General features: G+C 70.3%; 56 protein-coding genes, 1 tRNA gene and 1 pseudogene. 12 read left to right on the plus strand and 46 right to left on the minus strand.

What is annotated here, in order from left to right; all coding sequences use genetic code 11:
* Window positions 1–9: 9 nt before the first annotated feature.
* Window positions 10–198: pseudogene (locus ACFW9O_RS28765) on the plus strand (M23 family peptidase); the annotation flags it as partial.
* Window positions 199–505: 307 nt separating this feature from the next.
* Here the strand turns inward: ACFW9O_RS28765 and ACFW9O_RS28770 are convergent.
* The 17 genes from ACFW9O_RS28770 to ACFW9O_RS28850 form a co-directional block, all read right to left on the minus strand.
* Window positions 506–1,063: a helix-turn-helix domain-containing protein gene (locus ACFW9O_RS28770; RefSeq protein WP_351177748.1), complete on the minus strand. Its 558-nt coding sequence runs from the start codon at window positions 1,061–1,063 to the stop codon at window positions 506–508.
* Window positions 1,064–1,160: 97 nt separating this feature from the next.
* Window positions 1,161–1,997, minus strand: coding sequence for an RNA polymerase sigma factor WhiG (gene whiG, locus ACFW9O_RS28775; RefSeq protein WP_384613381.1), 837 nt, complete (start codon window positions 1,995–1,997; stop codon window positions 1,161–1,163).
* Between the two features lie 251 nt (window positions 1,998–2,248).
* Complete coding sequence (dprA, locus tag ACFW9O_RS28780; RefSeq protein WP_384613383.1) at window positions 2,249–3,421, minus strand: DNA-processing protein DprA; 1,173 nt, start codon at window positions 3,419–3,421, stop codon at window positions 2,249–2,251.
* Window positions 3,418–5,040, minus strand: a complete 1,623-nt coding sequence (locus ACFW9O_RS28785) for a YifB family Mg chelatase-like AAA ATPase (RefSeq protein ID WP_384613386.1) — start codon at window positions 5,038–5,040, stop codon at window positions 3,418–3,420. Before ACFW9O_RS28785 ends, dprA begins: the two co-directional genes overlap by 4 nt.
* Window positions 5,040–5,399, minus strand: a complete 360-nt coding sequence (locus ACFW9O_RS28790; protein WP_351177717.1) for a YraN family protein — start codon at window positions 5,397–5,399, stop codon at window positions 5,040–5,042. The genes ACFW9O_RS28785 and ACFW9O_RS28790 overlap by 1 nt, the downstream gene beginning before the upstream one ends.
* Before the next feature lie 141 nt (window positions 5,400–5,540).
* Window positions 5,541–5,849 carry a DUF2469 domain-containing protein gene (locus ACFW9O_RS28795; RefSeq protein ID WP_003965949.1) on the minus strand — a complete coding sequence of 103 codons (309 nt, stop codon included), beginning with the start codon at window positions 5,847–5,849 and terminating at the stop codon, window positions 5,541–5,543.
* A gap of 63 nt (window positions 5,850–5,912) precedes the next feature.
* Complete coding sequence (locus tag ACFW9O_RS28800; RefSeq protein ID WP_351177721.1) at window positions 5,913–6,401, minus strand: NUDIX hydrolase; 489 nt, start codon at window positions 6,399–6,401, stop codon at window positions 5,913–5,915.
* Window positions 6,391–7,167: a signal peptidase I gene (gene lepB / locus ACFW9O_RS28805; RefSeq protein WP_384613388.1), complete on the minus strand. Its 777-nt coding sequence runs from the start codon at window positions 7,165–7,167 to the stop codon at window positions 6,391–6,393. Before lepB (ACFW9O_RS28805) ends, ACFW9O_RS28800 begins: the two co-directional genes overlap by 11 nt.
* Window positions 7,168–7,217: 50 nt before the next feature.
* The gene (lepB, locus tag ACFW9O_RS28810) at window positions 7,218–8,153 is read right to left on the minus strand and encodes a signal peptidase I (protein ID WP_384613431.1); all 936 of its coding nucleotides are present in this window, start codon (window positions 8,151–8,153) and stop codon (window positions 7,218–7,220) included.
* Complete coding sequence (lepB, locus tag ACFW9O_RS28815; RefSeq protein ID WP_351177726.1) at window positions 8,059–9,129, minus strand: signal peptidase I; 1,071 nt, start codon at window positions 9,127–9,129, stop codon at window positions 8,059–8,061. The genes lepB (ACFW9O_RS28810) and lepB (ACFW9O_RS28815) overlap by 95 nt, the downstream gene beginning before the upstream one ends.
* Window positions 9,122–9,889 carry a signal peptidase I gene (gene lepB / locus ACFW9O_RS28820; RefSeq protein ID WP_384613390.1) on the minus strand — a complete coding sequence of 256 codons (768 nt, stop codon included), beginning with the start codon at window positions 9,887–9,889 and terminating at the stop codon, window positions 9,122–9,124. Before lepB (ACFW9O_RS28820) ends, lepB (ACFW9O_RS28815) begins: the two co-directional genes overlap by 8 nt.
* A 45-nt stretch (window positions 9,890–9,934) precedes the next feature.
* Complete coding sequence (gene rplS, locus ACFW9O_RS28825) at window positions 9,935–10,285, minus strand: 50S ribosomal protein L19 (protein WP_031100562.1); 351 nt, start codon at window positions 10,283–10,285, stop codon at window positions 9,935–9,937.
* Between the two features lie 125 nt (window positions 10,286–10,410).
* Window positions 10,411–11,232, minus strand: a complete 822-nt coding sequence (trmD, locus tag ACFW9O_RS28830; protein WP_351177754.1) for a tRNA (guanosine(37)-N1)-methyltransferase TrmD — start codon at window positions 11,230–11,232, stop codon at window positions 10,411–10,413.
* Window positions 11,232–11,816 carry a ribosome maturation factor RimM gene (rimM, locus tag ACFW9O_RS28835; RefSeq protein ID WP_384613392.1) on the minus strand — a complete coding sequence of 195 codons (585 nt, stop codon included), beginning with the start codon at window positions 11,814–11,816 and terminating at the stop codon, window positions 11,232–11,234. The genes trmD and rimM overlap by 1 nt, the downstream gene beginning before the upstream one ends.
* 87 nt (window positions 11,817–11,903) lie before the next feature.
* A complete protein-coding gene (locus ACFW9O_RS28840) occupies window positions 11,904–12,143 on the minus strand; it encodes an RNA-binding protein (protein WP_014153811.1) in 240 nt (79 codons plus the stop codon).
* 2 nt (window positions 12,144–12,145) lie between these two features.
* Window positions 12,146–12,586 (minus strand): 30S ribosomal protein S16, encoded by a 441-nt coding sequence (gene rpsP / locus ACFW9O_RS28845; protein WP_329206954.1) that lies wholly within the window; start codon window positions 12,584–12,586, stop codon window positions 12,146–12,148.
* A 157-nt stretch (window positions 12,587–12,743) separates the two neighbouring features.
* On the minus strand, window positions 12,744–13,337 hold the full coding sequence (locus tag ACFW9O_RS28850) for a hypothetical protein (RefSeq protein ID WP_384613394.1): 594 nt from the start codon (window positions 13,335–13,337) through the stop codon (window positions 12,744–12,746).
* 520 nt (window positions 13,338–13,857) lie between these two features.
* On the opposite strand from ACFW9O_RS28850, the gene ACFW9O_RS28855 reads away from it, so the two are divergent.
* A complete protein-coding gene (locus tag ACFW9O_RS28855; protein ID WP_351177739.1) occupies window positions 13,858–14,724 on the plus strand; it encodes a methyltransferase domain-containing protein in 867 nt (288 codons plus the stop codon).
* 71 nt (window positions 14,725–14,795) lie between these two features.
* On the opposite strand, the gene ffh is transcribed toward ACFW9O_RS28855, so the two are convergent.
* The 5 genes from ffh to ACFW9O_RS28880 form a co-directional block, all read right to left on the minus strand.
* Complete coding sequence (gene ffh / locus ACFW9O_RS28860; RefSeq protein WP_351177742.1) at window positions 14,796–16,343, minus strand: signal recognition particle protein; 1,548 nt, start codon at window positions 16,341–16,343, stop codon at window positions 14,796–14,798.
* Between the two features lie 121 nt (window positions 16,344–16,464).
* On the minus strand, window positions 16,465–18,918 hold the full coding sequence (locus tag ACFW9O_RS28865) for a [protein-PII] uridylyltransferase (RefSeq protein ID WP_384613397.1): 2,454 nt from the start codon (window positions 18,916–18,918) through the stop codon (window positions 16,465–16,467).
* A 32-nt stretch (window positions 18,919–18,950) separates the two neighbouring features.
* On the minus strand, window positions 18,951–19,289 hold the full coding sequence (locus ACFW9O_RS28870; RefSeq protein ID WP_014048583.1) for a P-II family nitrogen regulator: 339 nt from the start codon (window positions 19,287–19,289) through the stop codon (window positions 18,951–18,953).
* On the minus strand, window positions 19,286–20,638 hold the full coding sequence (locus ACFW9O_RS28875) for an ammonium transporter (protein ID WP_351181374.1): 1,353 nt from the start codon (window positions 20,636–20,638) through the stop codon (window positions 19,286–19,288). The genes ACFW9O_RS28870 and ACFW9O_RS28875 overlap by 4 nt, the downstream gene beginning before the upstream one ends.
* Window positions 20,639–20,977: 339 nt before the next feature.
* Complete coding sequence (locus tag ACFW9O_RS28880; RefSeq protein WP_384613398.1) at window positions 20,978–22,453, minus strand: hypothetical protein; 1,476 nt, start codon at window positions 22,451–22,453, stop codon at window positions 20,978–20,980.
* A gap of 429 nt (window positions 22,454–22,882) precedes the next feature.
* On the opposite strand from ACFW9O_RS28880, the gene ACFW9O_RS28885 reads away from it, so the two are divergent.
* Window positions 22,883–23,530: a bifunctional DNA primase/polymerase gene (locus tag ACFW9O_RS28885; protein WP_351181380.1), complete on the plus strand. Its 648-nt coding sequence runs from the start codon at window positions 22,883–22,885 to the stop codon at window positions 23,528–23,530.
* Window positions 23,531–23,595: 65 nt separating this feature from the next.
* Here the strand turns inward: ACFW9O_RS28885 and ftsY are convergent, their stop codons facing one another.
* Entirely contained in the window at window positions 23,596–24,801 is a 1,206-nt protein-coding gene (gene ftsY, locus ACFW9O_RS28890; RefSeq protein WP_384613399.1) for a signal recognition particle-docking protein FtsY, read from the minus strand.
* Between the two features lie 110 nt (window positions 24,802–24,911).
* On the opposite strand from ftsY, the gene ACFW9O_RS28895 reads away from it, so the two are divergent.
* Window positions 24,912–26,306, plus strand: coding sequence for a purine-cytosine permease family protein (locus ACFW9O_RS28895; RefSeq protein WP_384613401.1), 1,395 nt, complete (start codon window positions 24,912–24,914; stop codon window positions 26,304–26,306).
* A 105-nt stretch (window positions 26,307–26,411) separates the two neighbouring features.
* On the opposite strand, the gene ACFW9O_RS28900 is transcribed toward ACFW9O_RS28895, so the two are convergent.
* From ACFW9O_RS28900 to ACFW9O_RS28915, 4 genes are all read right to left on the minus strand, one after another.
* The gene (locus ACFW9O_RS28900) at window positions 26,412–27,830 is read right to left on the minus strand and encodes a sugar porter family MFS transporter (RefSeq protein WP_384613403.1); all 1,419 of its coding nucleotides are present in this window, start codon (window positions 27,828–27,830) and stop codon (window positions 26,412–26,414) included.
* 262 nt (window positions 27,831–28,092) lie between these two features.
* A complete protein-coding gene (locus ACFW9O_RS28905; RefSeq protein ID WP_384613405.1) occupies window positions 28,093–31,854 on the minus strand; it encodes an AAA family ATPase in 3,762 nt (1,253 codons plus the stop codon).
* A 285-nt stretch (window positions 31,855–32,139) separates the two neighbouring features.
* On the minus strand, window positions 32,140–32,352 hold the full coding sequence (locus tag ACFW9O_RS28910; protein WP_018551753.1) for a hypothetical protein: 213 nt from the start codon (window positions 32,350–32,352) through the stop codon (window positions 32,140–32,142).
* Between the two features lie 439 nt (window positions 32,353–32,791).
* Entirely contained in the window at window positions 32,792–33,073 is a 282-nt protein-coding gene (locus ACFW9O_RS28915; RefSeq protein WP_351172122.1) for an acylphosphatase, read from the minus strand.
* A 155-nt stretch (window positions 33,074–33,228) separates the two neighbouring features.
* On the opposite strand from ACFW9O_RS28915, the gene ACFW9O_RS28920 reads away from it, so the two are divergent.
* Together ACFW9O_RS28920 and ACFW9O_RS28925 are read left to right on the plus strand one after the other, a co-directional pair.
* A complete protein-coding gene (locus ACFW9O_RS28920) occupies window positions 33,229–34,170 on the plus strand; it encodes a CAP domain-containing protein (protein WP_384613408.1) in 942 nt (313 codons plus the stop codon).
* A 95-nt stretch (window positions 34,171–34,265) separates the two neighbouring features.
* The gene (locus ACFW9O_RS28925) at window positions 34,266–34,685 is read left to right on the plus strand and encodes a winged helix-turn-helix transcriptional regulator (RefSeq protein ID WP_384613409.1); all 420 of its coding nucleotides are present in this window, start codon (window positions 34,266–34,268) and stop codon (window positions 34,683–34,685) included.
* A 42-nt stretch (window positions 34,686–34,727) separates the two neighbouring features.
* Here ACFW9O_RS28925 and mutM read toward each other — a convergent pair whose 3' ends face one another.
* The 9 genes from mutM to ACFW9O_RS28970 form a co-directional block, all read right to left on the minus strand.
* On the minus strand, window positions 34,728–35,585 hold the full coding sequence (gene mutM / locus ACFW9O_RS28930) for a bifunctional DNA-formamidopyrimidine glycosylase/DNA-(apurinic or apyrimidinic site) lyase (protein ID WP_384613411.1): 858 nt from the start codon (window positions 35,583–35,585) through the stop codon (window positions 34,728–34,730).
* Between the two features lie 110 nt (window positions 35,586–35,695).
* Window positions 35,696–36,520: a ribonuclease III gene (gene rnc, locus ACFW9O_RS28935; protein ID WP_329206980.1), complete on the minus strand. Its 825-nt coding sequence runs from the start codon at window positions 36,518–36,520 to the stop codon at window positions 35,696–35,698.
* Between the two features lie 19 nt (window positions 36,521–36,539).
* On the minus strand, window positions 36,540–36,713 hold the full coding sequence (gene rpmF / locus ACFW9O_RS28940; RefSeq protein WP_003965982.1) for a 50S ribosomal protein L32: 174 nt from the start codon (window positions 36,711–36,713) through the stop codon (window positions 36,540–36,542).
* A gap of 2 nt (window positions 36,714–36,715) precedes the next feature.
* Complete coding sequence (locus ACFW9O_RS28945) at window positions 36,716–37,381, minus strand: DUF177 domain-containing protein (RefSeq protein WP_329206982.1); 666 nt, start codon at window positions 37,379–37,381, stop codon at window positions 36,716–36,718.
* 148 nt (window positions 37,382–37,529) lie between these two features.
* On the minus strand, window positions 37,530–38,705 hold the full coding sequence (locus ACFW9O_RS28950) for a cell division initiation protein (protein WP_384613412.1): 1,176 nt from the start codon (window positions 38,703–38,705) through the stop codon (window positions 37,530–37,532).
* Between the two features lie 97 nt (window positions 38,706–38,802).
* Complete coding sequence (coaD, locus tag ACFW9O_RS28955; RefSeq protein WP_351172207.1) at window positions 38,803–39,282, minus strand: pantetheine-phosphate adenylyltransferase; 480 nt, start codon at window positions 39,280–39,282, stop codon at window positions 38,803–38,805.
* Window positions 39,283–39,308: 26 nt separating this feature from the next.
* A complete protein-coding gene (gene rsmD, locus ACFW9O_RS28960) occupies window positions 39,309–39,893 on the minus strand; it encodes a 16S rRNA (guanine(966)-N(2))-methyltransferase RsmD (protein WP_384613413.1) in 585 nt (194 codons plus the stop codon).
* A gap of 91 nt (window positions 39,894–39,984) precedes the next feature.
* The gene (recG, locus tag ACFW9O_RS28965) at window positions 39,985–42,234 is read right to left on the minus strand and encodes an ATP-dependent DNA helicase RecG (protein WP_351172141.1); all 2,250 of its coding nucleotides are present in this window, start codon (window positions 42,232–42,234) and stop codon (window positions 39,985–39,987) included.
* A 49-nt stretch (window positions 42,235–42,283) separates the two neighbouring features.
* Window positions 42,284–43,906 (minus strand): DAK2 domain-containing protein, encoded by a 1,623-nt coding sequence (locus tag ACFW9O_RS28970; protein WP_384613432.1) that lies wholly within the window; start codon window positions 43,904–43,906, stop codon window positions 42,284–42,286.
* Window positions 43,907–44,163: 257 nt separating this feature from the next.
* Here ACFW9O_RS28970 and rpmB point away from each other — a divergent pair, with 257 nt between their 5' ends.
* On the plus strand, window positions 44,164–44,349 hold the full coding sequence (gene rpmB / locus ACFW9O_RS28975) for a 50S ribosomal protein L28 (RefSeq protein ID WP_003965989.1): 186 nt from the start codon (window positions 44,164–44,166) through the stop codon (window positions 44,347–44,349).
* An 85-nt stretch (window positions 44,350–44,434) separates the two neighbouring features.
* On the opposite strand, the gene thiD is transcribed toward rpmB, so the two are convergent.
* Together thiD and ACFW9O_RS28985 are read right to left on the minus strand one after the other, a co-directional pair.
* Window positions 44,435–45,241, minus strand: a complete 807-nt coding sequence (gene thiD, locus ACFW9O_RS28980; protein WP_384613415.1) for a bifunctional hydroxymethylpyrimidine kinase/phosphomethylpyrimidine kinase — start codon at window positions 45,239–45,241, stop codon at window positions 44,435–44,437.
* 10 nt (window positions 45,242–45,251) lie between these two features.
* Window positions 45,252–46,223 carry a thiamine-phosphate kinase gene (locus ACFW9O_RS28985; RefSeq protein ID WP_329206991.1) on the minus strand — a complete coding sequence of 324 codons (972 nt, stop codon included), beginning with the start codon at window positions 46,221–46,223 and terminating at the stop codon, window positions 45,252–45,254.
* A gap of 320 nt (window positions 46,224–46,543) precedes the next feature.
* On the opposite strand from ACFW9O_RS28985, the gene ACFW9O_RS28990 reads away from it, so the two are divergent.
* Together ACFW9O_RS28990 and ACFW9O_RS28995 are read left to right on the plus strand one after the other, a co-directional pair.
* Window positions 46,544–46,777 carry an Lrp/AsnC family transcriptional regulator gene (locus tag ACFW9O_RS28990; protein ID WP_056791028.1) on the plus strand — a complete coding sequence of 78 codons (234 nt, stop codon included), beginning with the start codon at window positions 46,544–46,546 and terminating at the stop codon, window positions 46,775–46,777.
* Window positions 46,778–46,797: 20 nt separating this feature from the next.
* Window positions 46,798–47,289 (plus strand): DUF3515 domain-containing protein, encoded by a 492-nt coding sequence (locus ACFW9O_RS28995; RefSeq protein WP_384613416.1) that lies wholly within the window; start codon window positions 46,798–46,800, stop codon window positions 47,287–47,289.
* A gap of 9 nt (window positions 47,290–47,298) precedes the next feature.
* Here ACFW9O_RS28995 and ACFW9O_RS29000 read toward each other — a convergent pair whose 3' ends face one another.
* Genes ACFW9O_RS29000 through ACFW9O_RS29010 form a run of 3 tightly spaced genes read right to left on the minus strand, consistent with a single transcriptional unit; the run spans window position 47,299 to window position 50,277 of the window.
* On the minus strand, window positions 47,299–48,483 hold the full coding sequence (locus ACFW9O_RS29000) for a D-alanine--D-alanine ligase family protein (RefSeq protein WP_351172155.1): 1,185 nt from the start codon (window positions 48,481–48,483) through the stop codon (window positions 47,299–47,301).
* Between the two features lie 34 nt (window positions 48,484–48,517).
* Entirely contained in the window at window positions 48,518–49,528 is a 1,011-nt protein-coding gene (locus ACFW9O_RS29005; protein ID WP_384613418.1) for an NAD(P)H-dependent glycerol-3-phosphate dehydrogenase, read from the minus strand.
* Window positions 49,525–50,277 (minus strand): lysophospholipid acyltransferase family protein, encoded by a 753-nt coding sequence (locus tag ACFW9O_RS29010; RefSeq protein ID WP_351172161.1) that lies wholly within the window; start codon window positions 50,275–50,277, stop codon window positions 49,525–49,527. Before ACFW9O_RS29010 ends, ACFW9O_RS29005 begins: the two co-directional genes overlap by 4 nt.
* Before the next feature lie 150 nt (window positions 50,278–50,427).
* Here ACFW9O_RS29010 and cofC point away from each other — a divergent pair, with 150 nt between their 5' ends.
* Window positions 50,428–51,111 (plus strand): 2-phospho-L-lactate guanylyltransferase, encoded by a 684-nt coding sequence (gene cofC, locus ACFW9O_RS29015; protein WP_384613420.1) that lies wholly within the window; start codon window positions 50,428–50,430, stop codon window positions 51,109–51,111.
* Between the two features lie 10 nt (window positions 51,112–51,121).
* Window positions 51,122–51,325, plus strand: coding sequence for a hypothetical protein (locus tag ACFW9O_RS29020; protein WP_351172167.1), 204 nt, complete (start codon window positions 51,122–51,124; stop codon window positions 51,323–51,325).
* An 80-nt stretch (window positions 51,326–51,405) separates the two neighbouring features.
* On the opposite strand, the gene ACFW9O_RS29025 is transcribed toward ACFW9O_RS29020, so the two are convergent.
* From ACFW9O_RS29025 to leuC, 4 genes are all read right to left on the minus strand, one after another.
* Window positions 51,406–52,065 carry an HU family DNA-binding protein gene (locus ACFW9O_RS29025; RefSeq protein WP_351172170.1) on the minus strand — a complete coding sequence of 220 codons (660 nt, stop codon included), beginning with the start codon at window positions 52,063–52,065 and terminating at the stop codon, window positions 51,406–51,408.
* A 143-nt stretch (window positions 52,066–52,208) separates the two neighbouring features.
* Window positions 52,209–52,436 carry a hypothetical protein gene (locus ACFW9O_RS29030; RefSeq protein ID WP_351172173.1) on the minus strand — a complete coding sequence of 76 codons (228 nt, stop codon included), beginning with the start codon at window positions 52,434–52,436 and terminating at the stop codon, window positions 52,209–52,211.
* Between the two features lie 104 nt (window positions 52,437–52,540).
* Entirely contained in the window at window positions 52,541–53,134 is a 594-nt protein-coding gene (gene leuD / locus ACFW9O_RS29035) for a 3-isopropylmalate dehydratase small subunit (RefSeq protein ID WP_351172176.1), read from the minus strand.
* 2 nt (window positions 53,135–53,136) lie between these two features.
* A complete protein-coding gene (leuC, locus tag ACFW9O_RS29040) occupies window positions 53,137–54,564 on the minus strand; it encodes a 3-isopropylmalate dehydratase large subunit (RefSeq protein WP_351172179.1) in 1,428 nt (475 codons plus the stop codon).
* Window positions 54,565–54,738: 174 nt separating this feature from the next.
* Here leuC and ndgR point away from each other — a divergent pair, with 174 nt between their 5' ends.
* Window positions 54,739–55,455 (plus strand): IclR family transcriptional regulator NdgR, encoded by a 717-nt coding sequence (gene ndgR / locus ACFW9O_RS29045; RefSeq protein ID WP_014048551.1) that lies wholly within the window; start codon window positions 54,739–54,741, stop codon window positions 55,453–55,455.
* 290 nt (window positions 55,456–55,745) lie between these two features.
* Here the strand turns inward: ndgR and ACFW9O_RS29050 are convergent.
* Window positions 55,746–55,818: transfer RNA gene (locus ACFW9O_RS29050), tRNA-Glu, on the minus strand.
* Window positions 55,819–55,838 lie beyond the last annotated feature (20 nt).

The raw sequence follows: 55,838 nt of genomic DNA on the forward strand, positions 1-55,838 counted from the left end.
ACCCCGGTGATGGCCGCCGCACCGGGGCGGGTCTCGTTCGCGGGGCCCGTGGCGGGCCGCGGGGTGGTCTCGGTCGAGGTGGCCGGAAGCGGTGAGCCGCCGCTTCGCATCACGTACGAGCCCGTACGTGCGCAGGTCTCGAAGGGCGACGAGCTCGTGGCGGGGCAGGTGGTGGGGGTGACCGGGCAGGGGCCGTCCCACTGCGCGGCCGGCTGCCTGCACTGGGGGCTGCGGCGGGGGGACGCCTATCTGGATCCGCTGTCGCTGCTCCCCCCGTCACTGCTGCGCCGCGGGCCCTCCCGCCTGCTGCCCGTCTTCGGCGTACCCCTGCCGGGGACGGAACCTGCGCCTCGGACCGAAAGCTCCGCCGCGTTCAGGGCGCAGCCGTCCGGATACGGCACGGGCGGGTACGGGCCGGGCGGGTTCGCACAGGTCGTGGTGGTGCTGCTGCTCGCGACGGGAGCTGTAGCCGTCCACCGAAGCCGCAGGGGGCGCCGGCGGCGGTTCAGCCGCGTACGCCGCGCAGGACCATCGCCACGGCCGTGTCCGCGACCACGCCGGGCTCCTCCGCCGCGCCCAGCTCGATCCGGCGCACCGCAGCGTCCACCGAGCCCTGCAGCAGCATCGCGGCCAGCCGCGGCTGGGCATGGCCCAGGTCGCCGAGTGCCTCGACGATCATGGCGATCAGTCCGCCGTGCGCGGCCCTGATCTTCTCGCGCGCACCCGCGTCCAGCTCACTCGCGGAGATTGCGACGACCGCGCGGTGCCGCCGGTCGCCCACCAGATCGAGCTGTCGGCGCACATAGGCCTCGATCTTCTCCTCGGGCGTCCCGGCCCGGTCCATCGCGTTCTCGACCTCGGCGGCCCAGACGGGGAAGTCGACGGCGCAGAGCTCCTCGACAACGGCCGCACGGGAGCGGAAGTACTCGTAGACGGAGGACCTGGCAAGGCCGGTGCGCTCGGCGAGGGCGGGGAAGGTCAGCGCTTCCGTACCGCCCTCGGACAGCAAGGAGCGTGCGGCGTCCAGGAGGGCGCCGCGCTGCATGGTCCGGTGCTCGGCCACGGAGGCCGCTCGAATCCTGGGCACGCCTCCACTCTACGGCGGCATCTGTTCGAAAGGGGGTGCCCGGATGCGATCGGGTGGCCGAAGCCGCCACGGCTCAGCGGCCGGCGTCCGCCAGTTTGGCCCGGAGCTGCAGCACGGACTTGGTGTGGATCTGGCTGACCCGGCTCTCGGTGACTCCGAGGACGTTCCCGATCTCGGCGAGGGTGAGGCCCTCGTAGTAGTAGAGGGTGACCACGGTCTTCTCGCGTTCGGGGAGGGTGTTGATCGCGCGGGCGAGCAGCCGTCTGAGTTCGCGGTCCTCGGCGACCTCGACCGGGTTGTCGGCTGCGGTGTCCTCCAGGGTGTCCATCAGGCTCAGCCGGTCACCCCCCTCACCGCCGACGTGCAGGAGTTCCTCCAGAGCCACCACGTTGGCGAGTGACAACTGGCTGAAAACAGCGTGGAGTTCCTCCAGCGCGATGCCCATCTCCGCGGCGACCTCGGCCTCGGAGGGGGTTCGCCGCAGCTGCGCCTCCAACGTGGCGTAGGCACGCTCCACGTTGCGCGCCTTCTGCCGCACCGATCTCGGGATCCAGTCGAGCGCCCGGAGCTCGTCGATCATCGCGCCGCGGATCCGGGTGATCGCGTACGTCTCGAACTTGATGGCCCGTTCGATGTCGAACTTCTCGATGGCGTCGATCAGCCCGAAGACCCCGGAGGAGACGAAGTCCGCCTGTTCCACGTTGGACGGCAGCCCCACACTGACCCGGCCGGCGACGTACTTCACCAGGGGCGAGTAGTGCAGGATCAGCTGCTCCCGGAGACGCCCGTCGCCAGTGGTCTTGTATGAACGCCACAACTCCTCGAGCGAGGAAGGGGCGGGAGGGCGCACAGTGCCACGCGCAGCCGGTGGTGCTGCCGCGCGGTCAGACCCGGAGGTGTGCTGGGGCATGTGGTGCCTTGAGCCGTTCTGCTGTGAAGTGCTGGGGACGTGTCTCTGGGGCGGATTCCTTGTGAGCGTAGCGTGACTGAGGTGTTGCGGTGCGCGCAGGACAACGGATCCGTGCTGTGCAATTCCGTTCCGGATCCCGCGCCGTCGGACATGACCGAAGACCGGGAACGTCACCGCGCGCACCGGCCCCGGCGGCCCGAACAGGCGCTGCCGAAGTCATCGGCATCACCTTTTCACCCGTTTGCTGCTGGTCAAGTATCGCCTCGCCGCGCACCCCCATTGCGTGTCCGTACCACCGTCAACCGCCATCCGTCGGCCTCGCGTTCGACGAACCCCAGTGAGTGCAGTTCGTACAACCGCCCGAGTGCCTCATCGGTACTGGTCCCGGCGGTGCGGGCGACGTCGCGGCCCTCCATCGCTCCCCTGCGGGGCAGCGCGTCCAGGACCCGGGCGCTGACGGGGTCCAGGAGGTCCCTCGGCAGCACCGGGCCTCGCCTGGCCGGGGCCAGATCTCCGATCTCGCCCACCAGTTCGGCGATTTCGGCGGCGTCGGTGACCAGGACGCCCTCACCGCGCAGGAGTTCGTGGACCCCCGCCGACAGGCCACTGGTGGCCGGGCCCGGGACCCCCATCGTGTAGCGGCCGAGCCGCTGTGCGTTCCTGGCGGTGACCAGCGAGCCGCTGCGGTACTCGGCCTCCACCACGACGGTTCCCCTCGTCAGGGCGGCGATCACCCGGTTCCTGAGGATGAACCTGCTGCGCGTGGGGTGCTCGGAGGGCGGCAACTCCCCAATGACGAGCCCTTGTTCGACCATGCGTCCGATCAACTCCGCGTGACCCCGCGGATAGGCGACATCCACCCCGCAGGCCAGCACCGCCATGGTCGCCCCGCCCGCGGCCAGGGCGCCGCGGTGAGCCGCTCCGTCCACCCCGAAGGCGGCCCCCGAGACGACCACCCAACCCCGTTCGGCCAGCCCCGCTCCGATGCTCGCCGCCATGTGCGCCCCGTACGGTGTGCAGGCCCGGGCTCCGACCACGGCGACCGAGCGCAGCGCCCAAAGGCGCAGGTCGGGCAGCCCTCGGACCCAGAGGCCGATGGGCCGCGCGTCCGACAGGTCGTCGAGCTGGCTCGGCCACTCCGGGTCGCCGGGACAGACGAACCGTCCCCCGACCCCGGCCACGTCCGACAGGTCCCGCTCGGGATCGGCGGTCGACGCCCGTAAGCGGTAGCCGCTCAGCCGTGTCGCGGTCATCCCCTTCAGCGTCTCCGCCGAGCCGTCGGCGACGGTGAGGCGTCTCATCAGCTCCACGGGACCCACCTCGCGGAGCCAGCGGCCCGCCCGCTCGTCCCCCGGCTCGAAGATGCGGGTCAGCGCGGCCCGCGCCGGCCGCTCCCGGCCGGTGCGGGCCGACAGGCCGTTCACGAGGCACCGGCCCGCACGGGTACGCCCCGGTGGATGCCCGTCCGCAGCTCCAGGGCCGTCGCGATGTCGGAGGCGTCAGGACGGTCGGCGGCCCTCAGGTCCGCCACCGTCCACGCGACCCGGAGCACACGGTCCAGGCCTCGGGCGGTGAGGTTGCCGCGTTCCATGTCGCGCTCCGCGGCCATCAGCGCACCGGGCGCCGCGAGCAGCCTGGTCCGCAGCTCATGACCGGGGACTTCGCTGTTGGTGGTCCAGGGCGTGCCGGCCAGCCGGTCCGCGGCCCGCGCCCTCGCCTCCCGCACCCGGGCGGCGACCTCGGCCGAGGTCTCGCCCCGGCCTCCACGCCCCATCAGATCCGCCCGGCCCACCGGCTCGACCTCCACCCGCAGGTCCACCCGGTCCAGCAGCGGCCCGGAGAGCCGCGCCTGGTAGCGGCGGACCACGGAGGGCGGGCATTCGCAGCCCGCGCCCGTCAGGGTGTGCCGGCCGCACGGGCAGGGGTTCGCGGCCAGGACCATCAGGAACCTGGCGGGCAGCCGCACCACTCCGGCCGCACGTGCGACCACCACGTGTCCGGATTCCAGGGGCTGACGCAGCGCGTCCAGCGCCCGGCCGGAGAATTCCGGAGCCTCGTCCAGAAAGAGAACACCTCTGTGCGCCAGGGAGACCGCTCCGGGCCTCGGCAGCCCGTTGCCCCCGCCGACGAGCGACTGCATCGTCGCCGAGTGGTGCGGTGCGCAGTACGGCGCTCCGGTGACCAGTGGTTCACCCGGTGGGAGGATGCCCGCCACCGAGTGCACAGCCGTCACTTCGAGGGATTCCTGGCGGGTCAGCGGCGGCAGGATCGCCGTGAGGCGTTCGGCCAGCATCGTCTTGCCGGCACCCGGCGGTCCGGAGAGCAGAAGGTGGTGTCCGCCTGCCGCGGCGACCTCCAGGGCCTTGCGCGCTCTGGGCTGCCCGGCGACGTCCGCCAGGTCGGGACGGTGCCCCGCCCCCTGCGTGCCGAGCGGCGCGAGGCCCGTGCCGATGCCGGCACCCGGCATCATCAGTCCGGCGAGCATCGCGTCGGGGCGGCCCCGGTCGGCGGCCGGCTCGTCGGGCACGGCCTCGTCGCCGAGGATGGCGATCAGCTGCCGCAGGCTCCGCACTCCGAGGACCGAGACGCCGGGTACCAGCGCGGCTTCCCCCGCTGTCTGTTCTGGAACCACGACCTGCCGGTATCCCGCCTCGGCCGCCGCGAGGACGGCGGGGAGCACCCCGCGCACCGGTCGCACCCGGCCGTCGAGGCCGAGCTCCCCGATCATCACCACATCGGCGATGGCCGCGGGGTCGATCCGCTCCGCGGCGCCGAGCACCGCGCACGCGACGGCGAGGTCGAAGCCGGACCCGCCCTTGGGAACGGACGCGGGGGACAGCCCCACCGTGAGCTTCTTCTGCGGCCACTCGGCCCCGGAATTGACGACCGCGGCCCTGACCCGGTCCCGGCTCTCCACCAGGCTCTTGTCCGGAAGTCCGACCAGGGTGAATGCCGCCACGCCCGGTTCCAGATCGGCCTGGACCTCCACCACCACGCCCTCGACGCCCACCAGCGCCACCGAACACGCCCGCGCGAACCCCATCAGGCCACGCCCCTGACATGCTCGGCGACCGGGGCTCCGCGCCGGGGAAGGATCACACCGACCAGGTCGATCCGGGCCCCGCCCCGGGGCGGTCCGCCGTGCCGCTCGAGCCAGACCTCGGCGAGTCGGCGCAGCCGGTCCGCCTTGGCCGGTGTGACGGCCTCCATCGGATGCTCGAAGCATCCCGCCCTGCGGGTCTTCACTTCGCAGAAGACCACCGCGTCGCCGTCCCTGGCGACGATGTCGATCTCTCCTGCGCGACAGCGCCAGTTGCGCTCCAGTACGGCCATACCGGCGTCGGCCAGCAGCCGCGCCGCCAGGTCCTCGCCGTACCGCCCGAGTGCCCCCCGTGCGTTCATGTCGGCACCACCTCCGGCACCGACTCTGACGCGCCCCGTCCGATCTATTGGATCTTGGTGGACAACTCACTCATTGTGAATATTCCGGCCACCCGGACGAGTGAACCCGCGCCCTTGACCAGCACCCGGAGCGGTTGCCGATCATCCGCCCGGGAGTTCGAGATCGCTCTTGTTGAGCTCCTCGATGTTCACGTCCTTGAACGTCAGCACGCGGACCTGCTTGACGAACCTGGCGGGCCGGTACATGTCCCAGACCCACGCGTCCGCCATGGAAACCTCGAAAAAAACCTCGCCCTGGACCGAGTGCACCTGCATCTCGTAGTCGTTGGTGAGGTAGAAGCGCCGTTCGGTCTCGATCACATATTTGAACAGACCGACGACATCGCGGTACTCCCGGTAGAGCTTCAGCTCCATCTCGGTCTCGTACTTCTCGAGGTCCTCGGCGCTCATGGCATGTTCCCCTTCAGCCGTGCGTCCCCCTATTGTGCGTCAGCCTCACGCACCCCTGGACGATTAGACGATTTCGGGGGCGAGAACCAGCGGATCGCGCGGGGGACCCTCGTCGAGCAGCGTGCGCAGCAGCTCGCCGAGCCTGGTCGGATACACCGTCTCACGCGCCGCCAGAAGTTCGGCGGAGGTCCACCACCTGAGCCCGGCAACGCTGCGGAGCTCCAGCTCGGTGAGCCCCTTCTGGTCCGTGGCGGTCTGCGCCGTTCGAGCCAGGAAGTACCACTCGTCCTGGTCCCAGCGCCGCCCGTCGAACGGGAAGGAGCAGATCCGCTTCCAGAGCACCGGGCCCAGCGCGACGTCCGTGATCCCGGTCTCCTCGGCGAGCTCGCGCAGCGCGGCCTCCGCCCTAGTCTCGCCGCCCTCCAGGCCGCCGCCGGGAGTGAACCACCAACTCGTCCCCGGGTCGTCGGGCTCGAATCCGTGCAGCAGGAGGATCCGGTCGTCCGGGTCCAGGAGCACGACCCGGGCGACCTTGCGCTTCTCAGCGGGCACCGGTGGTGGCCCCTGCCCGCTTGTTCCGGCGTGCGGACCGTCCCGCGACGGCACCGAGGGCGGCCCCGCCCACGATGAGTGCCACGCCCGCCACGACGGCCCCGATCTGCAGTCGCAGCGGACCGCTGGACGACACACCGCCCGGCAGATCCGCGAAGGCCTCGGGGCGGTCGATCATGCCGTTCATGGGCCACGCGACGGCGTCCACCCGCGCCTGCACGGCGCTGCGCGGCACCGAGCCCTGCCCCGGGTCCTTGAGGTGAACCCTGGAGTCCAGCGAACCGGTGCGCTCGTCACCGAGGAGGAACAGCTGCCCCTCGGGGACCTCGGCCGTGAATTCCTCCACGGAAGCGGGCGCCTCGCCGTCGGCCTCGACCAGCAACGGGCCACCGTTCGCCTGGAGATACGGTTCCTCGACGGGCTTGCCGTTGATGGTCAGCCGGCCGTTCTTGTCGCAGCAGGCGATCTTGTCCCCGCCGACACCCACGACCCGTTTCACCATCGGCACATCGCCCCACGCCGCGTCCGTGAAGACGACGACGTCACCGCGCCGTACGTCGGCACCGTCTATCCGCTCCGCGAGCACCCGGTCCCCGGCGTTCACCGTCGGGGTCATCGACGCCGTCGGCACCGTGTACGGCTGGTACACCACCGCTCCCCAGGCGAATCCGCCGAGGAAGAGCACACAGCCGACGGCCACGGCCAGGTTCGACAACACGTTGCCGAGCCGGCCGCGGCCGTCATCCGTACGTCCCATTCCGCTCATCCCAGCGCTCCCCCATCGGAGATCGACAATCGCTGATCCGAGTCGGCACCCTACCCGGCGGTACGCCCGCTGGTCAGCCTCCGGCGACGCCAGAACACGAGGGGCAGCGCTCCGGCTACACCGAGTGCTGCCGGAGCGGCGGCAGCCGCCTTGTTCAGCCCGGGCTGGTCGAACGTGCTCGGGATCGGCAGGGTCGCCCACCGGTTGACCGGCCAGGCGACGACGATGGCCCGTCCGACCACCTCGTCCGTGGACACGGTGCCCTGTCCGGGCAGCTCCTGGTGGTAACGGGAGTCCAGCGAGTTCTGACGGTGGTCGCCCATCACCCAGATCCGGCCCTCGGGGACATGGATCGGGCCGAAGGGCTCGTCATCGCACGCACTGTTGCCCGCGAAGATGAACGACTTGTCGTCCAGCGCCTTGCCGTTGACCGTCACGGGGCCGTTCTTCTTGCACTCCACCGTGTCGCCGCCGATGGCGATGACCCGCTTGATCAGGTCCTTCTCCTCGGCGGACGGCATGAGCCCGATGAAGCTCAGGAACTTCTGCACCGCGTTCGGTTCCGGAGTCGCGGTGTCCTCGAGCCAGCCGCCCGGGTCGTGGAACACCACGACCTCGCCGCGCTCCGGCTCGGAGCCGAACCACGGCGTCAGCTTGTCGACGAGCACCCGGTCGCCCCGCTGCAGCGTGTTCTGCATGGAGTCCGAGGGGATCGAGAACGCCTGTACCAGGAACGTCTTGATCAGCAGCGCGAGGATGAGCGCGATACCGATGAGGAGCGGCAGTTCCTTCCAGAAGGAACGCGGCTTCTTCTGCGCCGTACTGCCGCCGCCCGGTGAGTCGTCCCCCGGGGAGTCGTCGGCCGGGAAGCCGTCCCCCGGGGGGACGCCGTCACCCTCCGCCCGGCCCGCCGAGTCCGCCGGGATCCCGCCGTTCGAAGGCCGGTCCTCGGGTTCGCCGTGTCCGGATCGTGCGCCGACCGCCAAATCCCCCACATCCACTCCTCACTCCGTGCCACCGCCCACGCCCGAATCGGCGCAGGCCCACCACTCCCATAACGAGCGGGAGTTCCGCAGGGGTCGGGAGCAGGACCATGTCGTTGCGATCCTGGGAGGACACACTATTCGACGGGCCCGTGGCCTCCGTCGCCCCGGCACGCGCATCGGGCACCGAGGCGAACGTCCCGGGTTCCTCGAGCTTGCGCCAGTGAGCGAACGGCCAGGCGATCACGACCGCCCGTCCCACGACCTCGTCCTCCGAAACCGTGCCCCTGTCCGGTTCGTCGAGGTGGAAGCGGGAGTCCGCGGAGTTCGACCGGTGGTCGCCCATCACGAAGATGCGGCCCTGCGGAACCTTTACCTCGAATTTGAGAGTCGAGGGCACATTGTCCGGATGCAGGTACGGCTCGTTGAGCGGCACGCCGTTGACGGTGACCTTGCCGTCCGTGCCGCAGCACTTCACGGTGTCGCCCCCGACGGCCACCACTCGCTTGATCAGATCCTGCTCGTCGTCCGAGGGCAGGAGTCCGATGAAGGTCAGCAGTTCCTTGACCTGCTTGACGCCGACCGGCGGCTCCTCCTTGGCGACGTTCTCCTGCTGCAGCCAGCCCCCCGGATCCCGGAAGACGACGACGTCGCCACGCTGCGGCTCGGAGCCGAACCACGGTGTCAGCTTGTCGACCAGCACCCGGTCGCCGATCTTGATGGTCTGCTCCATCGACCCGGACGGAATCACGAAGGCCTGCACCAGAAAGGTCTTGAGCACCAGCGCGATCAGCAGCGCCACCATGACGAGGAGCGGTATCTCCTTGATCGCGGACCGTCGCCTGCGCCGTTTGACCTTGCGGGCCAGCCTGCGGCGCTCCGCCCTCGTCGGCAGGGAGCGGGCCGAGGTCGGCCTGGTCCCGGTGGGCAGCGGAATGTGCGCTTCCGTCTCGCCGCGCCTGCGCCCCCGGTTACCCATGGATCGCGCCCGGCGGCCGTATGCCGGTGAAGGCATCGGTCCCGCCCAGGGGGCCGAGTCTGCCGAGCGGCCAGCCGAGCCAGTCGACGCGTCCGACGACCCGGTCCACAGGCACCATGCCGCCGCCGGGCTGCCCCAGGTGGTCACGGGAGTCCCGTGAGTTGCTGCGGTGGTCGCCCATGACCCACAGCGTGCCGTCGGGCACCACGATGTCGAAGGCCACTTCGGACGGGTTGTCACCCGGGTACAGATACTCCTCGTGCACCGACCGGCCGTTCACTTCGAGCCTCCCCCGCTTGTCGCAGCAGACCACGCGATCGCCCCCCACGCCCACCACCCGCTTCACGAAGTCGGTCTCGGCGGGCTCGGCCAGCCCCAGGGACGCGGCCGCCCCGCGCAGGAGCGCGGTGACGGGGTTCTCCGCGGGCGTCTCCTGTACGAAGGAGCCGGTGCCGTCGAAGACCACCACGTCGCCGCGCTGCGGCTCGGAGCCGAAACGGTACGCCAGTTTGTTGACGAGCACCCGGTCCCCCACCCGCAGCGTGGGCTCCATCGAGCCGCTGGGGATGAGGAAGGGCTGCAGCACGAAGGCGCTGAACAGCAGGAGAGCGACCGTGCAGAGCAGCCCCAGGAAGGCGGCTCGCCCCCAGGACAAGGTGTCCGGCCGGTCCGGGACATGCGTGAAGCGCGACCCCTCCTCCAGCCCTTCTTCAGGGGTGGAGGAGCGATCGCGCTCCGTGTGCTGGGCTTCCGTGTCCATCGGGGCCGAATCCTATCCGGCCACGCTGTGGACGCCGGCGCCGAATCAGCGGTCGCGCTTCTCCTTGATCTTCGCGGCCTTGCCGCGCAGCTCACGGAGGAAGTACAGCTTGGCGCGGCGGACGTCACCACGGGTGACGAGCTCGATCTTCTCGAAGATCGGGCTGTGCACCGGGAAGGTGCGCTCGACGCCGACGCTGAAGGAGACCTTGCGGACCGTGAAGGTCTCGCTGACGCCCGAGCCCTGGCGGCGGATGACGACGCCCTTGAACTGCTGGATACGGGAGCGGTTGCCCTCGATCACTCGCACGTGGACGTTGACGGTGTCACCCGGGCGGAAGGCCGGGAGGTCGGTACGCAGCGAGGCGGCATTGACGCCATCGAGCAGGGAAGTCATGTTGTCTGCTTTCTTCGCCGATGCCACAGGTCATCGACGGGAGAGTGGGAAAGTTCGGATGCTGATCACATCGGGCGGGCGTCTTTCCCCCTGTGGCAGGGGCGCACGCCGGACGTACAGCGGGCCTATTCTTCCACGGCCTCGGGCCTGCGCCAAAATCGGCCGCCGGGCTCCGGGGCCCAGCCCAGGATCGAGAGGATCTCGCGGTCCTTCTTGTCGAAGCCGGTTGCCTCGCAACGCTCGATCAGGTCGGGCCTGTTGAGGGCGGTACGACGGAACGCCTCGTCCCTGCGCCACCGCGCGATCCTGCCGTGGTGGCCGCTGAGCAGCACGTCCGGGATGCCGCGCCCGCGCCACTCGGGCGGCTTCGTGTAGACGGGCCCCTCGAGCAGATCGGCCATGGCTCCGGGTGCGAAGGAGTCGTCACGGTGCGATTCGGCGTTGCCGAGTACTCCCGGCAGGAGCCGCGCAACGGCCTCCGTGATCACCAGGACGGCCGCTTCCCCGCCGGCCAGGACGTAGTCCCCGATGGACACCTCCACGACCGGCATGCGGGTGGCGTACTCGTCCATCACCCGGCGGTCGATGCCCTCGTACCTGGCGGGCGTGAAGATCAGCCACGGCCGCTCCGAGAGCTCGACGGCGAGCTCCTGGGTGAAGGGCCGCCCGCTGGGTGTGGGCACCACGAGCACCGGGGAGTGCGCCCCAGCCTCGTAGCCGGCGGCCAGTGCGTCGTCCAGGGCCTCGCCCCAGGGCCCGGTCTTCATGACCATGCCGGGGCCGCCGCCGTACGGGGTGTCGTCCACCGTGTTGTGCCGGTCGTACGTCCAGTCCCGCAGGTCGTGGACGTGCACGTCGAGGCGCCCCCGGGAGCGCGCCTTGCCGACGAGGGAGACGTTCAGCGGTTCCAGGTACTCGGGAAAGATCGTGACGACGTCGAGCCGCATCACGCGTCGCCCTTTCCGGGCTCACCGGAGGCCTCGCCGGCCTCCTCGTCGCGCGAGGAGGCGACCACGGCCTCGCTCTCGTCGATCAGGCCGGGCGGCGGCGTGATGACGGCCCGCTGCTCCTCCAGGTCGATCTCGCTGACGATCTCCTCGACGAACGGGATCATCACCTCGCTGCCGTCGGGGCGCTCCACGATGAAGAGGTCCTGGGAGGGCAGGTGAGTGATCTCGGTGATCCGGCCGATCACGGTTCCGTCGGCGAGGACCACGTCGAGGTCCATCAGCTGGTGGTCGTAGAACTCCTCCGGGTCCTCGGGAAGCTCTTCCGGGTCCACCTCGGCGATCAGCAGCGTGTTGCGGAGTGCCTCGGCGGCCGTACGGTCGCGTACGCCCTCGAAGCGCAGCAGCAGCCTGCCGCTGTGCACCCGGCCGGTCTCGATCGTCAGGGGGCCCGTAGCCGCTGGTTCCGTGGCGAGGACGGCCCCGGGGCCGAGCCGCAGTTCGGGCTCGTCCGTCCGCACCTCGACGGTGACCTCGCCCTTGATGCCATGGGCGCGGCCGATCCGCGCAACTACCAACTGCACGCTACTTCTCCCGGTGATGGTGTAGGGACGACAAAGGCCGGGGACGGCTCGAAAGCCCTCCCCGGCCCCGGCCGGTGTTCAACTCTTTCAGCGAACCTGATCCACATCGACGAGGTCGACGCGGATACCACGGCCGCCGATTGCACCCACGACGGTACGCAGGGCGCGTGCGGTGCGGCCGTTGCGGCCGATCACCTTGCCGAGGTCATCGGGATGGACCCGGACCTCGAGCACACGTCCACGGCGCAGATCGCGCGAGGCGACCTGCACATCGTCGGGGTTGTCGACGATGCCCTTCACGAGGTGCTCAAGAGCCTCCTCGAGCATGCTCAGGCCTCGGTCGACTCGGTGGACGCGGCAGCGTCGGCCGCCTCGTCCGCCTTCTTGTCCGACTTCTTGGCCTTCTGGGTGATGGCCTCACCCTTGGCCTCGTCGCCGTCCGAGGTAAGGGCCTCGAACAGGGCGCGCTTGTCAGCCTTGGGCTCCGGCTGCAGCAGCGGCGCGGGGGCGGGAAGGCCCTTGTGGGCCTGCCAGTCACCGGTGAGCTTCAGGATCGCGAGGACCGGCTCGGTCGGCTGGGCGCCGACGGACAGCCAGTACTGCGCGCGCTCTGCGTTGACCTCGATGCGCGACGGGTTCTGCACCGGGTGGTACAGGCCGATCTCCTCGATGGCCCGGCCGTCACGGCGGGTACGGGAGTCGGCGACGATGATGCGGTAGTGAGGCGAACGGATCTTGCCCATGCGCTTCAGCTTGATCTTGACTGCCACGGAAGTGGTGTCTCCTGGTCTCTGACGTGGTTGGGCACAACAAGATGCCACGTGGGGTTGCGGTACTCGGGTGCCCGATGGACGCGTCAGCCGGAGGAAGAGAGGGGTCCTATGCGACTGTCGAGTACAGCTAGCCATTGTGCCACACCACGTCGCCTCACCCCACCGCGGCCACTGCTTCCGGGATGCGGAACGGCTTTCCGCAGCCGCCGCAGACGATCGGGGCCTGTGCGAGGACCGAGGGGACCACGCGCACGTTGCGGCCGCAGTCGCAGACGGCCTTGACCCGCACGCCCCCTCCGGAGGAGCCGTGCCGGGCCGCGGGGCCGCGGAAGGAGCGCTTGGTGTCGGCGGCGGTGGCCACGGTGTGCGCCTTGAGGGCGCGCTGGAGCCGTTCCGTCGTCGGACGGTATCTGCGTTTGGCCTCGGGATTGAGTGTCACCAGCGAGAATCCGCTGCTGGCATGGGGTTCCTCGGAATGATCCAGACCCAGCTCCTCGGCGATCGCGAGGAACCGTCGGTTGTGGTACCGGCCGGCACGGGAGGTGTCCCGGACACCTCTCGCGGCGGCGATGCCATGGACTGCCTCATGGAGCAGTCGTTCGAAGGAGAGCTCGGCGCCACAGGCGGACGAGGACTCTCCGATCAGGGACTCTGGCGCGGCAAGATCGGGCAGCTCGGGGTGGTACCGCTGAATGTCGGCCCACGCCTGTGCCAGCTCTGCGGCAAGTACAGGTGGTGTCGTGCTCACGTCGTGATAACGAGCCTGAGTGCCCCGGTGTTCCTATTCCGGGGCATCCCAAATAATTTGCACGTACCAGTCAGTTGCCGTCGATGCGTCCGGACGAGGGCGGGTGCGCAGATCTGCGGAGAAGGCTCACAGCTCGCACCAAGGGGGTACGTAGCGTGCCGTACGCCCCGGCGCGTATGCGGGGTAGCCCCACGGGCGACATTACCCGGCCCCGCGGGACGGCCCCGAACCCCCCGCCCGTCCGGGCGAAGAGCCTTCGACGTGCTCCGTCCGGCGTGTCGGGTAAGACTGGGACGAGAGCGAGCAGCGGGCGTGCTGGTCCCCGGCGCCCCCGGCCACGATGCGGAGGCCGGGGGCGCACGACCGGAGCACGCAAGCAATGCCATCCCACCCCGTCCGACCTCTGGACGGGACCGCGGATGCGGAGTTCTCTGGCATACGGGGGCTGCGGGCGCACCTACGACATCGGGGGCCGCCCACTAGGGCACGACCGACCTCTCGGCGGATTGGGGCGCATTCCATGACACCAACGCTCGTCCGGCACCACCGGTACGCGGATTCGTCCGCCGCCGTGGATGGCGGCACCCGCGCCCGTGACTGGGCGGAGATCCAGGAGCGCATGCTGGCGCCGCTCTACGAGGCGGTGTACGAGCGGCTCGAAGTCGGGGCCGGTACCAGGATGCTCTCCATCGGCTGCGGTTCCGGGCTCGCCCTCCTCATCGCGGCATCGCGCGGGGCGCACGTCACCGGGGTCGACACCGACCGTGAACGGCTCGCGCTGGCCCGCGAGCGTCTCGCGTCCGGCCAGGAGGCAGGGCCCGCACGGCCGGACGCACCGCCGCGGGCACGGCTGGTCGCCGGCGCCCCGTCGGCGGCCGCACCGGCCGGTGAACCGGCGTACAACCTGCTCACGGCGTTCGATCCGATCGGCTGCGCGGCCGGCGACTCCGAAGGGCTCTCGCCCGCGCTCGCCGCCGCCGTGCCACTGGCCGCGCGGGGGGCCACGGTGGTCCTGACCGGCTGGGGACCGCCCGAGCGGTGTGCCACGGCTCCGGTGCTCCGGGTGGCGGCCCGGCTCGCCGAGTCGGCGCGCACACCGCGCCCCGGCGGCTGGCGTCCCGCACTGCGGGACGACCTCGAGGACGTTGCGGCGCGGGCGGGGCTGAAACCGGACGGATCGGGCCGGGTCTCCTGCCCGTTCGGGTACGCGGACCTGGACAGCGCGGTGCGCGGACTGCTGTCGACCGGCCTCTTCGACACGGCGATACGGGCCACGGACCGTTCCCAGGTGGAGAAGGAGGTCGCGGAGGCACTGCATCCGCACCGGCGGCCCGACGGGACGGTATGGATGCCGAACGTCTTCCGCTATCTGGTGTGCGTGGTCTAGCACCCGGGGAGAGACATGAGGAAGGGGCGCCCCGCCGAGCGGGGCGCCCCTTCCTCATGTCTTCCGGCCGGTCAGCCCATGAACTTCTTGAACTCGTCCGGCAGCTCGAAGTTCTTGTCCTCCTGGGCGGGCAGACCGAACGCGCCGCCCTGCGCCGCCGCCTCACGGCGGGCCGCCTCGGCCTGCTCCTCGGCCTTGCGCTTCATCGGGTTGCCGCTCTTGCGCTTGCCCTTGGCCTGCTTGACCTGCTTCTTCTGACGGCCCGCGCCGCCACCCGAGCCGGGCATCCCGGGCATGCCCGGCATGCCGCCGCCCTGGGCCATCTTCGACATCATCTTGCGGGCCTCGAAGAACCGCTCCACCAGGCTCTTCACCGCGGAGACCTCGACGCCGGAGCCCTTGGCGATACGGGCCCGGCGCGACCCGTTGATGACGGTCGGTTCCCGGCGCTCGTGCGGCGTCATCGACTTGATGATCGCGGCCGTGCGGTCCACGTCCCGCTCGTCGATGTTGGCGATCTGGTCCTTGATCTGCCCCATGCCGGGCAGCATCCCGAGCAGCTTGGAGATGGAGCCCATCTTCCTGACCTGCTCCATCTGCGCCAGGAAGTCGTCGAGCGTGAAGTCCTTGCCCTTGCTCGACGCCAGCTTGGAGGCCATTTGAGCGGCCTCTTCCTGGCTGAAGGTCTTCTCCGCCTGCTCGATCAGGGTGAGCAGGTCACCCATGTCGAGGATGCGGGACGCCATGCGGTCGGGGTGGAAGGCGTCGAAGTCCTCGAGCTTCTCACCGTTCGACGCGAACATGACCTGCTTGCCCGTGACATGGGCGATCGACAGGGCGGCGCCACCACGGGCGTCACCGTCGAGCTTGGACAGGACCACGCCGTCGAAGCCGACTCCGTCGCGGAAGGCCTCGGCGGTGTTGACCGCGTCCTGGCCGATCATCGCGTCGACGACGAAGAGGATCTCGTCGGGGCTGACGGCGTCGCGGATGTCCGCGGCCTGCTGCATCAGTTCCTGGTCGATACCGAGGCGGCCCGCGGTGTCGACCACGACCACGTCGTACTGCTTGGCGCGGGCGTGCTCGATCGAGTCCTTGGCGACCTGGACCGGGTCCCCCACCCCGTTGCCCGGCTCCGGCGCGTACACCGCGACACCGGCGCGGTCGGCGACGACGCTGAGCTGGTTGACGGCGTTCGGACGCTGGAGGTCACAGGCGACCAGCAGCGGCGAGTGGCCCTGGCTCTTGAGCCAGAGACCGAGCTTTCCGGCGAGGGTCGTCTTACCGGCACCCTGCAGACCCGCGAGCATGATCACGGTGGGAGGGTTCTTGGCGAACCGGAGCCGCCGGGTCTCGCCGCCGAGGATCCCTACGAGTTCCTCGTTGACGATCTTGACGACCTGCTGGGCCGGGTTCAGCGCCTGGGAGACCTCGACGCCGCGCGCCCGCTCCTTGACGTTGGCGATGAACGCACGGACGACGGGCAGGGCGACATCGGCCTCGAGCAGTGCGATACGGATCTCGCGAGCCGTGGCGTCGATGTCCGCCTCGGACAAGCGGCCCTTGCCCCTGAGGTTTTTGAAAGTCGCGCTAAGGCGGTCGGAGAGAGTATCGAACACGGCGCTCGTCGGTCCTCAGGGTCGGGGGTGGTGGCAGGTCAATCGCCCTCCAGGGTATCCGGACCCCGTGGAACGCAAAGCCCCCGGCCGTTTCTCGTGACGAACGGCTCGGCGGCGGGGTTCAGCGCAGTGCCTTCTCCACCTCCCTGGCGACTGCCGCCGCCCGTTCCCGGGGCAGCGGCTCACCGTCGGTGTCCGTGACGTAGAAGGCGTCCACCGCGTTGGCGCCGAGCGTCGAGACATGGGCGCTGCGCACCCGTACCGCGCTCTGCTCCAGGGCCCAGCCGATCCGGTGCAGGAGTCCCGGGGCGTCCTGGGCGCGCACCTCGATCACCGTGGCGAGCCGTGAGCCGGCCGCCGCCACGGTCACCCTGGGCGGCGGCGCCTTCACGCCGCGGCGCCTCGGGTAGGCGGCCTCGCGCTCGGCGAGGCGGGTGCGGATGTCCAGCGACCCGTCCAGGGCCCGTACGAGATCGGCGCGGAGCCGGGTGGCCTGCGGGAGGGATCCGTACTCGGCCGCCACCCGCCAGCTGAGCACCAGCAGACCGGCTGTCTCGCCGAGCTCGGTGGGGAGCTCGACGGCGCGCAGATCGGCGGCGCGGACGGTGAGGCGGTGCAGGGCGAGTACCCCGGCCGCGGCCGGCAGCACGCCGGGCCGGTCGGGCAGGGCGATGAGGAGCTCGACGCCGACGGGTCCGGGTTCGCCGTCCTCCGAGACGGGCTCGGGCTGGGTGCGCAGGGACAGGACGGCTTCGCCGGTGCGCAGGGCCTCGATGGCGAGGCGTTCCTGTTCGGCGCTGGGCGCGAGGGGTTCCTGCTCGGGCGGCTCCTCCCCGGCCAGGAGCGCGGCGACGCGCTTGACGAGGTCCGTGACGAGGGAGGCCCGCCAGGAGCTCCACGCGGCGGGACCGGTGGCCAGCGCGTCGGCCTCGGTCAGCGCGTGCAGCAGTTCCAGGGTGGAGGCGCTGCCGACGGCGGTGGCGACGGAGCGGACGGTCGCCGGATCGTCGAGGTCGCGCCGGGTGGCGGTCTCGATGAGCAGGAGGTGGTGGCGTACGAGGGTGGCGAGGACACCCACGTCCTGCTTGTCGAAGCCGATGCGGGCGGCCATGTCGCGGGCGATGACCTCGCCCGCGACGGAGTGGTCCCCGGGCCAGCCCTTGCCGATGTCGTGCAGGAGGGCCGCGACCAGGAGGAGGTCGGGGCGGCCCACGCGGCGGGTGAGGGAGGAGGCGCGGACGGCCGTCTCGACGAGGTGGCGGTCGACGGTCCAGGTGTGGACGGGGTTGCGCTGCGGACGGCAGTGGACCCGTTCCCAGTCGGGCAGCAGCCGGGTGATGATGCCCTCCGCCTCCAGGGCCTCCCAGACGCCGACGGTGGACTCGCCCGCGCCCAGCAGGGTGACGAGTTCCTCGCGGGCCTGTGCGGGCCACGGCACGGGCATCGGCTGGGCCGCGGTCCGCAGGTGGCGTACGAGGTGGCGGGAGAGCGGCAGCCCGGACTCGGCCGCCGCCGCTGCGGCCCGGAGGGTGAGGACGGGGTCCTTCTCGGGGCGTGCGGTGCGTGCGAGGACGACTTCGCCGTCCGCCTCGACGACGCCCTCGGCGAGCGGGGTGCGTTCCGGGGCGGCCTTGGTGCCGCCGCCGAGGATCGCCCGAAGCCGGGGGCGTGTGGAGCGGGCGCGCAGGACGCGGTTGACCTCGCGCCAGGTGACGTCGGTGGCGTACGAGACGGTGCGGGCGGCCTCGTACACCTGGCGCAGCAGGGCGTCGGAGTCGAGGAGGCCGAGGGCGCCGGCCACCTGGTCCTGTTCCTGCAGGGCGAGGCGGTCGGTGGCGCGGCCGGTGGTGAGGTGGAGGGCGTCGCGTGCGTCGAGGAGGGTGCGACGGGCTTCGGCGAGGCCTTCGCGTGGGGCGTCGGCGACCCAGGAGGCGGCGACGGCGCGCAGGGCGGTGGCGTCACGGAGACCGCCGCGGGCTTCCTTCAGGTCGGGTTCGAGCAGGAACTGGAGCTCGCCCATGCGTTCGGCCCGCTCCCGGCAGAGTTCGTCGAGGGCGGGGAGGCGCTTGGGGGCCTGGTTCCGCCAGTCGGCGAGGACGGCGGTGCGCAGTCCGGCGACGAGCCCGAGGTCTCCGGCGACGGGGCGCGCGTCGAGCAGCCCGAGCTGGACCTTGAGGTCCTCGCCGGCGGTCTTGAGTGCTTCGCCGGGGGTGCGTACGGAGTGGTCGAGGGCCAGGCCGAGGTCCCACACGGGGTACCAGACGTGGTCGGCGAGGGCGGCGACGGCTCCGGCGTCGGCGCTGCCGTCGTGCAGGAGGAGGAGGTCGAGGTCGCTGCGCGGGGAGAGTTCGCCGCGGCCGTACCCGCCGACGGCGACGAGGGCCGCGCCGCGGACGCCCGCCGCCTCGACGGCCGCGGTGAACAGCGCGGTCAGCCACTCGTCGGTGATCCGGGCCAGGGCGGCACGGCGCGGCGGCCCGGACTGCGTCTTCTCCTGGAGAAGACGCAGCCGGGCCGCCGCGTAGCCGCTGGGTCCCGAGTCCTCGGATTCGGTGGTCACTTCGGTGCTCGTCACCCAGCTGCCTTTCCGTTCGGGAAAACCGTCGGTCAGAGTGCGTCCGGGCCGCGCTCACCGGTCCGTACGCGGATCGCGGTCTCGACGGGGACGCTCCAGACCTTGCCGTCACCGATCTTGCCCGTCCGGGCGGCCTTGACGACCACGTCGATGAGCTGTTCGGCGTCCTCGTCCTCGACGAGCACCTCGATGCGGATCTTGGGTACGAGGTCGACGGTGTACTCGGCGCCCCGGTAGACCTCGGTGTGTCCGCGCTGCCGCCCGTAACCGCTGGCCTCCGTGACCGTGAGGCCCTGGACGCCGAAGGCCTGGAGGGCCTCCTTGATCTCGTCCAGCCTGTGTGGCTTCACGACTGCGGTGATGAGCTTCATGCGTCCACCTTCTTGTTCGTCGGGGCTGCCGTGGCGCCGGGCGCCGGAGGTGTGGTGCGCGTGGCCGCGCCGCCGCCGGCGCCGCTGAAGTCGTACGCCGTCTCGGCGTGCTCGACCTGGTCGATGCCGGAGATCTCGTCGTCCTCGGAGACGCGCATACCGATCGTCTTGTCCAGGAGGAAGGCGAGGATCGCGGAGACGACCAGAGAGTACGCGAGGACCGCGAACACTCCGACGGCCTGCTTGCCGAGCTGGTCGAGGCCGCCGCCGTAGAAGAGGCCCTTGACGTCGGACTGCACACCGCCGGTGGCGAAGAAGCCGACGAGGAGGGAGCCGATGACACCGCCGACGAGGTGGACGCCGACGACGTCCAGGGAGTCGTCGTAGCCGAACTTGTACTTCAGGCCGACGGCCATGGCGCACAGGACACCGGCGATGACGCCGATCGCGATGGCGCCGAGCGGGCTGACGGCGCCGCCCGCCGGGGTGATGGCGACGAGGCCGGCCACGGCGCCGGACGCCGCACCCAGGGTGGTGAAGGAGCCGTGGCGGATCTTCTCGTAGGCGAGCCAGCCCAGGACTGCCGCACCGGTGGCGACCTGGGTGTTGACGAACATGACCGCGCCGACACCGTCGTCGTTGCCGAGCCACGAGCCGGCGTTGAAGCCGAACCAGCCGAACCACAGGAGCGCGGCACCGAGCATGACGAGCGGCAGGCTGTGCGGCCGCATCGGGTCCTTCTTGAAGCCGACCCGCTTGCCGATGACCAGGATCACGCCGAGGGCTGCGGCACCCGCGTTGATGTGGACGGCCGTACCACCGGCGAAGTCGATGACGCCCAGCTCGAAGAGCCAGCCGCCGGCGCCCCAGACCCAGTGCGCGACCGGGAAGTAGACGACGGTGACCCACAGCGCGACGAACAGGGCCCAGGAGGTGAACTTGACCCGGTCGGCGAGAGCACCGCTGATGAGGGCCGGGGTGAGCACGGCGAACATCAGCTGGAAGACGGCGAAGACGTAGGTCGGGATGGTGTAGCCGTCCCAGAGCTCCGTGACGCCGATCCCGCTGAGGCCGACGAAGTCCGAGCTCCAGCCGATGACGGAGCCGACGTCGGCGCCGAAGGCAAGGCTGAATCCGTAGAGCACCCACAGGATCGTGACGATCCCGAGGCTGATGAAGCTCATCATCAGCATGTTCAGGGTGCTCTTGACGCGGACCATGCCTCCGTAGAAGAAGGCCAGGCCCGGGGTCATCAGCATCACCATCGCGGAGCAGATGAGCATGAACCCGGTATTGGCGGCAGACAGCGTCGGGGCGTCTGCGGCAAGCGTCGTGATGCCTGGGGGCATCGGCGTCTCCTCGTCGTCGGTGCGGCCACGTGCGGGGGTGCGGGACCACTGTGGAAAAGGTGCGGGCCGGTTATGCGCCATGAGATTCGCGCAGCGCGGTTTCCACGAATGCCGCACGATGTTTCGCCTCAGTGACGAAGGGGCTTCGCGTGTTACGTCCGAATGAACCGGGAGTGGCGAACCCGTTGTGCTGCCTACCATGCTGCCTGCGCCGCATACGGTGCGGTTCGGACGGCTCAGGACGTGAACCGGCCACGGCAGCCACCCGCTGACCTGGCAATGGGGGAGCCGAGTCGGGATGTACGGGATGGCTGTCGTGGCCGGTGGTCGGTGTGGCGGTCAGACCGCTTCCGCGGTCTCCGGAAGCTGCTCGGTGAGCAGGTCGGTGAGCCGGGCGACCTCGGCAATGTCGCCGAAGTCCCTGGCAGCGGTGTCGACGGTCTTGCGGAGCCGGGTGTTCACACGCTCGGACCTGACCTTCTTGGCGATCTTCAGGGCCTGGGTGGCCAGCACCGTCGACTCCTCGGGCTCGCGCTTGAGCAGATGCACGGTGGCCATGCCGATCAGATTGAGCGCGAAGGACCTCTGGTGCTCGTCGTCCTCGCCGAAGAGCTCGACGGCGCGCGCCATGACGGGCTCCGCGAGCGAGGCGTACGTGGGGCTGCGGCCTGCGACATAGGCGAGGTCACGGTAGGAGTGGGCGTTCTCGCCGTGCAGTTCGGCGTCGGAGAAGAAGCGGATCCAGTCGGGCTCGGGCTCGCCGTCGAGTCCGGCGTCGGCGAAGGTGTCCTCGGCCATCCGGACCGCCCGCTTGCACTTGCTGGGCTGGCCCATGTTGGCGTACGCACGGGCCTCCATCGCATACAGCATGGCCTGGGTGCGCCCGGTGGCGCAGTCACGGCTGCCGTACTGGGCGAGGTGGATGAGTTCGAGTGCGTCGTCGGGCCGCCCGAGGTGGATCATCTGACGGCTCATGCTGGACAGGATGTACGAACCCAGCGGCTTGTCCCCCGCCTCCTTGGAGGCGTGCAGGGCGAGGACGAAGTACTTCTGCGCGGTGGGCTGGAGGCCGACGTCGTAGCTCATCCAGCCGGCCAGTTCGGCCAGTTCGGCGGCGCAGCGGAAGAGGCGCTTCGCGGTCGCCTCGGGCTGGGATTCCTGTAACAGGTCGGTGACCTCGTGGAGTTGGCCCACGACGGCCTTGCGGCGCAGTCCGCCACCGCACTGCGCGTCCCACTGGCGGAACATCGCGGTGGTGGACTCCAGCAGGTCCAGCTCTGGTCCCGAGAGCCGCGAGGGGCGTTGGCCGGGGACGGACTGTTCCGGCACCGGGGGCCCGGAGGGGGTCGCGGGCACCAGCCAGCGCTGCATCGGTTCGATGAGGGTGGGGCCGGCGGCCAGGGCGAGGGAGGAGCCGAGGAAGCCGCGCCGCGCCAGCATCAGGTCGCTGCGGGAGAACTCACTGAGCAGCGCGACGGTCTGCGGGCCCGCCCAGGGCAGGTCGACCCCGGCCACCGACGGGGACTGGTGGGCGGCGCGCAGACCCAGGTCCTCGACGGCGACGACGGTGCCGAAGCGCTCGGAGAAGAGCTCGGAGAGGATGCGCGGGATGGGTTCACGCGGCTGTTCGCCGTCGAGCCAGCGCCGGACCCGGGAGGTGTCGGTGCTGATGTGGTGGGCGCCCAGCTGGCGCGCACGTCGGTTCACCTGGCGTGCGAGCTCGCCCTTCGACCAGCCGCTGCGCACGAACCATGATCCCAATTGCCCGTTGGGGCGCTTCCCGGCATTCGCCTCGCCTGCGCCGCTGCCACTCACTGGAACGCCCCCATCCCGCTGAAACCTGTCGCGCGAACCTCTATCAGAATGCCGTGCATCGGTGCTGCCCGTACGGACGTTGCGCACCATCGAACAGAGAGTCGGGTTGCCCGGGGCATACCCGTGAGCGCACATGCAATTGCATGGTTCGAGTACCGACGGTAATCCTACGATCACTGCTCACGCGAGGGTGACCGCGGAAACGCCACCATTCGCCACCCCTTCGGATGAACGCGCCCGGCGCTGACCGCGATTCACTTGACAGGCCGCGATCAGGGACGAGCGGAGTGAAGCATTCAGGGGCGCGTGAACCGTATCGCGCAACCCCCCGATGTCACCCCCGCGCGTCATATGACCGTCGGCAGCGCCGGAGGACGCTCGCGTGCTCCGGGTCGTAACCACCGGTGACTCGGACCCGTTGGAGGGGGCATGGGCTTCACGATCGGCGGCATCCGTGAGATGCGATCCGGCTCGCGGCGCCGCGGCCGTGCGGCCGAGGGCACCGCGGTGGCCGAGTACACAGGAATCTGGGGCTGGGCGGTGGCTCCGGGAGCACGGGCGAGCGACGGCGCCTGCTCGTGCGGCGACGACGTGTGCGCGGCCCCCGGGGCGCACCCCCTGGACTTCGCCCAGGAGGTGCCGGCGGGCGCCACCTTCACGATCGCCGCGAACGCCTGGGCCGAGGTGCCCGGCGCCTCGATGCTGCTCCCCGTGGGCCGCAGCTTCGACGTGCTCGACGTCGCCGAGGCCGCCGGCCGGCGGGCCCTGGTACGCATGGAGCGGATGGGACTGCCGCTGGGCCCGGTGACGGTGACCCCCACCGGGCGGACGCAGTTCTTCGTCGCCCCCGGCGCCGCGGCCGGACTGCCGGGGCTCCTGTACCGGATGGGCTGGGACGACGCGGATCTCGACCTGCGTGCGCTGGGCCCGGGTTCGTACATCACGGCTCCGCCGTCCGACCTCGGGGGTCTGGGGCCGGTCCGGTGGCTGCGTCCCCCGCAGCCGGACACGGCTGTCGCTCCCCCGCAGGCACGACTGCTGCTGGGCACGCTGGCCTACATATGCCATCGCTGGTGACGCCCGAAGGGCGGTGAACCCCTCTCGGGTTCACCGCCCTTCCGGCGTGCGCGGGGGTACGGGAGTCAGTCGCCGATCAGTGCGTCGACGAAGGCGTCCGGCTCGAACGGAGCCAGGTCGTCCGGCCCCTCACCGAGGCCGATGAGCTTCACCGGGACGCCCAGCTCACGCTGGACCGCGATGACGATGCCGCCCTTGGCGGTGCCGTCCAGCTTGGTGAGGACGATGCCGGTGATGTCGACGACCTCGGCGAACACCCGTGCCTGCACCAGGCCGTTCTGGCCCGTCGTGGCATCGAGGACGAGGAGGATCTCGTCGAGCGGCCCGTGCTTCTCGACGACGCGCTTGACCTTGCCGAGCTCGTCCATGAGGCCGGTCTTGGTGTGCAGTCGGCCGGCGGTGTCGATGAGCACGACGTCCGCGCCCTCGGCGATGCCCTCCTTCACCGCGTCGAAGGCGATCGACGCGGGGTCGCCGCCCTCGGGTCCGCGGACCGTGCGGGCGCCGACGCGCTCGCCCCAGGTCTGGAGCTGATCCGCGGCGGCGGCGCGGAAGGTGTCGGCCGCACCGAGCACGACACTGCGGCCGTCGGCGACGAGCACCCGGGCGAGCTTGCCCGTGGTGGTCGTCTTGCCGGTGCCGTTGACTCCGACGACCATCACGACGCCGGGCGTCTCGGCGCCGCCCTCCGTCTTCACGGCACGGTCGAAGTCGGTACCGAGAAGGGTGATGAGCTCCTCGCGCAGCAGCGTGCGCAGGCCTTCCGGCGTACGGGTGCCGAGGATGCGGACCCTCTCACGGAGCCGCTCCACCAGTTCCTGGGTGGGCGCGACGCCGACGTCGGCGGTCAGGAGGGTGTCCTCGATCTCCTCCCAGGTGTCCTCGTCGAGGTTGTCGCGGGACAGGAGTGTGAGCAGCCCCTTGCCCAGGGAGTTCTGCGAGCGGGCGAGCCTGGCACGGAGGCGTACCAGACGGCCCTCGGTGGGCTCGGGGACTTCGAGCGGGGGGATCTCCGGCTCGATGACCACCGGGGCTTCCCCGGCGGGAGCCTCGGTTCCGGGGGGACCGACCTCCTCGATGGTGCGCCGCGCTTCGTCGCGCGGCGCCTCGGCCTCGTCGCCGATGTGAGGTTCGGCGGGAGGTGTGATGGTCGGCGTGCTCGACGGCGCCGAGGGCGGCAGCTGCTTCTTCTTGCGGCTGCTGACCACGAGCCCGCTGATCAGGCCGACCGCGACCAGGGCGATGACTACAGCAAGGATGACGATTTCCATAACCAGTCCAGTATCGGCCACCGCTGTGGTCCGGGCGCGGTTCCGGAGGACCGCCCGGACGGACCCCGGGTCGTTATGCACCTTTTGGTGGTAAAGGTACGCTCCTGTCCGTGGAGAACCGCGGTCTCGATCCCGTCCCCGACGCCGAACGCACCGGCCGGGTCGGCGCCCTCTTCCCCACCTGGGTGACGGCGAACATGACGGTGCTGCTGCTGACGGTGGGCGCCGGTCTCACCGTCTTCAACGGGTTGAACTTCTGGCAGGTACTCGCCGTCGCGGTCACGGCCCCGCTGCTCTCCTTCGGGCTCGTCGGCCTGGTGTCGATCGCCGGGAAGCGGGGCGGCTCGCCCGGCATGGCGCTGTCGCGGGCGGTTTTCGGCCAGCGCGGCAACCTGTTCCCCGGCGCCCTGCTGTGGGTGGCCCGCTGGGGCTGGGAGACGGTCAACGCGGTCACCGGCTCCTACGCCATGCTGGCGGTGCTCGACCTGCTGTTCGACGTCCGGAGCACCAACAGCCTGGTCGTGGTGACCCTCACGGCCTTCGTGGCGTGCAGCTTCCTCGTCTCGGGGCTCGGCATCCGGGCCCTGCGAGGGTGCTGCGCCGTGTCGTCGTACCTCTTCGGCGGCGCCAGTCTCCTCGTACTGGTCCATGTGATCGGCTCGACACCGTGGCGGGCCGTCCTGGACCGGCCCGCGGGCCCGGCGGCGATGATGATCGCGGGGATCGGGACCCTGGTCGCCGGAGGCATCAGCTGGGTCCCGTCCGCCCCGGACTTCGCCCGCTACCTGCCACGTTCGGCCTCCGCCCGGATGATGGTCGGCGCGACCGCGGGAGGGGCACTGATCATCGTCCTGCCGATGGTGATGATGGGCGCGGTCATGGCGGTGGGCGCGCCGGGGCTGGCCGTCGCGGAGGATCCGGTGGCCTTCATCGGACCGCTCCTGCCGGGCTGGATCTCGGCGCCCTATCTCCTGATCGCCGTCTTCGGCATGGTGATGATCAACGCCATGTCGATGTACTCCGCCGGCTTCACCGCCCAGACACTCGGGTTCGCGATACCCCGCGCCTGGGCCGTGGGCGTGAACGCCGTCATCAGCCTGCTGCTCGGCGGGCTGATGATGATGGTGGCGACGAGTTTCATCGACACGTTCATCTCCTTCCTGGCCCTGCTCGCCGTGACGTTCTCCGCCTGGATCGGCGTGTTCGGCGCGGATCTGCTCCGGGGGCGTACGTACGACGCGGCGGCCCTGATGGACACGACGTCCCGCAGCGCCTACTGGTACTCGGCCGGCTTCTGCTGGCAGGCCATGACCGCGTGGGCGGCGGCCCTCGCCGTGGGGCTCCTGTTCACGAGGGTCGAGTGGTTCGCGGGCCCTCTCGCCACCACCTGGATCGGCCGCAACGGCCTGGGCTGGGCGGCGACGATCCTGGCCGCGGCGGGGGTGTACGCGCTGCTGCCGCGTCCGGCCGTCCGCCGGGACGACGGCGGCCTCGCCGGCTTCTGACGGCCGGTCCGTCGCACGATCCCGGCCCGCGACAGCACGCTGCCCCGGTCGGGCGAGTGGCCGGACCGGGGCAGCGTTCTGTTCCGAGGAGAGGGGCAGCGGGGATTAGCCCATCTCCTCCAGCGCCTTGCCCTTGGTCTCCTTCACGAACTTGAGCACGAAGGGGATCGAGAGCACGGCGAAGCAGGTGTAGATGATGTAGGTGCCCGACAGGTTCCAGTCGGCCAGGCTCGGGAAGCTCGCGGTGATCGCCCAGTTGGCGATCCACTGCGCGGACGCGGCGACTCCGAGCGCGGCGGCGCGGATGCGGTTCGGGAACATCTCACCGAGGAAGACCCAGACCACGACACCCCACGACAGTGCGAAGAAGAGCACGAAGACATGGGCCGCGATGAGTGCGACGGTGCCCTGGGTGTCAGGAAGCTTGCCGTCGACCAGGTCGGCGGAGAAGGCCCAGGCCTCGACACCCAGCGCGATGGCCATACCGGCCGAGCCGACGAGCGCGAGCGGCCTGCGGCCGACCCGGTCCACGAGGACCATCGCGATCACGGTGCCGATGATGTTGATGATCGACGTGGTGAACGAGTAGAAGAACGAGCTGGTCGGGTCGATGCCGACCGACTGCCACAGCGTCGACGAGTAGTAGAACGCCACGTTGATGCCGACGAGCTGCTGGAAGACGGACAGTCCGATACCGACCCAGACGATCGGCAGGAAGCCGAAGCGGCTCCCGAGCAGGTCGCTGAACTTGGACTTGTGCTCGCGGTGCATGGCCGTCTCGATCTCGAGCACGCGGGCGTCGAGATCGACGTTCTTCCCCTCGACCTCTTCGAGGATCTTGCGGGCCCGGTCCTTCTTGCCGATGGAGATCAGGAAGCGCGGCGACTCGGGGATCGCGAAGGACAGCAGCCCGTAGAGGATTGCGGGCACGACCATGACGCCGAGCATCCACTGCCAGGCCTCGAAGCCGCCGATCTCACCGCGCTGGTCGCCGTCGGCGATCTGCAGGATGCCGTAGTTGACCAGCTGCGAGATGGCGATGCCGATGACGATGGCGGCCTGCTGGAAGGAGCCGAGCCGGCCGCGGTAGGCGGGCGGCGAGACCTCGGCGATGTAGGCCGGGCCGATGACCGAGGCCATACCGATCGCGAAGCCGCCGATGATCCGCCACATGGCGAGGTCCCACAGCGCGAAGGGGAGCGCGGAGCCGATGGCGCTGATGGTGAACAGCACGGCGGCGATCTGCATGCAGCGGATGCGGCCGATCCGGTCCGCGATACGTCCCGCGGTCGCGGCGCCGATCGCACAGCCGATCAGCGCGATGGCGATGACCTGCGCCAGCGTCCCCGAGCCGATGTCGTAGCGGTCACGGATGGCTTCCACCGCACCGTTGATCACGGAGCTGTCGTAGCCGAAGAGGAAGCCGCCCATCGCCGCGGCTGCGGTAATGAAGATGACATGGCCGAGATGCTCCGGGTGGGCCTCCCGGGCTCCGGACTCCGGTCCGTGCTCTGTGCTGGTCACATGAACTCCTGATGCCTGGCCGCAACGTCAGGCGTGGGGGGTGAGCCCTCCCAGTGGCGCACAACTTCCCGCCAGACACCACTTGAAGGTAAAAACAACATTGCCGAGGTTATGTGTTCAAGTTTCGAAGTCAAGACGGGAGTCAGGGCCGGTGGGTTCTGACATCTACCCACTAGCACCCAAAAGGTGCGTTGAAGTGTTGAAGATTAGGTAAAGACGGCGTGCGCGTGTGTGCCCACGGTCCGCCCTGCCCCGCAGGCCCTCAGCGGAGCCGCTGGCTGATCACCTTGGAGACTCCGTCGCCCTGCATCGAGACGCCGTACAGCGCGTCGGCGACCTCCATCGTCCGCTTCTGATGCGTGATCACGATGAGCTGTGAGCTCTCCTGGAGCTCCTCCATGATCCGGATCAGACGCTGCAGATTGGTGTCGTCGAGCGCCGCCTCGACCTCGTCCATCACATAGAACGGGCTCGGCCTGGCCTTGAAGATGGAGACCAGCAGGGCAACGGCCGTAAGGGATCTCTCGCCGCCCGACAACAGCGACAGCCGCTTGACCTTCTTGCCCGGCGGCCTGGCCTCGACATCGAGTCCGGTCGTCAGCATGTTGTCCGGGTCGGTGAGGATGAGCCGGCCCTCGCCGCCGGGGAAGAGCCGGGAGAAGACACCCTCGAACTCACGTGCGGTGTCCCGGAACGCCTCGGTGAACACCTGCTCGACCCGCTCGTCGACCTCCTTGATCACCTGCATCAGATCGGCGCGGGTCTTCTTCAGGTCCTCGAGCTGCTCGGAGAGGAACTTGTGCCGTTCCTCCAGTGCGGAGAACTCCTCAAGGGCGAGCGGATTCACCTTCCCGAGTTGCTGATACGCCCGTTCGGCCGCCTTCAGCCTCTTCTCCTGCTCCGCCCTGACGAACGGCTTCGGCTGGTTGCGGGGGTGCTCCGGATCCTCCGGAAGCTCCTCGCCCTCCGCCGCGGGGGACGGTGGCACGAGCTGGTCGGGGCCGTACTCGGCGGCCAGGCCGGCCGGCTCCACGCCGAACTCCTCCAGCGCCTTCGTCTCCAGCTGTTCTATCCGCAGCCGCTTCTCCGCCCCGAGCACCTCGCCGCGGTGCACCGAGTCGGTCAGCCGGTCGAGCTCGCCCTTGAGGTCACGGCCCCGGTTGCGTTCGGCGGCCAGTTCACGCTCGCGCCCCGCCTTCGCGGCCTCGGCCGAAACCCGCTCCTCCTCGGCCCGTACGACGGACACCTCGACGTGCGCGAGCAGCTGACGGGCTCCGGAGGCCACCGCGGAGGCCACCGCCGCCTCGTGGAGCATCCGGGCGCGGCGCCGCTCCGCGCGGGTCCGGGCCTCGCGCTCGGCGCGCGCTCCGCGGTCGAGGGCCTCGGCGCGCCCGGCGAGTCCCTTGACCCGTTCCTCATGGGTACGGACCTGGAGCCGCGCCTCCATCTCGGTCTGGCGCGCGTTCGCGCCGTCGGCGGCGAGCCGGTCCCGTACGGAAGTGTCGGGCTCCTCCTCCACCGGGGTCTCCTCGGCGACGAGCAGCCGCTCGCTCAGCTCTTCCGCCTCCTCGGTGGCACGCTCCAGGGCCTCCTGTGCCCGCGCCGCGGACGCGGTGGTGCGCTCGGCCTCCCCGGCCGCGCCACGGGCCTGTCCGGCCAGGCGGCCGAGCTGCTGGGCCACCCCTGACTTCTCCCGTTCCGCGGCACGGCGCCGTTCCCCGAGCTCCTCCACACGGGCGGCGCCCTCGCCGCGCAGGGTGCCGGCGCGGTGCTGCGCCGCGGCGAGCTCCTCGCACCGTACGGCCAGCTCGGCCAGCTCTGCCGCGGCCTCGTCGACCGATGCCTGTACTTCCAGAAGGCTGGGCGCCCCGGCGGAACCTCCGTGCGCGAAGTGCGCTCCCAGCACATCGCCCTCGCCGGTCACCGCGGTCAGCCCCGGGTGGGCGGCGACCAGGTCCTCGGCGTCCTCCAGCGTCCCGACGACGACCATGTCGCGCACCAGCCGCCGTACGGCCACCATCAGTTCGGCGGGCCCCTGCACGAGCTGGGCGACGGACGGTGCGGGTGCGACCTCCGCCCGGTCGGCGGACGCGACGGCCGCGTCCGGAACGATCGCGGACGCCAGGGCCGACGCCGGATCGGCCGGCCCCGGAACGGTCCACCCCGTCCGCTCGGCCTGCCCGGTGGCCGGGTACCCGGGTGCACCGGGCTGCCCGCCCTGTCCGGGTACGAGCCCCGCACCGTGCTCCGTGCCGCCGCCGGCCGCGCCGGACGCCTGGCCGGGCAGGTGTCCCGCGGCGGCTCCCGCCCCTCCGAGCAGGAGCGCCGCGCGGCCCGCGTCCTGCTTGCGCAGCAGGCGGATCGCGTCCGCCGCCGTCGCCGGGTCCGTCACCGCGACGGCATCGGCCGCCGCCCCCAGAGCCGCCGCCACCGCGACCTCGTACCCCGGAGCCACCGTGAGGAGTTCCGCGGCCGGGCCGAGCAGTCCCGCCAGCCGGTCCCCCGCGCCGAGCAGCACGCCCGTGCCGTCCTTGCGGCGCAGTCCCAGCGAGAGCGCCTCGTGACGGGCGGCGAGCGCGGCACGCTTGCGCTCCGCGGAGGTGGCGGCCTCCCGGGCCGCGCCGAGTGCGGACTCGGCCCCGGCCAGTTCCCGCTTGGCGGCCTCGTGCGCTTCCGCCAGTTCCGCGTCGCCCGCGTCCAGACCGTCGACTTCGCTCTTGAGCTGTTCGTACTCCTCCTGTGCGGCGACCGCCCGCTCGCGTGCCTCGTCCCGGGTCGCGGTGAGCCTGTCGATCTCCGCCTGCGCCGAACCGGCGCGGCTGCGGGCAGCGTTGACCTGGCCGTTCAGCCGGGCGAGGCCTTCGCGCCGGTCGGCGATGGCGCGGGCGGCGTCCCGGAGCCTGCGCTCCTCGGCGGCCAACTCGCGTTCCAGCTCGGCCCGGTGCGCGGTGGTGTCCTCCAGTGCGTGCTGTGCCGCCTCCAGCGCGGCCTCCAGCTCCGCCTCCTGCTCGCGGATCCGGGCGGCCTCGCGCTCCATGTCCTCGGGGTCCCGGCCGCGCCGCTCCTCCTCCGGTGCGGCGGACGCGCTCTTCACGCGCGCGTCGGCGAGCGAGATCGTGCCCCGTACGCGTTCGGCCAGCTGCGAGAGTTCGTACCAGGTCTGCTGGGCCCGCTGCAGCCTCGGCGCCAGCCGCCGTACCTCGTCCTCGAGGTCGGCCTCGCGGGCGAGCGCCGCCTTGAGCTCGGCCTCGGCCTTCTCCCTGCGCAGCTTGAGCGCCGCCTCGTCGGCGATCTCACCGCGCAGCGCGTCGTGCAGCCCGACCAGGTCGTCGGCGAGGAGGCGCAGCCGCGCGTCACGCAGGTCGGCCTGGATGACGGCGGCACGGCGGGCGACGGCGGCCTGGCGGCCCAGCGGTTTGAGCTGGCGCCGCAGTTCGTCGGTCAGGTCCTGGACCCGGGCCAGGTTGGCCCCCATCGCCTCCAGCTTCCGCAGCGCCTTCTCCTTGCGCTTGCGGTGCTTGAGCACGCCGGCCGCCTCCTCGATGAAGGCGCGGCGCCCCATCGGATCGGCGTGCAGTACGGAGTCCAGCCGCCCCTGCCCGACGATGACGTGCATCTCGCGGCCGATACCGGAGTCCGAGAGGAGTTCCTGGATGTCGAGCAGCCGGCAGGTGTCGCCATTGATCTGGTATTCGCTGCCGCCGTTGCGGAACATGATCCGGGTGATCGTCACCTCGGCGTACTCAATGGGCAGCGCGCCATCGGAATTGTCGATGGTCAGGGACACTTCCGCGCGGCCGAGCGGTGGTCTGCCGGTGGTGCCGGCAAAGATCACGTCTTCCATCTTGCCGCCGCGCAGGCTTTTGGCGCCCTGCTCGCCCATGACCCAGGAGAGCGCGTCCACCACATTGGATTTGCCTGACCCATTGGGGCCGACGACGCAGGTGATCCCCGGTTCGAACCGCAGGGTCGTGGCGGAAGCGAATGATTTGAAACCACGCAGGGTCAAGGCCTTGAGGTGCACGCCGCCGGACTCTACCTTTCACTCTCGGTTTCGCTGATGAAGGTGCAGGGCACATCAGACGGTAAGCGAAGAGCGGTAGATCAGGGACGGGCCGGGGGGCAAAGAAAGAAGGGACGCCGAGGCGTCCCTTGTAAATCGTGTGCAGTCCTGCGTGACGGATCGCGAGCGGACCGGATCACAAGCAATCCATGGTGTTCCCGGACGACGATCCGTGACGAAGACATTCCAGTGGTGATCCCGTACGGCTGCCACGTGCAGCCCGACCGGCCCCGACGGGGCCATCGGTCAGGTCAGCGCGGGCTCCGCCTGGGGTACGTCGATGTCGATGCTGTCGAGCAGCGACTCTTGGTGCTGGGCGGCGGCGTTGAGCGCGTCGTTCTCGTCCTGGATCCGTACGAGCTCGGATTCCAGGTCCTGGACGCGCTGCTGGAGCCGTCGCATCTCGGCGAGGAGTCGCGGATCGGAACCGCCGACGTAACCGAGAAGCGCCTTTGCCATGATGGATGGTCCTCCACACTGAGTGACCGACCGATGCGGTGTGGGTCGTGAGGGAATCGCACCCGCGGTGCTCGGCAGTGCTCTGTCTTCACTGTGGTTCTGCTGCCAAACAGCTCTGCCAAACAGCTAAGGTGCGCGGGGTTTTCAGCGTCTCACCAAAAAGTTTGACGGTCAACACGATCACACCCCGTTGAGGCGGGTGTCCCGGGGGTGCGCGGCCGGACGATCATGCGGCGCGACTCTCCTGCGGGGTCCCGAGGGGCGTGGAGATCTTCGTCAATGCCGCAGCCTGGCATGACATGACGTTCTTGGCAACCATGCTCCGCCGACGGGTCCTTTCGCAGGTCATTTCGGGTGCGGGGCCCTCGACGGCCGGCTCGGTCACCCCTCGCCGCACCCCGGATACGGAGCGGATCCGCGCGGCCTTTCGTCGCCCCGGTCAGCGGATTGCGAATCCGTCATATCCACCGCGCGGCGTGTCCCAGATCTCAGTGACGCCGTCCACGCGGCCGGGTGTGTCGTCGGAGCCGAGCCAGTCAAGCAGACGGTGGCAATTCTCACGTGCCCCTTCCGCGACAACCTGCACTCTGCCGTCGTCGAGATTGAGGGCAAAGCCGGTGAGGCCTCCGATCTCCAAAGCATTTGCCCTGGTGAACCAGCGGAACCCTACTTGCTGTACTCGGCCGCGTACCCAGACGACGAGTCGTGCATCTTCGCTCATGCCCGAACGCTAACCGGCCAATTGCTCAACGAGCACGTCGCCCCTTTACGCCATGGCGTACAGTCCCCTCGCAATAGCCTCACCCGAACGGGTGAGATCGACAGTGAACACGGTGACGTCGCAGAGACGCCCGGAGCACGAGGAAGGCACAGCGCATGGGACGCCATCGACGCTCGGGCGCAGCCCCCGCCGCTGACCAGCACCCCGCAGGCGGGACAAGCGGACAGCACGGCAACCGCCGCAGGAAGCGGGCCGGAACGCCTCTGCGCACCGGACTTCTCGGCGTGTCCGCGGCCGTGGCCGTCGGCGCGGTCGCTGTCGCGTCGGGTCTGCTGCCCGGCGGTGACACCTACAGCGTGAGCGGCGGCCCCGCCGCCGAACAGGTCCGCGCGGGCGGTGCCCCGGACCTGCTGACGCAGGGCGGTTCCTCCGCCACGCCGACCGATCGCACATCGGAGTCCGCGTCCGCGCAGGCCGGACGGGGCAGCGTGCGCCCCGCGGCACCGTCGAAGTCCGACTCGGCCACTCCGACGAAGAAGCCGTCCGCCACCGCCTCGAAGCCGGCGGCCAGGAAGGCCGACAAGCCGACGAAGAAGCCGGAGCGCACGAAGGCGCCGGCCACGGAGTCGAAGAAGCCTTCCAGCCCGGCCACCAAGGCCCCGGCCGCCCCGAAGAAGCCGTCCGCCACTCCGAGCCGCTCGACCGCGGCCCCGACGGCCGACACCTCCGCGCAGGCCGAGGTTCTCGCCCTGGTGAATCAGGAGCGCGCCAAGGTCGGCTGCCGCCCGGTCACCGCGAGCGCCTCGCTGAACGCGCTCGCCCAGAGCTTCAGCGAGGACATGGCAGCCCGCGGCTTCTTCGGCCACACGGACCCCGACGGAGCGACCCCCTGGGACCGCGCCGACAAGGCGGGCGTGACGGGCCTCGGCGGCGAGAACATCGCCCGCGGCCAGGCCGACGCGCAGGCCGTGATGGAAGCCTGGATGAACAGCGACGGCCACCGCGCGAACATTCTCAACTGCGACTACACGACGCTCGGCGTGGGTGTGCAGCTCGGTTCCGGCGGCCCCTGGTGGACGCAGGACTTCGGCTTCTGACCGGCTCCCGGCCGCCTTCCGGCCTCCTCGCGACGGCATGACGTGTGTGCAGCGCTCACCAGAAGTGAGCGCTGCACACGCGTAAGCTGGCTCGCATGGGCGGGACGGACATCGGCGGGACAGAGGCGGACTCCACGCGCGACGGCAGCGGAGTGCCGTTCAACGTGTTCTCCCGGAACTGCCCCTCGCGCGGGACGCTGGAGCACGTCACGGGCCGCTGGGGCAGTCTGACGCTCGGCGCGCTGTACGGGGGCAGTCTCCGCTTCAACGAGCTGCGCCGTCGGATCGACGGGGTCAGCGAGAAGATGCTCTCCCAGACACTGCACGCGCTGGAGCGCGACGGCCTGGTGCACAGGGAGGCCCGGCCCACCAACCCGCCGCGGGTCGACTACGAGCTGACAGCTCTGGGCCGTGAGGTCACCGGACAGTTGCTGGGACTCATCCACCTCGTACAGGGCCGGATGCCCGAGGTGCTCGACGCGCGCGGGCGCTACGACGGGGCGCGCGGCGCCTGAGCGCCCCCTCAGCCGGTACGCGGCGGAACGGCCGGAGCCCCCTCAGCCCGTACGCGGCGGACGCTGGCAGCGTGGGCAGAAATAGCTGGAGCGGTTCATCCAGGGGCGACGGCGCATCGGCGTCCCGCAGCGGCGGCACGGCTCGTCCTCGCGTCCGTACGCGTCGAGCGACCGGTCGAAGTAGCCGGACTCGCCGTTCACGTTGACGTAGAGGCTGTCGAAGCTGGTGCCGCCCTGATCGAGCGCCTCGTGCATCACCGCCCGGACATGGCCCAGCAGCTCCGCCGACTTCGGCCGGGTCAGGGTCGCGGTGGGCCGCTCGTAGTGCAGCCGGCTGCGCCAGAGCGCCTCGTCCGCGTAGATGTTGCCGACCCCGCTGATCAGGGACTGGTCGAGCAGGGCTCGCTTGACCGTCGTACGGCGCAGCCGCAGCGCCGTGTGGAACGCGGCGTCGTCGAAGGCCGGGTCGAGGGGATCGCGCGCGATGTGCGCGATGACGTCGGGCAGCCCGTCAGGGGTGTTCTCGTGGAGCGAGAGCCCTCCGAAGGTCCGCTGGTCGACGAAGCGCAGCTCGGTGCCGAGATCGTCGTCGAAGCGGATCCTGATCCGCAGATGCTTCTCGTCGGGGGCCTCCCCGGGCTGCACCAGCAGCTGACCGCTCATGCCGAGGTGGCCGAGCAGCGAGGAGGACACCTCCTCCAGAGGCACCCAGAGGTACTTGCCGCGGCGCATCGCCGTGCCGAAGCGCCGACCCGTCAGCCGGGCGGCGAAGTCCTGCCCGCCCGCGAGGTGCCTGCGGACCGCACGCGGGTGCAGGACCTCGACCTCGTCGACGGTCCGCCCGGTGACCCAGCGCTCCAGACCGCGCCGTACGACTTCGACCTCGGGCAGTTCGGGCACGGCTCTCCTTCGAAGACATGACAGCGGACGACATGGCGGTGGACGGCGAAGACGGCGGAGGACAGCGAAAACCCCCCGGTGCGCCAGGCACCGAGGGGCTGTCGGATGGTTCAGGCCGGAGTGGCGTCCGTGTTCGGCGACGGGTCGGCAGGGGTGTCGGCGACTCCTGCGTCGGCAGCGGCCTTCTCTGCCGCCTCCCGTGCTTCTGCGGCGGCGCTGATTTCACGCCAGGCGGATTCTGCCGCCTGCTGCTCCGCTTCCTTCTTGCTACGGCCGGTGCCGGTGCCGTACGAGACACCACCGACGCGAGCAGCAGCAGTGAAGGTCTTCTCGTGATCGGGGCCGGTCTCCGTGACGAGGTACTCGGGGACTCCGAGGCTCTCGCTCGCGGTGAGCTCCTGGAGACTGGTCTTCCAGTCCAGGCCGGCTCCGAGGTTGGAGGACCTGTCGATCAGCGGGTCGAAGAGCCGGTGAACCAGCTCCGAGGCCACGCCGAGGCCCTGGTCGAGATAGACGGCGCCGATCACCGCTTCAAGGGTGTCGGCGAGGATGGAAGCCTTGTCCCGGCCACCCGTGCCCTCTTCACCGCGGCCGAGCCGGATGAAGGAGCCGAGTTCGAGGCCGCGGCCCACTTCCGCAAGTGCACGCGAGTTGACCACCGCGGCCCGCAACTTGGCCAGCTGGCCTTCGGGCAGGTCGGGGTGGGTGCGGTACAGCGTGTCCGTGACCACCAGGCCGAGCACCGAATCCCCGAGGAATTCGAGCCGCTCGTTGGTGGGCAGACCGCCGTTCTCGTACGCGTACGAACGGTGGGTCAGCGCACGCACCAGAAGGGCGGACTCGAGGTGGTACCCGAGCCGCCCTTCCAGAAGCGTGTGGGACGAGGCTGTGTTGACGTTGTCTGCCTGCTTCTTGGCGCTGGACAACTCAGACATCGGGCCTCTCACCAGCCGCTCAGACCTCGAGGACCTGGCGCTTGTTGTAGGTGCCGCAGCTCGGGCACGCAATGTGCTGGAGCTTCGGCTCCTGGCAACGCTCGCACGAAACCAGGGTGGGGACCGCAGCCTTCCACTGCGACCGGCGGTGGCGCGTGTTGCTGCGCGACATCTTCCGCTTCGGAACAGCCACGGCTACTTCTCCTGCTTCTCGTCGACGCCAGGTTCGGCGCCGCCCATGTTGTCCTTCTCGCCGTCCTGAACGGTCTCGGCGAGTCCTTGCAGTGCCGCCCAACGTGCGTCGACGGCATCGTGGTGGTGGCCGGGATTCTCGTCCAGCCTGATTCCGCATTCGGAACACAGACCGGCACAGGTCTCCTTGCACACCGGCTGCATCGGCAGTGCGAGCACTACCGCGTCACGCAGCACAGACTCGAGGTCGAACAAGCCGTCCTCGAGGAAGAACCTGTCCTCGTCGTCCTCGGCGTCGTCGACCGGGTCCGCGGTCCTGCTGCGGTTCCGGTCATCGGCGTCAGGGTACGAGAACATCTCCTGGAAGTCCGCTGCGACCTCAAGGCGCACCGGCTCCAGACACCTTACGCACTCCCCCTCGGCCGTTGCACGGGCGGTGCCTGTGACGAGCACCCCTTCCATGACCGATTCGAGGCGGAGGTCCAGCACCACGGGTGCCTTCTCCGGCACACCGATGACCCCGTCGATACCGAGATCCTTCGGCGCTTCCACCGAGCGGGTCAGCCGCTTCAGGGCACCGGGACGCCGACCCAGCTCGCGCGTATCGAACACGAGGGGGTTGCGGTGGTCGAGGTGACCGTTCAGGGCTTTTCCCGCTTTCGAAATCATGTGCAATGTGCAGCTTCCGGAGGGGCCGCCCAGATCCGTGGAGGAAGAGGGCAGCCGGGATCGCGGAATACGCGCGACCGAAGAGCCAGGATACTGGACGTACCGCCCAGCTCCCAATCCGGTCCGGACGGCCGCCGCCCCGCTCCGGTCAGCGCCCCTGTTCGTACCGGCGCAGCTGCTCCAGGTCGATCATGCTGGTGTCGAAGAGGCTGGTCTCGTCGAGCGCGCTCTCACCCTGCGGCAGAGGGGCTTGGGCCTGCTGGGGCCATCCGTAGTCCTGCTGGGGCTGCTCCTGGAGCCCGCCCTGGTCGTAGCCCTGCTGCTGGTAGGCGGCGTACGGGTCCGGCTGCTGGTAGCTGTAGCCGTCCTGCTGGACCTGCTGGTCCTGGTAGGCGTACGTCTGTGCGTACTGCGGCTCGGGCTGCGCCTGCACGGGGAACCCGGCCTGGGAGGGGTCCTGGTAGTCCGCCACCCCGCCGTCCCGGTAGTCCCGCACCGCGCCGTCCTGGTAGTCCGCCACCGGCGCGTAGCCCGGCTGCGCGGGCTCCGCGTACAGGGGCTGCCCGGGTGCGTGCTGCGGCTCGGGGGTGGAGATCTCGGCCAGTCCCGCCCAGTGGTCCTCGTCGCTGGTGCGCTGGTGGCCGCCCGCGGCGTCCTGGGCCGCCATGTGCGCCCCGAGGTCGTCGGTGGCGACCCGGCCGTGCAGTTTCTGCCGGCCGCGGCCGACGGCTTCCAGGGTCTTGGCGAGCACGGCCTCGAAGGCACCGAGCTTGGTGTCGACGTAGTCGTCGGCGCGCCGCCTGAGCGTCTCGGGGTCCGCGCTGCGTTCGGGCGCCTCGGTGTAGTCCGGGTCCTCGTAGCCCTGCTCGTCCAGCCCTTCGCTGCGGCCCAGGAGCTTCTCCCGGCCGCGGTCGACGGACCCGATGGTCTTGGTGAGGACGACCTCGAAGTTGGCGAGCTTGCTGTCGACGTACTCGTCGGCCTCGCCGCGGACCTCGTCGGCCTCCCTGCGGGCCTCGGACAGGATCCGGTCGGCCTCCGCCTGGGACCGCCGGGCGATCTCGGTGTCGGAGACCAGCGAGCCCCGCTGGGCGTGGGCGGACTCGATGATCCGCTCGGCCTCCTGCCTGGCCTGCTCCACGAGCTGCTCGCGGCCGCCGATGAGCTCCTCGGCGTGTGCCAGCGAGCCGGGCAGCGCCTCGCGCACCTCTTCGAGCATCGCGAGCAGCTCGGCGCGGTTGATCACACAGGACGCCGACATGGGCATGGCGCGGGCGTTCCCGACCGTTTCGACGATCTCGTCGAGCTTCTTCTGCACGTCCACCGTGTGCTCGCCACTCTCTGCTGCTGTTGGAGACGGACGGGACGACTGTAAGGCCAGTCGCCTGCCGTCCGACACCTGGTGACGGACGGTCAGCACATCACTTCTGGCCGAGACGCTCCACGAGGGCCTCGTGGACGGACGGCGGCAGCAGGTGCGAGACGTCGCCGCCCCAGGTCGCCACCTCCTTGACCAGGGAGGACGACAGGAAACTGTAGGTGGGATTGGTCGGCACGAAGAGTGTCTCGACCCCCGAGAGCCCGTTGTTCATCTGGGCCATCTGCAGCTCGTAGTCGAAGTCGCTGACGGCCCGCAGGCCCTTCACGATCGCCGGGATGTCGCGCTGCTTGCAGAAGTCGACCAGCAGGCCGTGGAAGGACTCGACCTCGACGTTGCCGAAGTCCGCGGTGACCTCGCGGATCATCTCGATCCGCTCCTCGACCGTGAACAGGCCGGTCTTGGACTGGTTGATCATCACCGCGACGTGCACGACGTCGTACAGCTTCGAGGCTCGGCCAATGATGTCGAGATGTCCGTTGGTGATGGGGTCGAACGACCCCGGACAGACGGCGCGGCGCAACGTGGTTCCCTCGCTCTCCGATGCGGTCATCGTGCGTCTTCGCACGTAGAGGCGGCGCGACCGTACCAAAGCGTTCCCTCGCCGTAGCGACGGGCCCGCAGTGGCTCGAATCCTGTCGGCCAGCTGAATTCTCCGCCTCGGGTGCTGCGTTCCACCGTGACGAGAGCATCGTCGCTGAGCCACCCCTGAGCACGGAGTGTGAGCAGTATCTCGCCAAGATCGCCATCGGTGACGGCGTACGGCGGGTCGAGGAACACCACGTCGTAGGGGTCCGCGGGCGCCGCTCCTGTCACGATCTGCTCGGCTTTGCCCGCCCGGACTTCGGCGCCCGGCAAGCCGAGGGTGCGGACGTTGTCACGGACGGTGCGTACGGCTTTGGCGTCGGCCTCCACGAGCAGCGCGTGGACCGCACCGCGGGAGAGCGCCTCGAGGCCGACGGCGCCTGAGCCCGCGTAGAGATCGGCGACACGGATGCCGTCGAGGGTGCCCAGGAGCGCTTCCCAGGTGGAGAACAGGCCCTCGCGCGCACGGTCGGACGTGGGGCGGGTGCCGGTGCCGGGCGGGACGGCCAGGCGGCGTCCGCCGGCCGAGCCGGCGATCACGCGGGTCATGGGTGTCTGGTCCTCGGGTAGCGGGCAGCACGCAGGACGGGACGCGTGCCGTGCTCCCCACGATATGGCGTCGGTGCCGATCCGGCCCTGGTCACCCCTTGTCGAGGTACTCCTCCCTGTCCTTGTCCAGGAGTGCGTCCAGCGCGATGCGCAGTTCGGGGAGCCGCTCCAGCGCGGGGTCGTCGGCGACGACGCGGACGGCCTCCTCGCGGGCCGCCGCGATGACCTCCTCGTCGTCGATGACGCTGAGCACCCGCAGGGAGGAGCGGACGCCGGACTGGGCCTGGCCGAGGACATCGCCCTCGCGGCGCTGTTCGAGGTCGATCCGGGAGAGCTCGAAGCCGTCGAGGGTGGCGGCGACGGCGGAGAGCCTGGCCCGGGCGGGACCGGCCTCATGGGCCTCACTGACCAGCAGGCAGAGGCCGGGGGCGGAGCCACGCCCGACACGGCCTCTCAGCTGGTGCAGCTGGGAGACCCCGAAGCGGTCGGCGTCCATGATCACCATCGCGGTGGCGTTCGGGACGTTCACCCCGACCTCGATGACGGTGGTGGCGACCAGGACGTCGACCTGGCCGGCGGCGAACCGGCGCATCACGTCGTCCTTGTCGTCGGGGTGCATCCTGCCGTGCAGCACCTCGGTCCTGAGGCCGGTGAGCGCGCCCTTGCGAAGCTGTTCGGCGATCTCCAGCACGGCGAGCGGCGGGCGCTTCTCGGCGTCGTCCGGCGGAGGCGGCTTGCTGCCCTTGCCGGTGTCGTCCTCGGAAGCGGCCTGCTTCTTCCCCTTCTTCTTCTCCGCGGCCTCGTCCGCGTCGTCCCCGATGCGGGGGCACACCACGTACGCCTGGTGGCCGTTCTCCACTTCCTCGCGGACGCGTTCCCAGGCGCGGCTGAGGAAGTGCGGTTTGTCCTTGGCGGGGACGACGTGGCTGGCGATGGGTGAGCGGCCCGCCGGGAGCTGGTCCAGGACGGAGGTCTCCAGGTCCCCGAAGACGGTCATGGCGACGGTGCGGGGAATGGGTGTGGCGGTCATGACCAGCAGGTGCGGCGGCTGTTTTCCCTTGGAGCGCAGCGCGTCACGCTGTTCCACGCCGAAGCGGTGCTGTTCGTCGACGACGACCAGACCGAGGTCGTGGAACTGCACCTTGTCCTCGATCAGCGCATGGGTGCCGATCACGATCCCGGCCTCGCCGGTGACCAGGTCGAGCAGGGCCTGGCGGCGGGCCGGGACGCCCATGGAGCCGGTGAGCAGGACCACTTTGGTGCCCCGGTCGGAGCCGCCGAGCATGCCGCCCTCCGCGAGCTCGCCCATCATCTCGGTGATGGACCGGTGGTGCTGCTGGGCGAGCACCTCGGTGGGTGCGAGCATCGCGGCCTGACCGCCCGCGTCGACGACGGTGAGCATGGCGCGAAGGGCGACCATCGTTTTCCCCGAGCCGACCTCTCCCTGCAGCAGCCGGTGCATCGGGTGTTCCGTCGCCAGGTCGCCGAAGATCTCTCCGGTGACCTTCTGCTGGCCTTCGGTGAGTGTGAAGGGCAGCTTGGCGTCGAAGGCGTCGAGCAGTCCGTCGGGGACGGATCGGCGGGCAACCGCCGGGAGTTGGGTGTCCGCGTAGCGGCGGCGGGCGAGCGCGACCTGGAGGACGAAGGCCTCGTCCCACTTCAGCCGCTCCCGCGCGGCCGCGACGTCCGCCTTGGTCTGCGGGCGGTGGATCTTGAGCAGTGCCTCCGGCAGGGGGACGAATCCACGTCCGTCCCGGAGCGTCCCGGGCAGCGGGTCGACGGCCTCCTGGGCGCTCGGCAGAACGGTGTCGACGGCCTTGGCGATCCGCCAGGAGTCGAGCTGCTTGCAGGCGGGGTAGATCGGCAGCAGTTGCCCGGCGAAGGCGTCGACGGCGTCGGTTGCCTCTTCCTCGTCGTGGGCGTCGAGGAGTTGGTACGTGGGGTGGGCGAGCTGCATCTTCCGGTTGAAGACGGAGACCTTGCCGGCGAACATCGCGCGGCGGCCGGGGAGCAGCTCCTTGTGCGGTTTGTGGACGCCGTGTCCGAAGAAGACGAGCTGGAGTCTGCCGCTGCCGTCGGTGAGGGTGACTTCGAGGCGCTTGCCGCGGCCGTTGTTGAACATCATGACCCGCGCGTCGGCGACCTGCGCGACGACCGTCACGTGCTCGTCCAGCGGGAGCTCGGTGAGCGCCGTGAGGCGGCCCCGCTCCTCGTAGCGCCGGGGGTAGTGGTGCAGCAGGTCGCCGACCGTGTGCAGGTCGAGGTGTTCGGCCATCACCTTCGCGGTGGCTCCGCCGAGCAGCTTCTTGAGGGGTTCATCGAACGCGGACACGCGATCCATTGCACACCACGGCACCGACAAATGTCGCCGGGCGCCCCACCCGGGGCCGTTACTCGACGCCGATCAGCAGGGGTGCCGCCTGGTGGCCGCCCCGGTAGATCACCGTGTCCACGGCCAGGTAGCCCTCGCGGACGTGCTCCTGGAGGGCTTCGGCCAGGGCGTCGGGGACGTCCTCGCCCAGGACCAGGGTGACGAGTTCGCCGCCCGCCGACAGCATGCGGTCCAGGACGGTCCGGGCAGTGCCGGCGACGTCCTCGCCGATGACGGCGACGTCCCCGTCGATCAGGCCGAGGATGTCGCCCGCCTGGCAGATGCCTGCCATGGTCCACGACTGGCGTTCGGCGACGGCGAGTTCGGCGTACCGGGTGGCGCCGGCCGCCGCGGTCATCGCCACGACGTCCTCGTCGAAGCTGCGGTCCGGTTCGTGGACGGCGAGCGCGGCGATGCCCTGGACGGCGGCGCGGGTGGGGATCAGGGCGACGCGGACGCCCTCGGCCCTGGCCTGTTCGGCGGCCGCCGCCGCGGTGTGGCGCAGTTGGGCGTCGTTGGGCAGCAGGACCACCTCGCGGGCGTGGGCCCGGCGGATCGCGTCGACCAGTTCGCCGCTGGCCGGCGGCTCGCCGGGCCGCGCCAGCACCGTGGTCGCCCCGGCCTCCGCGCACAGGCCGGACAGCCCGTCGCCGGGGACCACGACGACGACGCCGCGCTGGGCGGGTTCGAGGTGGGCGCGGACCCGGTCGGCTGCGAAGTGCGTGATCCGGATCCGGTACGGCCGGCCGGCCTCGACGCCCGCCTCCACGGCGGCTCCGGCGTCGTCGACATGGACATGGACGTTCCAGAGGCCGTCGCCGCCGACCACGACGAGGGAGTCGCCCAGCGCGTCCAGTCGGCTCCGCAGCCGGTCGACGGCTTCGTCGCGGGCCTCCAGGAGGTAGATCACCTCGAAGGCGGGACCGCTGTCCGGTCCTTCCTGGGCGCAGTCGCCGGTCAGGGGAGGGACGTCGGGGGCCACCTTCGGCGTGCGTGCCGGTGTCTGCCCGCCGACCGCTTCGAGCAGTGCCCCGAGCACGGTCACGAGGCCTTGTCCGCCCGCGTCCACGACGCCTGCCCTGCCGAGTACGGCGAGCTGCCCGGGGGTCGCGGCCAGTGCCGTGCGCGCGCCTTCGTAGGCGGCGTCCAGCACGGCGGTGAGGTCTGCGGTGGCCGCGGTGGCCGCGGCGGCTTCGGCGGCCGCGTCGGCGACGGTCAGCACCGTGCCCTCCACGGGGTGGGCGACGGCCCGGCGGGCGGCCGTGGCGGCCTCGGTCAGGGCGGTACGCAGGTGATCCGCGTCACCCGCCTCGGCGAGCACGCCCGCCATGCCGCGCAGCAGCTGGGCCAGGATCGTGCCGGAGTTCCCGCGGGCGCCGATGAGCGCGCCGTGTGCCATGGCCCGTACGGCGTCGGCGGTGGCGGGCACGGTGGATCCGGTCTCATGGGCCGCGAAGACCGCTTCGACGGCTGCCGCCGCGGATTCCACGGTCAGGTAGAGGTTGGTGCCGGTGTCCCCGTCGGCGACGGGGTAGACGTTGATGGAGTCGATCGCCTCGCGCTCGCGGCCCAGGGCTTCCAGCGCCAGTGAGCACCAGGTGCGCACCGCGACGGCGTCCAGAGCGTCGGGGGACTGCGACACCGTGTGGTCCTCCTTGAGGCGGCCGAGGGGGGCGGACTGCACCGCAGAGTAGCCCTCGCCCGGAGCACCGGGCCGGGACAGGGGCGGACGGACGGACCTGCGGTCCGTGGTAGTTTCGTATCTCCGAGGCAGCCGTTGTATGCTGCTTCGGTTGCCCGGCGAGAGTCGGGCCATTCCTCCGGTACCGCCACTTCAGTCAAATGAATCCGGCGCGCCGGAATTCACTGTAAGTGCATCTGAAGTCTTTGGAGTGACCCGTGGCTGCCAACTGCGACGTTTGCGGCAAGGGGCCGAGCTTCGGCAACAGCATTTCGCACTCGCACCGCCGTACGTCCCGTCGCTGGAATCCCAACATCCAGCGCGTGCGTGCCGTGGTCGGTCGGACGCCGAAGCGGCTCAACGTCTGCACCTCGTGCATCAAGGCCGGCAAGGTCGCGCGCTGACGTCTCGTCGTAGCGCAGCCTTCCGGTTGCCCAAAAAGCCGGTCCACCTCGGTGGACCGGCTTTTTGCTGTGCTCTTCCCCGCGCTCAGCGGGCGCGGGTCCGCCAGCCGTGGTCGACGGGGCCTATCCCGCCGCCCAGCGCGAAGCCCGCTTCGATGGCGCCGGTGACGTAAGCCTTCGCGCCCCGTACGGCTGTCGGCACGTCCTGGCCCCTGGCGAGTCCGCACGCGATCGCCGAGGCCAGGGTGCAGCCCGTGCCGTGAGTGTGCCGGTTGTCGTGCCTCGGCGCGCGCAGCCAGTGTTCCTCGCTGCCGTCCGTCAGCAGGTCCACGGCCTCGCCGGGCAGGTGTCCGCCCTTGATGACCACCCAGCGCGGCCCGTAGGAGAGCACCTCGGCGGCGGCCAGCCGCATTCCCCGCTCGTCGGTGACCGTGATCCCGGTGAGCTGGGTCACCTCGTCGAGGTTCGGGGTGGCCACCGTCGCGGTCGGCAGGAGTTTCGTCCGTACGGAATCGAGGGCTTCGGCGGCCAGCAGCGCGTCCCCGTGCTTGGAGACCCCGACGGGGTCGACGACGACGGGTGCGTCCGTCCCCGCCAGGAGGCCCGCGACAGCGTCGACGAGCGCGGCCGAGGACAGCATGCCGGTCTTCACCGCCTGGACGCCGATGTCGTCGACGACACTGCGGTACTGGGCGCGTACGGCGTCCACGGGAAGGTCCCAGGCCCCCTGGACGCCCAGCGAGTTCTGGGCGGTCACAGCGGTCAGGACACTCATTCCGTGCGTCCCGAGGGCCAGCATCGTCTTGAGGTCGGCCTGGATGCCCGCACCGCCGCCGGAGTCGGATCCGGCGACGGTGAGCACTCTGGGCGGAACAGCGGTCGGTATAGCCATGCCCGGGAATCTACTGGGCGTCCTCGATGGAGCCGAAGTGGTCCCAGCCGCCCTTGCTCGTCCAGGGCGCCCCGTCGACCGTGACCTGGGGCAGCGCGGAGGGGTTGAGTACCTCGCCGATCACCTTCCAGCGGGCGGGGAGCTTCACGTCCTGGGGGAACGTCGCCACGATCGCGTGGTCCTCTCCCCCGGTGAGAACCCACTGCAGCGGGTCGACGCCGACGGCCTGTCCGATGTCGGACATCTGCGAGGGGATGTCGATCAGTCCGGATCGCAGATCGATCCTGACCTTGCTGGCCTCCGCGATGTGTCCGAGGTCGGCGACGAGTCCGTCGCTGACGTCGGTCATGGCGGTGGCGCCGAGTCCGGCCGCCGCGGGGCCCGCGTGGTAGGGCGGTTCGGGCCTCCGGTGGGCCTCGACGAAGGCGCGCGGCGAGCGGAAGCCGCGGGAGAGCACGGCGAACCCGGCGGCAGACCAGCCGAGCCAGCCGGTGACGGCGACGACGTCGCCGGGCCTGGCACCGGACCGGGTGACGGGTTCGTGGTTGCGCAGATCACCGAGCGCGGTGATCGCGACGGTGATGGTGTCGCCGCCGACGACATCGCCCCCGACCACGGCGGCGCCGGCGACCTGGCATTCGTCACGCAGCCCGTCCATCAGTTCGGCGGCCCAGGTGACCGGGAGGTCGGCGGGTACGACGAGGCCGAGGAGCAGCGCCGTGGGCACGGCGCCCATGGCCGCGATGTCGGCGAGGTTCTGTGCGGCGGCCTTGCGGCCGACGTCGTACGCGGTCGACCAGTCGCGGCGGAAGTGCCGCCCTTCCAACAGGATGTCCGTACTGGCCACGACCCTGCGGTCGGGAGCGGCCACGACCGCGGCGTCGTCGCCGGGTCCCAGCCGTACCGCCGGAGTGGTGGTGAGCCGGGAAGTGAGCTCTCTGATGAGCCCGAACTCCCCCAACTCGCCCACGGTTCCCTTCACCGAGTCTCACCTCTCATTTATCGCACCGGACACCTGTCCGGGCTGCTTCAGCGGCCGGAGGTCCGGACCGTGAACGGGCCGTCGACGGGAGCCGGTGGCCCCGGGACGTACGGGCATCACTGTCCCCCTTCTGCACCGGTGGGCTTGCGGTCGCGCGCCCTTGCTGCTGTCGGTACCGTCAAGAGATACGTCAACTTCTGTGCTGCGTACGCCACGCTGTGGACGTCAACCGGCCCGCAGGTCTCCCCGCGGCCCGCGGCAACGCGATAACGTGGCGTCCCTTTCCCCCACATGATCCTCGTGGCCGCCCTGGAGGTTCCGTGGTACAGGCGTACATCCTTATCCAGACCGAGGTGGGCAAGGCGTCGATCGTCGCCGAGACCATCGCAAAGCTCCCGGGAGTGATCCAGGCAGAGGACGTCACAGGCCCCTACGACGTGATCGTGCGCGCGCAGGCCGACACGGTCGACGCCCTCGGCCGCATGGTGGTCGCCAAGGTGCAGCAGGTGGACGGCATCACACGAACGCTGACCTGCCCGGTCGTCCACCTCTGACCCCCTACTACGCTGGTCCGGTGACGCACACCCGCCGCCGGTCCCCCCGATCCGCACTTCTCGCCGCGCCCGCCGCCGTCCTGCTCGTCCTGGCCGCGGTGGGCTGCTCCTCCGGCGACGCCCGCCTCTCGGTCACGGTTCCCACGCCGTCGCCGGAGGCCGCAGCGTACTGCGGGGCGTTGCACAAGGAGCTGCCGAAGACCATTACCGGTCTCGAGCGGAGTGATCCCGGACCGGATTCCGAGCTGACCGCCGCCTGGGGGGACGGGGCGATCGTACTGCGCTGCGGAGTCCCCCGGCCCGCGAAAATGGACGATGTCCAGTCCGAGGCGATCGACGCGGACGGCGTCAACTGGCTGCTGGAGCAGCGGGATGACGCCGGTCCGCGGTTCACGACCACCTACCGCAAGGCGTATGTCGAGGTGACACTCGGGGCGGAGTACGCCCACGACGCCACCCCCCTGTCGGCGTTCGCCGCACCGGTCAGGGCCACGGTGCCCGACAGTCTCTAGCCCTCGGGGTCAGCGCAGTCCGGTGGAGCGGTTCAGCGCGGACTGGATGAGCCGGTCCACCAGCTCCCGGTAGTCCACACCGCTCTCCTGCCACATGCGCGGGTACATGGAGATCGGGGTGAAGCCCGGCATGGTGTTGATCTCGTTGATGACGAACGTGCCGTCCTCGGTGAGGAAGAAGTCGGCGCGCACCAGGCCCTCGCAGGAGGCGGCCTCGAAGGCTTCGACGGCGAGCCGCTGGACCTCGGCGGTCTGCTCCTCGGTGAGCGGGGCGGGCACCAGGCCGGCCGCCGAGTCGATGTACTTGGCCTCGAAGTCGTAGAAGTCGTGCGAGGTGACCGGCGGGATCTCTGCGGGGACGCTGGCGCGGGGCCCGTCCTCGAACTCCAGCACGCCGCACTCGATCTCACGGCCGCGCAGCAGGGACTCCACGAGGAACTTGGGGTCGTGCCTGCGGGCTTCCTCGATGGCCTCGTCGAGGCCGGCGGCGTCGTCGACCTTGGTGATGCCCATGGAGGAGCCACCGCGGGCGGGCTTCACGAAGAGCGGCCAGCCGTGTTCGGCGGCGAACTCCATGATGCGCTTGCGGGCGCCGGCGCGGTCGGACTCCCATTCCCGGGGGCGGACGACCTCGTACGGGCCGACCGGCAGCCCGAAGGAGGTGAACACCCGCTTCATGTACTCCTTGTCCTGGCCGACGGCCGAGGCGAGGACACCCGCGCCGACGTACGGCACACCGGAGAGCTCGAGGAGCCCCTGGAGCGTGCCGTCCTCGCCGTACGGGCCGTGGAGCATGGGGAAGACGACGTCGACCTCGCCGAGGGCCGTGGGCACCGCACCGGGTTCGCTGAGGACCACCTCACGGCTGCCCGGGTCGACGGAGAGCGCGACGACTCCCTGTGCGGACTCGGTCAGCTGGTCCACCTCGGGCACCTTGCGGTCCGTGATGGCCATACGGGCCGGGTCGTCGGCTGTGAGGGCCCAACGTCCGTCCCGGGTGATGCCGATCGGCAGGACGTCGTACTTCGTCCGGTCGATGGCGCTCATGATGGCACCGGCCGTGACGACCGAGATGCCGTGTTCGGAGCTCCGGCCGCCGAACACGACGGCCACGCGCGGCTTGCGGCCCTGCTCGGAGCTCTGCTCGGAGCTCAGGGGGCTCTCAGGGCTCTGGGGGAGGTTCTGGCTGCTCATATCGCGATGAGCGTACCTGCTGGTAGGACTCGAGTCAGCGCCGCTCGGGCTTGGCGCTGCGCGACATCAGTTCCTTGACCGCGACCACCGGCGGCTTGCCCTCGTGGACGATGCTGACGACCGTCTCGGTGATGGGCATGTCGACACCGTGCCTGCGTGCCAGATCGAGCACCGACTCACAGGACTTGACGCCTTCGGCCGTCTGGCTGGTGGCGGCGACGGTCTCCTGGAGCGTCATCCCCCGGCCGAGGTTGGTGCCGAAGGTGTGGTTGCGCGACAGCGGGGACGAGCACGTGGCCACCAGGTCGCCGAGGCCCGCGAGTCCGGAGAAGGTCAGCGGGTCGGCGCCCATGGCGAGGCCGAGGCGGGTGGTCTCGGCGAGGCCGCGGGTGATCAGCGAGCCCTTGGTGTTGTCGCCGAGGCCCATGCCGTCGGCGATGCCCACGGCGAGACCGATGACGTTCTTGACGGCGCCGCCGAGTTCGCAGCCGACGACGTCGGTGTTGGTGTACGGCCGGAAGTACGGGGTGTGGCAGGCGGTCTGGAGGCGCTGGGCCACGGATTCGTCCGAGCAGGCGACGACGGCGGCCGCGGGGCGGCGTTCGGCGATCTCCTTGGCGAGGTTGGGTCCCGTGACGACGGCGATACGGTTCGCGGCGACTCCGGCGACGTCCTGGATGACCTCGCTCATCCGCTTGGCGGTGCCGAGTTCGACCCCCTTCATCAGCGAGACGAGCACCGTGTCCGCTTCCAGGTACGGGACCCAGTCGGCGAGGTTGGCGCGCAGCGTCTGCGAGGGCACGGCCAGGACCGCGAAGTCGGCGCCGCGCAGTGCCTCGGCGGCGTCGGTGGTGGCCCGGACCGAGGCGGGGAGCTCAATTCCCGGCAGATAGCCCGGGTTGGTACGGGTCGTGTTGATGGCGTCGGCGACTTCGGCGCGGCGGCCCCAGAGGGTGACCTCGCAGCCGGCGTCCGCCAGGACCATGGCGAAGGCCGTACCCCATGAGCCGGTTCCGAAGACGGCTGCCTTTGCGGGGTGCGTCACGTGGGTCCCTTTCCCTCTGCCTTGCGCCGCTGTTCAGCACGGGCCTTGCGGTGATCGTAGAGCTCGACGGGGGCCTTCTCGCCGCGTACTTCCTCCAGCTGTGCGGTGACCGCGGCCATGATGACCTCGGTGGCACTGCGCAGCACCTCGGGCGTCGGCTCGAGTCCGTAGAAGCGGGAGAGGTCCACCGGCGGTCCTGCCTGGACCGTGAGGGTCTTGCGGGGGAACAGCTGGAGCTTGTTGTCCTTGGCGTAGGGCGGCATCGCGAGGTTGGCGCCCCACTGGGCGACGGGGATGACGGGGGCCTTGGTCATCAGCGCGACGCGGGCGGCTCCGGTCTTGCCGGCCATCGGCCACATGTCGGGGTCCCGGGTGAGGGTGCCCTCCGGGTAGAAGGCGACGCATTCGCCCCGCTCGATGGCGTCGACGGCGGCGCGGAAAGCATCCAGCGCGTCGGTCGTCTCACGGTATACGGGGATCTGTCCGGTGCCACGGAGCATCATTCCGACAAAGGGGGTCCTGAACAGTCCCGCTTTTGCGAGGAGCCGCGGTACCCGGCCGGTGTTGTACTGGAAGTGACCGTACGAAAGCGGGTCCAGATACGAGTTGTGATTGACCGCTGTGATGAATCCGCCATCGGCCGGAATGTGTTCCATTCCCCGCCAGTCGCGCTTGAACAGAACCACCAGGGGCGGTTTTGCGATGACCGCCGCCAGGCGGTACCAGAAGCCGATTCTACGGCGGGACACTCGGACGCCTTCCTCTAGGAACTGACCTGCTGCCTGGCTCGTGGCGGTGACGTCTCGCCCCCAGGCCGCTTCTGTGTGGAGAACACCGTACGCCTCGCCTGCGGGGGCGGACCTCCGGGTTGTCGTACCGGCAGGCGAGAATAAGTCCTGATGCGCACGGAGGGGGAGATCGCCACGAACACCGACCCGACCGAGTCCTGGTCCCTGGTCGTCCCGCTGAAACCCCTCGCGCGCGCCAAGAGCCGGTTGGGGCGGGCGGCGGGTGAGGAACTCCGCCCCCGGTTCGCCCTGGCGTTCGCCCAGGACACGGTGTACGCCGCGCTGTGCTGCCGGGCCGTACGGGATGTGGTGGTCGTCACGGACGACCGGACCGCGGGGGCGGCGCTGGCGGCCCTCGGGGCCCGCGTCGTGGCCGACGCACCGGCGGCCGGGCTGAACGCCGCGCTGGAGTACGGAGCGCGGTCCGTGCTCGCTCGGCGTCCCGGCGCGGCGGTGGCCGCTCTCAACGCGGATCTGCCCGCACTGCGCCCGGAGGAATTGGCGCGGGTGCTCGAATTCTCGGCGGCATTTCCGCGCGCATTTGTCACCGATTCGCAGGGAATCGGGACCACATTTCTCTCGGCGGCACCGGGGGTGGAATTGCGGCCGGCCTTCGGCGGACCGTCCGCGGCACGGCACCTGGCGTCGGGCGCCGAGGAGATCTCGCTGCCCGGCCTCGACTCCGTGCGCAGGGACGTGGACACGGGCGAGGATCTGGAGGTGGCCATGGCCCTCGGAGTGGGGCCGTACACCGCTCGGCTGCGCACCTCGGTGGCGCCGGCCGTGGACCGATAGGCTGCCGTTCATGCAGGCGACCTCGTTCACGTACGACTCCGAGACCCGCACGGGCAGCGTGCTTCTCGACGACGGCACCCCGGTGGACTTCGATGCCGCCGCCTTCGACGCGGGCAGCCTGCGGCTGCTGCGTCCGGGCCAGCGGGTACGGCTCGAGACCGAGGGCGAGGGGGCTTCCCTCCGGATCACCCTGGTGACCCTGCAGACGCTGTGAACGGCTCCTGACAGCCCGCGGGCCGGGCTCCCCGGAGGGAGCCCGGCCCGGCGCGTATGAGAAGCGAGCGTTGCCCGGTCTCACTTCTTGCGTGCGGTGACCTTCTTGGCTGTGGTCTTGCGCGCCGTGGTCTTCTTCGCGGGCGCCTTCTTCGCCGTGGTCTTCTTGGCGGGTGCGGTCTTGGCGGCCACGGTCTTCTTCGTGGCCGTCGCCTTCTTGGCCGGGGCCGTCTTCTTCGCGGCCGCGGTGGTCTTCTTGGCCGTGGCGGTGGTCTTCTTCGCCGTGGTCTTCTTCGCGGCCGCGGTGGTCTTCTTCGCCGCGGCGGCGGTGGTCTTGCGCGCGGTGGCCTTCTTGGCGGTGGCCTTCTTGGCCGCGGCCTTCGTGGTCGTACGGGTGGAAGCACCGCCCGAGAGGCTGCCCTTGGGAGCCTTCTTCACGGCCACTTCGCCGCCCTTGGGGAGCTTCTTCGAGCCGCTCACCAGGTCCTTGAACCCTTGTCCCGCACGGAATCGCGGCACGGACGTCTTCTTGACCCGTACGCGCTCGCCCGTCTGCGGGTTGCGGGCGTACCGGGCGGGGCGGTCGACCTTCTCGAACGAGCCGAAGCCGGTGACCGAGACACGATCCCCTGCGACAACCGCACGGACGATCGCGTCGAGTACCACATCGACCGCGTCCGCGGCCTGCTGGCGGCCGCCGACCTTGTCGGCAATCGCTTCTACGAGCTGCGCCTTGTTCACGTCTTCCCCTTCGGAGACATCGCCGGAACGAAACTGTTCAGGCTTTTTCGCACGTTAGGCAGATATATACCGCAAATCAAACACGAAACGGGCTAATCACCCTAGTGCCGCAACGAAGTCGGCTGCTGCGCTGTTCCGCAGAGTCAGTCACCTTCGGGGAATCGGCCCTCATCGAGGTCCTTCATCAACCGGTCCAGACGCCTTGCCGCGTCCGGGAGATCGTGCTTAGCCGCGGCCGTGACGACCAGCAGCTTCCGGGACAGCGCCATCCTTACGCCCTCCGGGACTTGCAGTGAGCGCACCCTTGCGTGCGCTTCCTTCAATCGGTCGGCGACTTCGCCATAGAGCTCGAGTTGGCTGTCGCGTCCCATGCACCGATTGTGCCATCTGGGGCGAGTTGTCGCCCGAGGGGGTCTCAACAAGCGACTGCGCCCCCTGCCGGAAGGCAGGGGGCGCAGTTCGGGAAAAGCGCTGCTCAGGCGTCAATTGTGCGCGGCTTATGGGACGGCCTGGCCGCCTCGTAAGTCGCAATGTCCGCTTCGTTCTGAAGGGTGAGGCTGATGTCGTCGAGCCCGTTCAACAGTCGCCAGCGGGCGTTCTCGTCGAGCTCGAAGTCGGCGGTGATTCCCTCGGCGAGAACCTGTCGCTTCTCCAGGTCGACGGTGATCTCGGCCGTCGGATCGGCTTCCGCCAGGTCCCACAGCGCGTCGACGACCTTCTGGTCGAGGACGACGGTCAACAGACCGTTCTTCAGCGAGTTGCCGCGGAAGATGTCGGCGAACCGGGAGGAGATGACCGCCTTGAAGCCGAAGTTCTGCAGGGCCCAGACCGCGTGCTCGCGGGACGAGCCGGTGCCGAAGTCGGGGCCGGCCACCAGTACGGAGGCGCCGGCACGCTCGGGCCGGTTGAGAACGAAGTTCTCGTCCTTGCGCCAGGCCTCGAAGAGCCCGTCCTCGAAGCCGTCGCGGGTGACCTTCTTCAGCCAGTGCGCGGGGATGATCTGGTCGGTGTCGACGTTGCTGCGGCGCAGCGGGACGGCCCGGCCTGTGTGTGCGGTGAATGCTTCCATGGTTATCGGACTCCGGCGGGCGTACGGGCGTCGGACAGGTCTGCGGGCGAGGCCAGATGGCCCAGTACGGCGGTCGCTGCGGCGACCTGCGGGGAGACCAGGTGCGTGCGGCCGCCCTTGCCCTGCCTGCCCTCGAAGTTGCGGTTCGAGGTGGAGGCGGAGCGCTCGCCGGGGGCCAGCTGGTCGGGGTTCATGCCGAGGCACATCGAGCAGCCCGCGTGCCGCCATTCGGCGCCGGCGGCCGTGAAGACCTTGTCCAGGCCCTCCTCGACGGCCTGCAGGGCGACCCGGACCGAGCCCGGGACGACCAGCATCCGTACGCCGTCGGCGACTTTGCGGCCGTCCATGATCGAGGCCACGTTGCGCAGGTCCTCGATCCGGCCGTTGGTGCAGGAACCTACGAAGACGGTGTCGACGCTGATCTCGCGGAGCGGCTGGCCGGCGGTCAACCCCATGTACTCCAGGGCCTTTTCGGCGGCGTTGCGCTCCGAGGCGTCCTCGTACGAAGCAGGGTCGGGGACGTTGGCCGACAGGGGCGCGCCCTGGCCGGGGTTGGTGCCCCAGGTGACGAACGGCGCGAGCTCCGCGGCCTCGATGACGACCTCGGCGTCGAAGACGGCGTCGTCGTCGGAGCGCAGGGTCTCCCAGTACGCCACCGCCGCGTCCCAGTCCGCGCCCTGGGGCGCGTGGTCGCGGCCCTGCAGGTAGTCGAAGGTGGTCCGGTCCGGGGCGATCATGCCCGCGCGGGCGCCGGCCTCGATCGACATGTTGCAGATGGTCATCCGGGCCTCCATCGAGAGCTTCTCGATGGCGGAACCGCGGTATTCGAGGATGTAGCCCTGGCCGCCGCCGGTGCCGATCCGGGCGATGATCGCCAGGATCAGGTCCTTGGCGGTGACACTGTCGGGCAGTTCGCCCTCGACGGTGATCGCCATGGTCTTCGGGCGGGCCAGCGGCAGCGTCTGGGTGGCCAGGACGTGCTCGACCTGGCTGGTGCCGATACCGAAGGCCAGCGCACCGAACGCGCCGTGGGTGGAGGTGTGGGAGTCGCCGCAGACCACGGTGGTACCGGGCTGGGTCAGGCCCAGCTGCGGACCGACCACGTGCACGACACCCTGCTCGACGTCGCCGAGCGAGTGCAGCCGGACGCCGAAGTCCGCGCAGTTCTTGCGCAGGGTCTCCAGCTGGACGCGGGAGACCGGGTCGGCGATCGGCTTGTCGATGTCGAGGGTCGGGGTGTTGTGGTCCTCGGTGGCGATGGTGAGGTCGAGGCGCCGTACCGGGCGTCCGGCCTGACGCAGGCCGTCGAACGCCTGCGGGCTGGTCACCTCGTGCAGCAGGTGCAGATCGATGAAGAGAAGGTCGGGCTCGCCCTCCGCGCGCCGGACGACGTGGTCGTCCCAGACCTTTTCCGCGAGTGTCCTACCCATCGCTTTCCCTCCGGCCGGCGTCTTCGCCGGCCCAACTAGAGATTCGGTGCGCCTCCGTCCGGACCCCCGAGCGGGGCGGTGGCTGCGGGCCGTTGTACGGCCGCACGTACAGGTTCGCAACTTCCGGAGAAAATTGAACTTGCGTTTCACAGAGTGAGACGCGAGTATCGTCGTATGGACAACTCTAGCGGCGTCGGCGTTCTCGACAAGGCAGCTCTGGTATTGAGCGCCCTGGAGTCCGGTCCGGCCACCCTCGCCGGACTGGTCGCGGCGACAGGGCTTGCAAGGCCCACGGCTCATCGACTGGCCGTGGCACTGGAACACCACCGGATGGTGGCGAGGGACATGCAGGGCCGTTTCATTCTCGGCCCCCGGCTCGCGGAACTCGCGGCCGCGGCGGGTGAGGACCGGCTCCTGGCGACGGCAGGACCCGTTCTCACGCATCTGCGCGACATCACCGGCGAGAGCGCGCAGCTCTACCGCCGGCAGGGCGACATGAGGATCTGCGTGGCGGCGGCGGAGCGTCTGTCCGGACTGCGGGACACCGTGCCGGTCGGCTCCACGCTCACCATGAAGGCGGGTTCCTCCGCCCAGATCCTGATGGCCTGGGAGGAGCCGGAGCGCCTGCACCGCGGCCTGCAGGGGGCCCGCTTCACGGCGACGGCCCTCTCCGGCGTACGGCGCCGCGGCTGGGCCCAGTCGATCGGCGAGCGCGAGCCGGGCGTGGCCTCGGTCTCCGCACCGGTCCGCGGTCCGTCGAACCGGGTGGTCGCAGCGGTCTCCGTCTCCGGCCCGATCGAGCGGCTGACCCGCCACCCCGGGCGGATGCACGCCCAGGCGGTCATCGACTCGGCCGCGCGGCTGAGCGAGGCCCTGCGCCGCACCGGCTGAACCGGTACAACGCACCACCCTTTCCCCGAAGGCCGCTCCAGCGCCGTGGCGGCCCCCTTCTTCATCCTGCTTCTTCCTTCCGGTGCTCACTCCCCGGACGCACGCCACACGAATCGCACCCGGGAGCCGGGTGAACTCTTCCCCGCACGACGCTCCTTGGGCGGCTGCACGGGCACTCCCATATCCGCCTCGACCACCCCTGCCGGGCCGGCCACCTCGCCCAACAGGCCGTGCGACACACGAGAAAGGCCCTTCACCGAGGTGAAGGGCCTTTCCCTGTCGAGCTGTTGTACCCCCGACCGGATTCGAACCGGCGCTACTGCCGTGAGAGGGCAGCGTGCTAGGCCGCTACACAACGGGGGCTTGTTACTTCGGTCTTGCGC

The organism is Streptomyces sp. NPDC059499 (assembly GCF_042749285.1).
Lineage (GTDB): Bacteria > Actinomycetota > Actinomycetes > Streptomycetales > Streptomycetaceae > Streptomyces.

What these genes read in the sequence shown, in the direction of transcription:
- whiG (WP_384613381.1), bottom strand. Translation starts at nt 1,997, where the DNA reads ATGCCCCAGCACACCTCCGGGTCTGACCGCGCGGCAGCACCACCGGCT.
- ACFW9O_RS28785 (WP_384613386.1), bottom strand. Translation starts at nt 5,040, where the DNA reads ATGGGGTTCGCGCGGGCGTGTTCGGTGGCGCTGGTGGGCGTCGAGGGC.
- ACFW9O_RS28790 (WP_351177717.1), bottom strand. Translation starts at nt 5,399, where the DNA reads ATGAACGCACGGGGGGCACTCGGGCGGTACGGCGAGGACCTGGCGGCG.
- ACFW9O_RS28795 (WP_003965949.1), bottom strand. Translation starts at nt 5,849, where the DNA reads ATGAGCGCCGAGGACCTCGAGAAGTACGAGACCGAGATGGAGCTGAAG.
- lepB (WP_384613388.1), bottom strand. Translation starts at nt 7,167, where the DNA reads ATGAGCGGAATGGGACGTACGGATGACGGCCGCGGCCGGCTCGGCAAC.
- lepB (WP_351177726.1), bottom strand. Translation starts at nt 9,129, where the DNA reads ATGGGTAACCGGGGGCGCAGGCGCGGCGAGACGGAAGCGCACATTCCG.
- lepB (WP_384613390.1), bottom strand. Translation starts at nt 9,889, where the DNA reads ATGGACACGGAAGCCCAGCACACGGAGCGCGATCGCTCCTCCACCCCT.
- rplS (WP_031100562.1), bottom strand. Translation starts at nt 10,285, where the DNA reads ATGACTTCCCTGCTCGATGGCGTCAATGCCGCCTCGCTGCGTACCGAC.
- trmD (WP_351177754.1), bottom strand. Translation starts at nt 11,232, where the DNA reads ATGCGGCTCGACGTCGTCACGATCTTTCCCGAGTACCTGGAACCGCTG.
- ACFW9O_RS28840 (WP_014153811.1), bottom strand. Translation starts at nt 12,143, where the DNA reads ATGCTCGAGGAGGCTCTTGAGCACCTCGTGAAGGGCATCGTCGACAAC.
- ACFW9O_RS28855 (WP_351177739.1), top strand. Translation starts at nt 13,858, where the DNA reads ATGACACCAACGCTCGTCCGGCACCACCGGTACGCGGATTCGTCCGCC.
- ACFW9O_RS28870 (WP_014048583.1), bottom strand. Translation starts at nt 19,289, where the DNA reads ATGAAGCTCATCACCGCAGTCGTGAAGCCACACAGGCTGGACGAGATC.
- ACFW9O_RS28875 (WP_351181374.1), bottom strand. Translation starts at nt 20,638, where the DNA reads ATGCCCCCAGGCATCACGACGCTTGCCGCAGACGCCCCGACGCTGTCT.
- ACFW9O_RS28885 (WP_351181380.1), top strand. Translation starts at nt 22,883, where the DNA reads ATGGGCTTCACGATCGGCGGCATCCGTGAGATGCGATCCGGCTCGCGG.
- ftsY (WP_384613399.1), bottom strand. Translation starts at nt 24,801, where the DNA reads ATGGAAATCGTCATCCTTGCTGTAGTCATCGCCCTGGTCGCGGTCGGC.
- ACFW9O_RS28910 (WP_018551753.1), bottom strand. Translation starts at nt 32,352, where the DNA reads ATGGCAAAGGCGCTTCTCGGTTACGTCGGCGGTTCCGATCCGCGACTC.
- ACFW9O_RS28915 (WP_351172122.1), bottom strand. Translation starts at nt 33,073, where the DNA reads ATGAGCGAAGATGCACGACTCGTCGTCTGGGTACGCGGCCGAGTACAG.
- ACFW9O_RS28920 (WP_384613408.1), top strand. Translation starts at nt 33,229, where the DNA reads ATGGGACGCCATCGACGCTCGGGCGCAGCCCCCGCCGCTGACCAGCAC.
- ACFW9O_RS28925 (WP_384613409.1), top strand. Translation starts at nt 34,266, where the DNA reads ATGGGCGGGACGGACATCGGCGGGACAGAGGCGGACTCCACGCGCGAC.
- rnc (WP_329206980.1), bottom strand. Translation starts at nt 36,520, where the DNA reads ATGTCTGAGTTGTCCAGCGCCAAGAAGCAGGCAGACAACGTCAACACA.
- ACFW9O_RS28945 (WP_329206982.1), bottom strand. Translation starts at nt 37,381, where the DNA reads ATGATTTCGAAAGCGGGAAAAGCCCTGAACGGTCACCTCGACCACCGC.
- rsmD (WP_384613413.1), bottom strand. Translation starts at nt 39,893, where the DNA reads ATGACCCGCGTGATCGCCGGCTCGGCCGGCGGACGCCGCCTGGCCGTC.
- recG (WP_351172141.1), bottom strand. Translation starts at nt 42,234, where the DNA reads ATGGATCGCGTGTCCGCGTTCGATGAACCCCTCAAGAAGCTGCTCGGC.
- thiD (WP_384613415.1), bottom strand. Translation starts at nt 45,241, where the DNA reads ATGGCTATACCGACCGCTGTTCCGCCCAGAGTGCTCACCGTCGCCGGA.
- ACFW9O_RS29000 (WP_351172155.1), bottom strand. Translation starts at nt 48,483, where the DNA reads ATGAGCAGCCAGAACCTCCCCCAGAGCCCTGAGAGCCCCCTGAGCTCC.
- cofC (WP_384613420.1), top strand. Translation starts at nt 50,428, where the DNA reads ATGCGCACGGAGGGGGAGATCGCCACGAACACCGACCCGACCGAGTCC.
- ACFW9O_RS29020 (WP_351172167.1), top strand. Translation starts at nt 51,122, where the DNA reads ATGCAGGCGACCTCGTTCACGTACGACTCCGAGACCCGCACGGGCAGC.
- ACFW9O_RS29030 (WP_351172173.1), bottom strand. Translation starts at nt 52,436, where the DNA reads ATGGGACGCGACAGCCAACTCGAGCTCTATGGCGAAGTCGCCGACCGA.
- leuD (WP_351172176.1), bottom strand. Translation starts at nt 53,134, where the DNA reads ATGGAAGCATTCACCGCACACACAGGCCGGGCCGTCCCGCTGCGCCGC.
- leuC (WP_351172179.1), bottom strand. Translation starts at nt 54,564, where the DNA reads ATGGGTAGGACACTCGCGGAAAAGGTCTGGGACGACCACGTCGTCCGG.
- ndgR (WP_014048551.1), top strand. Translation starts at nt 54,739, where the DNA reads ATGGACAACTCTAGCGGCGTCGGCGTTCTCGACAAGGCAGCTCTGGTA.